At 62.9% G+C, this 55,273-nt stretch carries 53 protein-coding genes and 1 pseudogene; 27 read left to right on the forward strand and 27 right to left on the reverse strand.

Annotation, left to right across the window (positions count from 1 at the left end; all coding sequences use genetic code 11):
• Positions 1-155 precede the first annotated feature (155 nt).
• Together purU and fdhA are read left to right on the forward strand one after the other, a co-directional pair.
• Positions 156-1,019, forward strand: a complete 864-nt coding sequence (gene purU / locus ACN8M7_RS23705) for a formyltetrahydrofolate deformylase (protein WP_061242813.1) — start codon at positions 156-158, stop codon at positions 1,017-1,019.
• Between the two features lie 231 nt (positions 1,020-1,250).
• Entirely contained in the window at positions 1,251-2,450 is a 1,200-nt protein-coding gene (gene fdhA, locus ACN8M7_RS23710) for a formaldehyde dehydrogenase, glutathione-independent (RefSeq protein ID WP_061242811.1), read from the forward strand.
• Positions 2,451-2,655: 205 nt separating this feature from the next.
• Here fdhA and aauR read toward each other — a convergent pair whose 3' ends face one another.
• The 7 genes from aauR to yihG all read right to left on the reverse strand — a co-directional run bounded on the left by aauR (position 2,656) and on the right by yihG (position 10,445).
• Positions 2,656-3,975: a two-component response regulator AauR gene (gene aauR / locus ACN8M7_RS23715; RefSeq protein WP_061242809.1), complete on the reverse strand. Its 1,320-nt coding sequence runs from the start codon at positions 3,973-3,975 to the stop codon at positions 2,656-2,658.
• Positions 3,972-5,840, reverse strand: coding sequence for a sensor histidine kinase (locus tag ACN8M7_RS23720; RefSeq protein WP_490262358.1), 1,869 nt, complete (start codon positions 5,838-5,840; stop codon positions 3,972-3,974). The genes aauR and ACN8M7_RS23720 overlap by 4 nt, the downstream gene beginning before the upstream one ends.
• A 100-nt stretch (positions 5,841-5,940) precedes the next feature.
• Positions 5,941-6,675, reverse strand: coding sequence for an amino acid ABC transporter ATP-binding protein (locus tag ACN8M7_RS23725; RefSeq protein ID WP_061242805.1), 735 nt, complete (start codon positions 6,673-6,675; stop codon positions 5,941-5,943).
• The gene (locus tag ACN8M7_RS23730; protein ID WP_197432234.1) at positions 6,672-7,340 is read right to left on the reverse strand and encodes an amino acid ABC transporter permease; all 669 of its coding nucleotides are present in this window, start codon (positions 7,338-7,340) and stop codon (positions 6,672-6,674) included. Before ACN8M7_RS23730 ends, ACN8M7_RS23725 begins: the two co-directional genes overlap by 4 nt.
• Positions 7,337-8,083: an amino acid ABC transporter permease gene (locus ACN8M7_RS23735; RefSeq protein WP_061242801.1), complete on the reverse strand. Its 747-nt coding sequence runs from the start codon at positions 8,081-8,083 to the stop codon at positions 7,337-7,339. Before ACN8M7_RS23735 ends, ACN8M7_RS23730 begins: the two co-directional genes overlap by 4 nt.
• A gap of 296 nt (positions 8,084-8,379) precedes the next feature.
• Positions 8,380-9,288, reverse strand: a complete 909-nt coding sequence (locus ACN8M7_RS23740; RefSeq protein ID WP_061242799.1) for a glutamate/aspartate ABC transporter substrate-binding protein — start codon at positions 9,286-9,288, stop codon at positions 8,380-8,382.
• 266 nt (positions 9,289-9,554) lie between these two features.
• Positions 9,555-10,445 (reverse strand): 1-acylglycerol-3-phosphate O-acyltransferase, YihG family, encoded by an 891-nt coding sequence (yihG, locus tag ACN8M7_RS23745; RefSeq protein WP_490262359.1) that lies wholly within the window; start codon positions 10,443-10,445, stop codon positions 9,555-9,557.
• 192 nt (positions 10,446-10,637) lie between these two features.
• Here yihG and ACN8M7_RS23750 point away from each other — a divergent pair, with 192 nt between their 5' ends.
• The 6 genes from ACN8M7_RS23750 (at position 10,638) to creC (ending at position 17,524) form a co-directional block, all read left to right on the forward strand.
• Complete coding sequence (locus ACN8M7_RS23750) at positions 10,638-11,876, forward strand: HD-GYP domain-containing protein (protein ID WP_061242795.1); 1,239 nt, start codon at positions 10,638-10,640, stop codon at positions 11,874-11,876.
• A gap of 122 nt (positions 11,877-11,998) precedes the next feature.
• Positions 11,999-12,508, forward strand: a complete 510-nt coding sequence (rloA2, locus tag ACN8M7_RS23755; RefSeq protein ID WP_061242793.1) for a retropepsin-like aspartic peptidase RloA2 — start codon at positions 11,999-12,001, stop codon at positions 12,506-12,508.
• Positions 12,509-12,670: 162 nt separating this feature from the next.
• On the forward strand, positions 12,671-14,701 hold the full coding sequence (locus ACN8M7_RS23760) for a methyl-accepting chemotaxis protein (protein ID WP_061242791.1): 2,031 nt from the start codon (positions 12,671-12,673) through the stop codon (positions 14,699-14,701).
• Positions 14,702-14,764: 63 nt separating this feature from the next.
• Positions 14,765-15,202 carry a CBS domain-containing protein gene (locus tag ACN8M7_RS23765; RefSeq protein ID WP_061242789.1) on the forward strand — a complete coding sequence of 146 codons (438 nt, stop codon included), beginning with the start codon at positions 14,765-14,767 and terminating at the stop codon, positions 15,200-15,202.
• Positions 15,203-15,409: 207 nt separating this feature from the next.
• Positions 15,410-16,090 carry a two-component system response regulator CreB gene (creB, locus tag ACN8M7_RS23770; RefSeq protein WP_061242786.1) on the forward strand — a complete coding sequence of 227 codons (681 nt, stop codon included), beginning with the start codon at positions 15,410-15,412 and terminating at the stop codon, positions 16,088-16,090.
• A 12-nt stretch (positions 16,091-16,102) separates the two neighbouring features.
• Positions 16,103-17,524: a two-component system sensor histidine kinase CreC gene (gene creC / locus ACN8M7_RS23775; protein ID WP_490262360.1), complete on the forward strand. Its 1,422-nt coding sequence runs from the start codon at positions 16,103-16,105 to the stop codon at positions 17,522-17,524.
• Positions 17,525-17,693: 169 nt separating this feature from the next.
• On the opposite strand, the gene ACN8M7_RS23780 is transcribed toward creC, so the two are convergent.
• From ACN8M7_RS23780 to ACN8M7_RS23805, 6 genes are all read right to left on the reverse strand, one after another.
• Positions 17,694-18,044, reverse strand: coding sequence for a VOC family protein (locus ACN8M7_RS23780; RefSeq protein WP_490262361.1), 351 nt, complete (start codon positions 18,042-18,044; stop codon positions 17,694-17,696).
• Positions 18,045-18,359: 315 nt separating this feature from the next.
• Positions 18,360-18,725: a VOC family protein gene (locus ACN8M7_RS23785; protein ID WP_490262362.1), complete on the reverse strand. Its 366-nt coding sequence runs from the start codon at positions 18,723-18,725 to the stop codon at positions 18,360-18,362.
• A 100-nt stretch (positions 18,726-18,825) separates the two neighbouring features.
• Positions 18,826-19,239 carry a hypothetical protein gene (locus tag ACN8M7_RS23790; protein ID WP_156458652.1) on the reverse strand — a complete coding sequence of 138 codons (414 nt, stop codon included), beginning with the start codon at positions 19,237-19,239 and terminating at the stop codon, positions 18,826-18,828.
• Positions 19,240-19,317: 78 nt separating this feature from the next.
• Complete coding sequence (locus ACN8M7_RS23795; protein ID WP_463440387.1) at positions 19,318-19,746, reverse strand: LIC_13387 family protein; 429 nt, start codon at positions 19,744-19,746, stop codon at positions 19,318-19,320.
• 88 nt (positions 19,747-19,834) lie between these two features.
• On the reverse strand, positions 19,835-20,134 hold the full coding sequence (locus ACN8M7_RS23800) for a hypothetical protein (protein ID WP_490262363.1): 300 nt from the start codon (positions 20,132-20,134) through the stop codon (positions 19,835-19,837).
• An 83-nt stretch (positions 20,135-20,217) separates the two neighbouring features.
• The gene (locus ACN8M7_RS23805; protein WP_490262364.1) at positions 20,218-20,646 is read right to left on the reverse strand and encodes an SPOR domain-containing protein; all 429 of its coding nucleotides are present in this window, start codon (positions 20,644-20,646) and stop codon (positions 20,218-20,220) included.
• A 722-nt stretch (positions 20,647-21,368) separates the two neighbouring features.
• Here ACN8M7_RS23805 and ACN8M7_RS23810 point away from each other — a divergent pair.
• Positions 21,369-21,494: pseudogene (locus ACN8M7_RS23810) on the forward strand (IS110 family transposase); the annotation flags it as partial.
• A 270-nt stretch (positions 21,495-21,764) separates the two neighbouring features.
• On the opposite strand, the gene ACN8M7_RS23815 reads toward ACN8M7_RS23810, so the two are convergent.
• The 5 genes from ACN8M7_RS23815 to ACN8M7_RS23835 all read right to left on the reverse strand — a co-directional run bounded on the left by ACN8M7_RS23815 (position 21,765) and on the right by ACN8M7_RS23835 (position 27,518).
• Positions 21,765-22,013, reverse strand: a complete 249-nt coding sequence (locus ACN8M7_RS23815) for a DUF8617 domain-containing protein (RefSeq protein ID WP_490262365.1) — start codon at positions 22,011-22,013, stop codon at positions 21,765-21,767.
• Between the two features lie 94 nt (positions 22,014-22,107).
• A complete protein-coding gene (locus tag ACN8M7_RS23820; protein ID WP_490262366.1) occupies positions 22,108-22,416 on the reverse strand; it encodes a DUF6968 family protein in 309 nt (102 codons plus the stop codon).
• 299 nt (positions 22,417-22,715) lie between these two features.
• Complete coding sequence (locus ACN8M7_RS23825; protein WP_490262367.1) at positions 22,716-25,016, reverse strand: ATP-dependent DNA helicase; 2,301 nt, start codon at positions 25,014-25,016, stop codon at positions 22,716-22,718.
• On the reverse strand, positions 25,013-26,644 hold the full coding sequence (locus ACN8M7_RS23830; RefSeq protein WP_490262368.1) for a VRR-NUC domain-containing protein: 1,632 nt from the start codon (positions 26,642-26,644) through the stop codon (positions 25,013-25,015). Before ACN8M7_RS23830 ends, ACN8M7_RS23825 begins: the two co-directional genes overlap by 4 nt.
• Positions 26,645-26,876: 232 nt before the next feature.
• A complete protein-coding gene (locus ACN8M7_RS23835; RefSeq protein WP_490262369.1) occupies positions 26,877-27,518 on the reverse strand; it encodes a hypothetical protein in 642 nt (213 codons plus the stop codon).
• 170 nt (positions 27,519-27,688) lie between these two features.
• Here ACN8M7_RS23835 and creD point away from each other — a divergent pair, with 170 nt between their 5' ends.
• Genes creD through ACN8M7_RS23855 form a run of 4 tightly spaced genes read left to right on the forward strand, consistent with a single transcriptional unit; the run spans position 27,689 to position 30,319 of the window.
• Positions 27,689-29,032, forward strand: coding sequence for a cell envelope integrity protein CreD (creD, locus tag ACN8M7_RS23840; RefSeq protein WP_490262370.1), 1,344 nt, complete (start codon positions 27,689-27,691; stop codon positions 29,030-29,032).
• 51 nt (positions 29,033-29,083) lie between these two features.
• A complete protein-coding gene (locus tag ACN8M7_RS23845; protein WP_061242772.1) occupies positions 29,084-29,386 on the forward strand; it encodes a hypothetical protein in 303 nt (100 codons plus the stop codon).
• Positions 29,383-29,595 (forward strand): hypothetical protein, encoded by a 213-nt coding sequence (locus ACN8M7_RS23850; RefSeq protein ID WP_490262371.1) that lies wholly within the window; start codon positions 29,383-29,385, stop codon positions 29,593-29,595. The genes ACN8M7_RS23845 and ACN8M7_RS23850 overlap by 4 nt, the downstream gene beginning before the upstream one ends.
• Positions 29,531-30,319, forward strand: a complete 789-nt coding sequence (locus ACN8M7_RS23855; RefSeq protein WP_490262372.1) for a PA3715 family protein — start codon at positions 29,531-29,533, stop codon at positions 30,317-30,319. Before ACN8M7_RS23850 ends, ACN8M7_RS23855 begins: the two co-directional genes overlap by 65 nt.
• Before the next feature lie 110 nt (positions 30,320-30,429).
• Here the strand turns inward: ACN8M7_RS23855 and ACN8M7_RS23860 are convergent, their stop codons facing one another.
• The gene (locus ACN8M7_RS23860; protein ID WP_490262373.1) at positions 30,430-32,565 is read right to left on the reverse strand and encodes a TonB-dependent siderophore receptor; all 2,136 of its coding nucleotides are present in this window, start codon (positions 32,563-32,565) and stop codon (positions 30,430-30,432) included.
• A gap of 247 nt (positions 32,566-32,812) precedes the next feature.
• Here ACN8M7_RS23860 and ACN8M7_RS23865 point away from each other — a divergent pair, with 247 nt between their 5' ends.
• From ACN8M7_RS23865 to trhP, 4 genes are all read left to right on the forward strand, one after another.
• A complete protein-coding gene (locus tag ACN8M7_RS23865; RefSeq protein WP_061242767.1) occupies positions 32,813-33,073 on the forward strand; it encodes a DUF4212 domain-containing protein in 261 nt (86 codons plus the stop codon).
• 5 nt (positions 33,074-33,078) lie between these two features.
• The gene (locus ACN8M7_RS23870) at positions 33,079-34,848 is read left to right on the forward strand and encodes a sodium:solute symporter family protein (protein WP_061242765.1); all 1,770 of its coding nucleotides are present in this window, start codon (positions 33,079-33,081) and stop codon (positions 34,846-34,848) included.
• 91 nt (positions 34,849-34,939) lie between these two features.
• Positions 34,940-35,446: a hypothetical protein gene (locus tag ACN8M7_RS23875; RefSeq protein ID WP_490262374.1), complete on the forward strand. Its 507-nt coding sequence runs from the start codon at positions 34,940-34,942 to the stop codon at positions 35,444-35,446.
• Between the two features lie 153 nt (positions 35,447-35,599).
• Complete coding sequence (trhP, locus tag ACN8M7_RS23880) at positions 35,600-36,907, forward strand: prephenate-dependent tRNA uridine(34) hydroxylase TrhP (RefSeq protein ID WP_490262375.1); 1,308 nt, start codon at positions 35,600-35,602, stop codon at positions 36,905-36,907.
• Positions 36,908-36,955: 48 nt separating this feature from the next.
• Here the strand turns inward: trhP and ACN8M7_RS23885 are convergent, their stop codons facing one another.
• Both ACN8M7_RS23885 and ACN8M7_RS23890 read right to left on the reverse strand, forming a co-directional pair.
• On the reverse strand, positions 36,956-37,657 hold the full coding sequence (locus ACN8M7_RS23885) for a 3'-5' exonuclease (RefSeq protein ID WP_490262376.1): 702 nt from the start codon (positions 37,655-37,657) through the stop codon (positions 36,956-36,958).
• Positions 37,654-39,585 (reverse strand): putative nucleotidyltransferase substrate binding domain-containing protein, encoded by a 1,932-nt coding sequence (locus tag ACN8M7_RS23890; RefSeq protein WP_061242756.1) that lies wholly within the window; start codon positions 39,583-39,585, stop codon positions 37,654-37,656. Before ACN8M7_RS23890 ends, ACN8M7_RS23885 begins: the two co-directional genes overlap by 4 nt.
• Before the next feature lie 165 nt (positions 39,586-39,750).
• Between ACN8M7_RS23890 and ACN8M7_RS23895 the strand changes: the two genes are divergently transcribed.
• Positions 39,751-41,814, forward strand: coding sequence for an LTA synthase family protein (locus tag ACN8M7_RS23895; RefSeq protein WP_490262377.1), 2,064 nt, complete (start codon positions 39,751-39,753; stop codon positions 41,812-41,814).
• A 57-nt stretch (positions 41,815-41,871) separates the two neighbouring features.
• Here ACN8M7_RS23895 and ACN8M7_RS23900 read toward each other — a convergent pair whose 3' ends face one another.
• Positions 41,872-44,049 (reverse strand): malate synthase G, encoded by a 2,178-nt coding sequence (locus ACN8M7_RS23900; protein WP_490262378.1) that lies wholly within the window; start codon positions 44,047-44,049, stop codon positions 41,872-41,874.
• Between the two features lie 302 nt (positions 44,050-44,351).
• On the opposite strand from ACN8M7_RS23900, the gene ACN8M7_RS23905 reads away from it, so the two are divergent.
• The gene (locus tag ACN8M7_RS23905; RefSeq protein WP_490262379.1) at positions 44,352-44,801 is read left to right on the forward strand and encodes a GNAT family N-acetyltransferase; all 450 of its coding nucleotides are present in this window, start codon (positions 44,352-44,354) and stop codon (positions 44,799-44,801) included.
• Positions 44,802-44,835: 34 nt separating this feature from the next.
• Positions 44,836-45,354, forward strand: a complete 519-nt coding sequence (locus tag ACN8M7_RS23910) for a glycine cleavage system transcriptional repressor (protein WP_061242747.1) — start codon at positions 44,836-44,838, stop codon at positions 45,352-45,354.
• 250 nt (positions 45,355-45,604) lie between these two features.
• Here the strand turns inward: ACN8M7_RS23910 and rarD are convergent, their stop codons facing one another.
• Positions 45,605-46,498 carry an EamA family transporter RarD gene (gene rarD / locus ACN8M7_RS23915; RefSeq protein ID WP_490262380.1) on the reverse strand — a complete coding sequence of 298 codons (894 nt, stop codon included), beginning with the start codon at positions 46,496-46,498 and terminating at the stop codon, positions 45,605-45,607.
• 132 nt (positions 46,499-46,630) lie between these two features.
• On the opposite strand from rarD, the gene ACN8M7_RS23920 reads away from it, so the two are divergent.
• Positions 46,631-46,993 carry a hypothetical protein gene (locus ACN8M7_RS23920; RefSeq protein WP_490262381.1) on the forward strand — a complete coding sequence of 121 codons (363 nt, stop codon included), beginning with the start codon at positions 46,631-46,633 and terminating at the stop codon, positions 46,991-46,993.
• 66 nt (positions 46,994-47,059) lie between these two features.
• Here the strand turns inward: ACN8M7_RS23920 and ACN8M7_RS23925 are convergent, their stop codons facing one another.
• From ACN8M7_RS23925 to ACN8M7_RS23940, 4 genes are all read right to left on the reverse strand, one after another.
• Positions 47,060-48,034 (reverse strand): serine/threonine protein kinase, encoded by a 975-nt coding sequence (locus tag ACN8M7_RS23925; protein WP_490262382.1) that lies wholly within the window; start codon positions 48,032-48,034, stop codon positions 47,060-47,062.
• A gap of 85 nt (positions 48,035-48,119) precedes the next feature.
• Complete coding sequence (locus ACN8M7_RS23930) at positions 48,120-48,884, reverse strand: TOBE domain-containing protein (protein ID WP_490262383.1); 765 nt, start codon at positions 48,882-48,884, stop codon at positions 48,120-48,122.
• A 61-nt stretch (positions 48,885-48,945) separates the two neighbouring features.
• The gene (locus ACN8M7_RS23935) at positions 48,946-49,686 is read right to left on the reverse strand and encodes a ComFC family protein (protein WP_490262384.1); all 741 of its coding nucleotides are present in this window, start codon (positions 49,684-49,686) and stop codon (positions 48,946-48,948) included.
• A gap of 70 nt (positions 49,687-49,756) precedes the next feature.
• A complete protein-coding gene (locus tag ACN8M7_RS23940) occupies positions 49,757-50,050 on the reverse strand; it encodes a hypothetical protein (RefSeq protein WP_490262385.1) in 294 nt (97 codons plus the stop codon).
• A 196-nt stretch (positions 50,051-50,246) separates the two neighbouring features.
• On the opposite strand from ACN8M7_RS23940, the gene bioB reads away from it, so the two are divergent.
• From bioB to ACN8M7_RS23970, 6 genes are all read left to right on the forward strand, one after another.
• Positions 50,247-51,305, forward strand: coding sequence for a biotin synthase BioB (gene bioB / locus ACN8M7_RS23945; protein WP_490262386.1), 1,059 nt, complete (start codon positions 50,247-50,249; stop codon positions 51,303-51,305).
• Between the two features lie 105 nt (positions 51,306-51,410).
• On the forward strand, positions 51,411-52,580 hold the full coding sequence (bioF, locus tag ACN8M7_RS23950; RefSeq protein WP_490262387.1) for an 8-amino-7-oxononanoate synthase: 1,170 nt from the start codon (positions 51,411-51,413) through the stop codon (positions 52,578-52,580).
• Complete coding sequence (locus ACN8M7_RS23955) at positions 52,573-53,301, forward strand: alpha/beta fold hydrolase (RefSeq protein WP_490262388.1); 729 nt, start codon at positions 52,573-52,575, stop codon at positions 53,299-53,301. Before bioF ends, ACN8M7_RS23955 begins: the two co-directional genes overlap by 8 nt.
• Positions 53,294-54,166, forward strand: coding sequence for a malonyl-ACP O-methyltransferase BioC (gene bioC, locus ACN8M7_RS23960; protein WP_490262389.1), 873 nt, complete (start codon positions 53,294-53,296; stop codon positions 54,164-54,166). The genes ACN8M7_RS23955 and bioC overlap by 8 nt, the downstream gene beginning before the upstream one ends.
• A gap of 14 nt (positions 54,167-54,180) precedes the next feature.
• On the forward strand, positions 54,181-54,867 hold the full coding sequence (gene bioD, locus ACN8M7_RS23965; protein ID WP_490262390.1) for a dethiobiotin synthase: 687 nt from the start codon (positions 54,181-54,183) through the stop codon (positions 54,865-54,867).
• Between the two features lie 99 nt (positions 54,868-54,966).
• Entirely contained in the window at positions 54,967-55,266 is a 300-nt protein-coding gene (locus ACN8M7_RS23970) for a hypothetical protein (RefSeq protein WP_061242727.1), read from the forward strand.
• Positions 55,267-55,273: the final 7 nt, after the last annotated feature.

The raw sequence follows: 55,273 nt of genomic DNA on the forward strand, positions 1-55,273 counted from the left end.
CGCCCCCCCCCCCCCCCCCCCCCCCCCCCCCCCCCCCCCCCCGCCCCCCCCCCCCCCCCCCCCCCCCCCCAGGGCGGATCTCGTTGTACCGGCAGCCCTCTCCCCCGGCCCCTCTCCCGCAAGCGGGAGAGGGGTGAAAATCATCGGAGTTTGTTATGAGCCGCACCCCCGATACCTGGATTCTCACCGCCCATTGCCCGAGCGTGCTCGGCACCGTGGATGCGGTGACACGCTTTTTGTTCGAGCAGCGTTGCTACGTCACCGAACACAACAGCTTCGATGATCGGCTGTCGTCGCGGTTCTTCATCCGGGTCGAGTTTCGTCAGCCCGAGGGCTTCGACGAGGCGGCCTTTCGCGCGGGCGTGGCCGAGCGCCTGGCACCGTTCGGCATGCAGGTCGAGCTGACGCCGCCGGGCTATCGCGCCAAGGTGGTGCTGATGGTGTCCAAGGCCGATCACTGCCTGAACGACCTGCTCTATCGTCAGCGCATCGGCCAACTGGCCATGGACGTGGTGGCGGTGGTGTCCAACCACCCGGATCTCGAACCGCTGGCGCGCTGGCATGGCATTCCCTATCACCATTTTCCGCTCGACCCGGTCGACAAGCCGTCGCAGGAGCGCAAGGTGTTGAAGGTGATCGAGGAGACTGGTGCCGAACTAGTGGTGCTCGCCCGCTACATGCAGGTGCTGTCGCCCGAGCTGTGCCGCAAGCTGGACGGCTGGGCGATCAATATCCACCACTCGCTGCTGCCCGGCTTCAAGGGCGCCAAACCGTATCACCAGGCCTACCAGAAGGGCGTCAAGCTGGTCGGCGCCACAGCGCACTACATCAACAACGACCTCGACGAAGGGCCGATCATCGCGCAGGGCGTGGAGGCCGTGGATCACGCGCACTACCCTGAAGATCTGATCGCCAAGGGCCGAGACATCGAGTGTCTGACGCTGGCGCGAGCAGTGGGTTACCACATCGACCGCCGCGTGTTCCTCAACGCCAACCGCACGGTCGTGCTCAATGCCTGATGGGCGTCGAGGAGAAACACGGATTTAAGGTGGGCTGACGCGGGTAACCGCTCGTCCCGCCTCGCTCCCCAAGGGAGTGCAGAGTAGCCCGGATGCAAGCCGGGGAATATTTCGGCCACCGCCCTGCCAGGCTTCACAGGCGGTGACCGGCAACAGACGAAAGAAGCTCCAGTGCAAGGCCGCGCGGCATCGGTCGCGTCTTGTGTCCACAAAAAGAAAGGAGAGTTACGTATGTCTGGTAATCGTGGTGTGGTTTATCTCGGTGCGGGCAAGGTCGAAGTACAGAAGATCGACTACCCGAAAATGCAGGACCCGCGCGGCAAGAAGATCGAGCACGGGGTCATCCTGAAAGTCGTTTCCACCAACATCTGCGGCTCCGACCAGCACATGGTGCGAGGTCGTACCACCGCTCAGGTCGGCCTGGTGCTGGGTCACGAGATCACCGGCGAGGTGGTCGAGAAGGGCCGCGACGTCGAGCGTCTGCAGATCGGTGATCTGGTTTCCGTTCCCTTCAACGTCGCTTGCGGTCGTTGCCGCAGCTGCAAGGAACAGCACACCGGTGTGTGCCTGACCGTCAACCCGGCGCGTGCCGGCGGTGCTTATGGCTACGTCGACATGGGCGACTGGACCGGTGGCCAGGCCGAATACGTGCTGGTGCCTTACGCCGACTTCAACCTGCTCAAGCTGCCGGATCGCGACAAGGCCATGGAGAAAATCCGTGACCTGACCTGCCTGTCCGACATTCTGCCGACTGGCTACCACGGCGCTGTCACCGCGGGCGTCGGCCCGGGCAGCACCGTCTACGTCGCCGGTGCCGGTCCTGTCGGTCTGGCCGCTGCCGCTTCGGCTCGTCTGCTTGGTGCTGCTGTGGTCATCGTCGGTGACCTCAACCCGGCTCGTCTGGCGCACGCCAAGGCCCAGGGCTTCGAGATCGCCGATCTGTCGCTGGACACTCCGCTGCACGAGCAGGTCGCCGCATTGCTGGGCGAGCCGGAAGTGGATTGCGCCATCGACTGCGTAGGCTTCGAGGCTCGTGGTCACGGTCATGAAGGCGCCAAGCACGAGGCTCCGGCCACCGTGCTCAACTCGCTGATGCAGATCACCCGCGTTGCCGGCCAGATCGGTATTCCGGGTCTGTACGTCACCGAAGATCCGGGTGCGGTCGATGCCGCCGCCAAGATCGGCAGCCTGAGCATTCGCTTCGGCCTCGGCTGGGCCAAGTCGCACAGCTTCCACACCGGTCAGACCCCGGTCATGAAATACAACCGTCAGTTGATGCAGGCCATCATGTGGGACCGCCTCAACATCGCCGATATCGTCGGCGTAGAGGTCATCAGCCTGGAAGATGCACCACGCGGCTACGGCGAGTTCGATGCCGGTGTGCCGAAGAAATTCGTCATCGACCCGCACAAGACCTTCAGCGCGGCGTGATGGCGTAGGCAATTCGCGTAGCCCCTGGTCCGGGCTATGCGAGGTGGCGGTGCGCCTGGCGCACCCTGCCTGTTTACACGGCAAAGGCGTATTGGTTAGCGCCTTTTTTAGGGAGCCTACGGGCTCCCTTTTCTTTTTCGCGCTGCCTTCGCGCGCCGAGCCTTTTACCTGGTGGCAGCTATTGCCGGCCGTTGCTGTCGCGCGCCTACAGCCCGTACTTCCTGACCTTGTCGAACAGCGTGGTCTTGGCCAGCCCCAGTGCCTGCGCCGCCTGACTGAGGTTGCCGTCGTGGCGTTCCAGGGCCGCGCCCAGCAGGTTGCGTTCGAAGGCCTCCACGGCCTCGTTGAAGCCCAGCGCGTTGCTGTCGGCCTGGCCGCTTTTCTTGAACACCGGCAGACCGAGGGCAAAGCGCTCGGCGACGTTACGCAGTTCGCGCACGTTGCCGGGCCAGTCGTGCGCGGTGAGGGCGGCCAGGGTGGGCCGATCCAGCTCCGGCACGCCACGATCGAAGCGCAAGGCAGCGAGTTGCAGAAAGTGTTCGAACAGCAGGGCTATGTCCTCGCGGCGCTCACGCAGCGGTGGCAGCTCCAGGGTCACCACGTTGAGGCGGTAGTAGAGGTCGCTACGGAACTCGCCGCGTTTGCCCAACTCGTCGAGGTCGGATTTGGTGGCCGCGATCACCCGGCAGTCGACGTTGATCGACTGATTCGAACCAAGGCGTTCCAGGCTGTGCTCCTGCAGCACGCGCAGCAGCTTGATCTGCAGGGCCAGCGGCATGCTCTCGATCTCGTCGAGAAACAGGCTGCCACCGTCGGCGTGCTCGATCTTGCCGATGCGGCGCTTGCTGGCGCCGGTGAAGGCGTGTGCTTCGTGGCCGAATATCTCGCTCTCGAACAGGCTCTCCGGCAGGCCGCCGCAGTTGAGGGCGACGAACTGTTTGCTCTGGCGGCGGCTGAAGTCGTGCAGGCAGCGCGCGATCAGTTCCTTGCCGGTGCCGGTTTCGCCCTCGATCAGCACGTTGGCGTTGGTATCGGCGACGTTGGCGATCAGTTCACGCAGCTGCTGCATGGCCGGCGAGCGACCGATGATGCGCTGCTCCAGCGCTTGGCGCCCGGCCAGCTGGCGCCGTAGCGCGCTGACTTCGCGGGCCAGGCTGCGCTGTTCCAGCGCGCGGCGCACGACGTCGACCAGACGCTCGGGGGAGAAGGGTTTTTCCATGAAGTCATAGGCGCCATCGCGCATCGCGCTGACGGCCATACCGATATCGCCGTGGCCGGTGATCAGCACCACCGGCAGGCTGGCGTCGCGCTGTTTGAGACGCGTGAGCAGCTCCAGGCCATCAGTGCCAGGCAGGCGGATGTCGCTGATGACGATGCCGGCGAAATCCTCGTCGACGCGCTGCAGGGCTTCCTCGGCGCTGGCCACGCCGATGCTGTCGATATCTTCCAGGGCCAGCGCCTGCTGGCAGCCGAGCAGCACATGGGGATCGTCTTCGACGATCAGAACGGTGAGGCTCTCGCTCATGTGTTGGGCTCCGGCGGGTAGGGCAGGCTGAGGATGAAAGCGGTACCGCCTTCGTCCGGGTGGCGTACGGTGAGGCTGCCGCCTGCTGCGGCGGCCAGGCTGGCGGACAGGGTCAGGCCGAGGCCCAGGCCCTGTTCGCCGGGCTTGGTGGTGAAGAACGGCTCGAACAGGTGCACGCGGGTTTCCGGTGCAATGCCGGGACCGTTGTCGCGGACCTCCAGCTGGTAGCCGTTGGTATCGGCGCTGCCGCTCAGCCACAGTTGGCGGTCGACCTGCTCGCGCATGGCGTCGAGGGCGTTGCTGATCAGGTTGACCAGGATCTGTTCCAGGCGGATCTGCTCGATGGCCAGGCGCGCTTCCGCGAAGTCGCGATGGATGGTCATGCTGGTGCGTTGCAGGCGCGGCTGCAGGAGCATGGTGGCGGCATCCACGGCCTTCAGCAGCGAGGCCTCGCCGTTGTCACCGGTGCGCCGGGCGAAGGCACGCAGGCTGGCGGTGATCTTGCCCATGCGGTCGACCAGTTCGCCGATGTTCTGCAGATTGCTGCTGGCGACGTCGAGTGCGCCACGCTGGAGAAAGCGCACGGCATTGCCCGACAGCGTGCGCAAGGCCGCCAGCGGCTGATTCAACTCGTGGGCGATGCTGGTGGACATCTGCCCGATCACCGCCAGCTTGCCGGCCTGCACCAGCTCGTCCTGGGCCTGACGCAGGGTGGTTTCGGCCTGCTTGCGCTCGCGAACCTCGGCTTGCAGGCGTTCGTTGCTGGCCTGCAGGTCGGCGGTGCGCTCGGTGATCTTGCGCTCCAGCTCATCGTTGGCCGCCTGCAGCGCCTCGCGGGCGGCCAGGCGGGTGGCGATCACCTTGCGCCGCTCGTTCCAGGCAATCAGCAGAAAGGCCAGCAGAGCCGTCACCACGGCCGCCAGCATGGCATGGCTCATGGCTGCGCTGCGTTGTTCCTGCAAGGGGCTGAGCAGGGTCAGGTGCCAGGGCGTGTGTTCCAGGCGGCGGGTCTGCAGCAGGTAGTCGGTGGGTACGCCGCCGGTGGCGAAGCTGACCCGCTCGATGCCGTCGTCCATTAGCGAGCGATTGAACAGCTGCAACTCTTCCAGCGCTGCCCAGTGATACTGCAGGCTTCGCGCCAGGCGTTCCTTGGTCGCATCGTCCAGCGGGCGCACGGTCTTGAGGCGCACCATCGGGTCGCTGGCGAGGATGATGACGCCGTTCTCGTCGCTGACGTAGGCGTCCAGCAGGGCGCGCTGCCAACGCTCCTCGAGGGTGTCGAGGCGCACCTTGACCACCGCCACGCCGATGATGCGATCACCGTCGCGCAGGCCATGGGCCAGGTAGTAGCCGGGCTCGCCCGTGGTACTGCCAAGGCCGTATAAACGGCCCGGGCGGCCCTTGATGGCCTCCTGGTAGTAGGCACGGAAGGACAGGTCTTCGCCGAGATAGCTGTCGGCCTTGTCCCAGTTGCTGGTGGCGATCACCCGGCCGTCCGGGTCGAGCACGTAGATGGCGAGGCTGCCGGCGCGCTCGTTGAGCCCCTGCAGGTACACGTTGACGTGATGCCGGCGGTAGGCGGTGGGTGACAGCGCCAGGCGCGAGACATTGCCTTCCAGCTCCAGCAGGCTGGGCAGGTAGGTGTATTTGGTGATTTCGCTTTCCACCGCGCGCGCATTGAGCTCCAGCTGGCGCTCACCGTTTTCGGCCAGCGCGCGGATGCCGTTGCGGTCACTGATGTGATAACCGGCGTAGCCGCAGCCGAGCACCAGCAGCAGGAACAGCAGAATCAGCGACAGGTGACGGAGCAGACGCGGTTTCACGATCAGATTGGCGCGAGGACTGGCGGACAGGCATTGCATCATAGTCGTCCTGAACTGGCCAGTTGCCAACACCCAGGGTGCGCCGCGCGCACCGGCTGTGGTGCGTGGGCATTGGTGCGCGTGGCGCACCCCGGCTGGCTGGTCAGTGCTGGAGGATCTTCGCCAGGAACTGCTGGGCGCGCTCGGAGCGCGCGTTGATGTCGCCGAAGAACTCCTCCTTGGGGCAGTCTTCGACGATCTGCCCGGCGTCCATGAAGATCACCCGGTCGGCGACCTTGCGCGCGAACCCCATCTCGTGGGTCACGCACATCATGGTCATGCCTTCCTGGGCCAGTTGCACCATCACGTCGAGTACTTCGTTGACCATCTCCGGGTCGAGCGCCGAGGTGGGTTCATCGAACAGCATCACCACCGGATCCATGGCCAGGGCGCGAGCGATGGCCACGCGCTGCTGCTGACCACCGGAGAGCTGGCCAGGGTGCTTGTGCGCATGGGCAGCCAGGCCGACGCGGTCGAGCAGGGCCAGGCCCTTCTTTTCGGCCTCGGCCTTGCTGCGGCCGAGCACCTTGATCTGGGCGATGGTCAGGTTCTCGGTGATGGTCAGGTGCGGGAACAGCTCGAAGTGCTGGAACACCATGCCCACGCGCGAGCGCAGCTTGGGCAGGTTGGTCTTCTTGTCGGCGATGGACGTGCCGTCGACGTCGATGTCACCCTGCTGGAAGGGCTCCAGCGCGTTGACGCACTTGATCAGGGTCGACTTGCCCGAGCCGGACGGCCCGCACACCACGACCACTTCGCCTTTCTTCACCTCGGTGCTGCAATTGGTCAGCACCTGGAAGTCCCCGTACCACTTGTTGACGTTCTGGATGGAAATCATACGGCTAACCTTTTTTGCAGGAGCTTGACCAGGCGCGAGGCGGCGAAGCTGATGGTGAAGTAGACCAGGCCGGCGAAGATCAGAAATTCATGGGGCTGGCCGATGATGTCGCCACGCGAGCGAGCGGCGTTGAGGAAGTCCATCAGGCCCACGGTGTACACCAGCGAGGTGTCCTGAAAGAGGATGATGCTCTGCTGCAGCAGCAGCGGGGTCATCTTGCGGAAGGCCTGCGGCAGGATGATCAGGCGCATGCTCTGTCCGTAGGTCATGCCCAGGGCCGAGGCAGCGCCCATCTGACCCTTGGGGATGGCCTGGATGCCGGCACGGACGATCTCGCAGAAGTAGGCTGCCTCGAACATCACGAAGGCCACCAGGCACGAGCTGAACGCCCCGACCGGGGTGTCTTCACCCGTGATCCAGCGCAGGATGAACGGCACCGCGAAGTAGAACCAGGTGATCACCAGCAGCAGCGGGATGGAGCGGAAGTAGTTGACGTAGGCGGCGGCAATGTTCGCCAGCAACTTGCTGTGCGACAGGCGCATCAGCGCCAGCAGGGTGCCCAGCACCACGCCGCCAAGCACGCCCAGCACCATCAGCTGCAGGGTCACCAGCATGCCGTCCCACAGGCCCGGAAGGGCCGGGAGGATCGCGGAGAAGTCCATCATTTACCCCCTACGGAAATCAGGCCCGGCACGGCGACCTTCTTCTCGATCATGCGCATGATCATCATCAGGCTCATGTTCAGGGTGAAGTAGATCAGGGTGGCCAGGGTGAAGGCCTCGAACAGGTTGGCGCTGAACTCGGCGGTCTGCTTGGTCTGCGCCAGCAGTTCCATGAGGCCGATCAGCGACGCTACCGAGGAGTTCTTGAAGATGTTGAGGAACTCGCTGGTCAGCGGCGGAATGATGATGCGGTAGGCTTGCGGCAGCAGCACGTTGGTGTAGATCTGCGGCAGGCGAAACCCCATGGCGTAGGCCGCGGCGGTCTGGCCCTTGGGCAGCGCCTCGATGCCGGTGCGTACCTGCTCGCAGACCCTGGCGGCGGTGAACAGGCCGAGGCACACCACCACCGAGAGGTAGGCCGAGGTAGCCGGGTTGAGATCCTGCTTGAACCACAGTTCCAGCGGTTCGGGCAGCAGGTCCGGCACCAGGAAGTACCAGAGGAACAGCTGCACCAGCAGCGGCACGTTGCGGAAGACTTCCACGTAGGCGGTGGCCAGGCCGGACAGCCAGCGGTTTGGCAAGGTACGCATCACGCCGAGCAGCGAGCCCAGCGCCAGGGCGATGATCCAGCCGGCCAGGGCGATGGCGATGGTCCAGCCCAGGCCGGTGATGAACCAGTCCAGATAGGTCTCGCTGCCGATACCGGTGGACTTGAAGTAGATGCCCCAGTCCCAGTTGTAATTCATTGCGGGTTCCCTCGGGTGAGGATGCGATCTGCTGTGCGTCGGCTCTGCTGCGTTGCTACGACCAACGGGAGTAACAGCCGCAGGCTGGCCCGAAGGGTGAGCAACGCGAGTCAAGCGGCTTCAGCTCGCGAGATCGTCAGTACGGCTACGATGACGAAGCGTGAGAGCGGGCAACGGCTGCCCGTGTCCGCTCAGGCGGACGGTCTCGGCTTCGTCAGAAATTAGGTTGGGGAAGCCAGTGGCTTCCCCGGAGTCCCCGGGCCGTCACGCCTCGTGAGCGTGGCGGCGCATCACCGTCAGATCTGTTCTGCAGACTTGTCGGTCGGTTCGGCGATCAGCTTCTTCAGCTCGTCGCTCATGGGGAAGTTCAGGTTCAGGCCCTTCGGTGGTACGGGCTGCTGGAACCACTTGTCGTAGATACCGTTGATCTCGCCAGAGGCGAAGGTGGCGCTGATGGCCTTGTCGACCACTTGCTTGAAGCCCGCATCACCCTTGCGCACCATGCAGCCGTAGATCTCGAAGGATTGCGGGGTGCCGACCACGGCCCAGTCGTCCGGCTTCTTGGCCTTGGCCATTTCGCCGGCGAGCAGGGCGTCGTCCATCATGAAGGCGACGGCGCGGTTGGATTCGAGCATCAGGAAGGACTCGCCGTGATCCTTGGCGGAAATCACGTTCATGCCCATCTTCTTCTCGGCGTTCATCGACTTGATCAGGCGCTCGGAGGTGGTACCGGCGGTGGTCACCACGTTCTTGCCCTTGAGGTCTTCGAAATCCTTGATACCGCTGGTCTTCTTGGTCAGCAGGCGGGTGCCGACCTCGAAGATGCCAACGGAGAAGTCGACCTGCTGCTGGCGCTCGATATTGTTGGTGGTGGAGCCGCACTCCAGGTCCACGGTACCGTTCTGCACCAGCGGGATGCGGGTCTGCGAGGTCACCAGGTTGTAGCGCACCTTGAGGTCAGGCATGCCCAGTTCCTGCTTCAGCGCCTCGACCACTTTCAACTGCAGGTCGTGGGAGTAGCCGATCGGCTGGCGCGAGTTGTCGCCGAAGTAGGAGAAGGGAATGGACGAGTCGCGATGGCCCAGGGTGATGGTGCCGGAGTCCTTGATCTTCTTCAGGGTGCCGGTCAGCTCCTCGGCGATCACTGGAGTGGAAAGAACAGCTGCGGCGATGGCCACGCCCAGTACACGGTGGAAGGTACGCATGAATCGAGTCCTCGATGTTGTTGTGATGGCGCGGTCACGCCACTTTGCTCAGGGAATGTCTATCGCATTCCTGAAGTGACTTGAGCAGGTTGCATGCCAGCACTTTCGAGGTGTTCGAATTTAAGATAAATGTTTGTTTTATATTGATTTTGTTCTGTTGCTCGAGCGAGGCGGCTGATGTTTCCGTTCGCCGTTCCGACTATTGCCGGGCTGTGCGTTCGGAAATCCGAATGACGCCGCTGCTGTGAGCGCGCCCCCTCGACCTGTCAGCTGCGTTCGTTGCGCAACTCATCGATTCGGTTGTCCTTGGCTTGCCACAGCTCCGATACCCAACGCTGCATCTGCTGGCGAAACGCGGGGTCGTTCTCGTAATCGCCCTGCCACAAGCTCGGGTCGAGTTCGCGCGTCTGGATGTCGATGATCACCTCGGGGACCTGGCCGCTGAGCAGCATCCAGAACCCGGGCACCCGTTTGCCGGGGTAGACCAGGGTGACGTCCAGCACCGCGTCGATCTGTTCGCCAAGGGCTGCGAGGACGAAGGCCACGCCGCCGGCCTTGGGCTTGAGCAGGTAGCGATAGGGCGATTGCTGCTGGGCCTGCTTGGCCGGGGTGAAACGGGTGCCCTCCAGATAGTTGACCACGGTGACTGGCAGGTGCTTGAACTTCTCGCAGGCGGCCTTGGTGATCTCCAGATCCTTGCCCTGCATATGCGGATTCTTCGCCAGGAAGGCCTTGGAGTAGCGCTTCATGAAGGGGTAGTCCAAGGCCCAGAAGGCCAGACCGAGCAGCGGCACCCAGATCAGCTCCTGCTTGAGGAAGAACTTGAAATAGGGCGTCTTGCGGTTGAACGCCTGCACCAGTGCCGGAATGTCGACCCACGACTGATGGTTGCTGATCACCAGATAGGAGGCATCGCGGCGCAGTTCGGCGTTGCCGCGAATGTCCCAGTGCGTCGGGGTGAGCAGAGCGAAGGTGCGTTTGCAGTTTTCCGCCCAGAATTCGGCCACCCACATCACCCCGCGCGAGCAGGCGCGACGCGCGGTTTGTCCCGGCAGGACGAACTTGCCCAGGGCGATCAGCAGCAGCGGGCCGATCAGCAGCAGGGTGTTGCTCAGCAGTAGAGCTATATTGAGTAGGCCGGTCAGCAGGGGGCGCATATCAACTCCTCGGCAGGCGCGAAGCTACCATCATAAGCACCTGCAGAATTTGTCTCAAAATTACGACTGATGGCCTATGGCTATTAACTGGCAAGACCTTGATGCTGGTCAGTGTGAAATCTAAGTGGATTGTCCGACAATGCACGGGCATTGGCCGCGGACCCTCCCGCCAACCTGTTCTGGATTGACTCGATGTTGAAACGCATTGCAGTGGCCGATCTGCGTATCGGCATGTATATCCAAGAGTTTTGCGGTTCCTGGATGGATCACCCGTTCTGGAAGTCCAAGTTCGTTCTCAACTCCGACAAGGATCTCGCCCGCATTCGCGACAGCGCGATCAGCGAATTGTGGATCGATGTCAGCAAGGGGGAGGATGTTGCTGCGGGTGTACAGGCGGCAACCGAGGCCGAGGTGGAGTGTGAGGCGCAGGCGCGTCTTCTGGCGGCCATCGAACCACCCAAGGTCAAGGTGCTGTCCATGGAGCAGGAGCTGGAGCAGGCAATGAAGCTCTGCGCGCGCTCCAAGCAGGCGGTAATGGAAATGTTCAGCGATGCGCGCATGGGCCAGGCGCTGCAGTTCGAGCAGGCGGAGTTGCTGGTCGAGGAGATTTCCAAGTCGGTCATGCGCCATCCCAATGCGCTGATCAGTCTGGCAAGGCTCAAGCACAGCAACGAATACACCTACATGCATTCGGTGGCCGTGTGTGCGCTGATGATTGCTTTGGCGCGGCAACTCGGCCTGCCTGAGGCTGCCGTGCGCGAGGCCGGCCTGGCCGGCCTGCTGCATGACATTGGCAAGATGGCGGTACCGCAGGACCTGCTGGACAAACCCGGCAAGCTAAGCGACAGCGAGTTCGCCGCGATACGCAAGCACCCGGAGGAGGGGGGCAGCATTCTGATCGCCAGCAAGCAGGTCAGCGCTCTGGTGCTCGATGTCTGTCTGCATCACCACGAAAAGGTCGACGGCAGCGGTTATCCGCATCACCTGCAGGGCGAACAGATCAGCCTGCTGGCGAAGATGGGCGCGGTCTGCGACGTGTATGACGCCATCACCTCGAACCGTCCGTACAAGCAGGGCTGGGACCCGGCCGAGTCGATCCGCAAGATGGCGGAGTGGAAGGGGCACTTCGACGAGGTGGTGTTCCAGGCTTTCGTCAAGACCGTCGGCATCTACCCGGTCGGCGCGCTGGTGCGCTTGCAGAGCGGGCGCCTGGCCGTGGTCATCGAGCAGAACCCCAAGGCGCTGCTGGCGCCGAGGGTCAAGGTGTTCTTCTCGGCCAAGTCGCGCCTGCCACTGCCGCAGAGCGTCGTGGACCTGAGCAAGATCACCGATCAGGACCGTATCGTCGGTCGTGAGTCGGCCGAGGAATGGGGCTTCGAACGGCTCGACGAGCTGTGGTCCGGGATGGAGCTGGAGGGGCGCGGTCGCTAGCTCGGGTGCAATACCCGGTTAGAAAATACCTGGCGCATGCAGCACGCTGTAACGCTTTCGGCGGAACATGACAGGCGCGCAGCAGTCGGAGGTTCGGTCACCGCAAACGAGAGGACCGAACCTTGAAATACGCTCTGCTTCTGCTGGCCGCCGCGATCAGTCTGCCTGCCATGGCCGATGAACAACCGGACCTTTACGGCCGCTACGAACTGATCAAGCTCCCCGCTCTGGGCCAGACCCTCAAGGCCAAGATGGATACCGGCGCGATGACCGCCTCGCTGTCAGCCAAGGATATCGAACCCTTCAAGCGCGACGGCGAGGACTGGGTACGCTTTCGCCTGGCTGTCGACGGCGCCGAGAACACGGTTTACGAGCACCCGCTGGTACGCATCGCCGAGATCAAGAAGCGCACCGAGGAAGGTGACACCGAGGCCAAGGAAGTCGCCTACTCGCAGCGCCCGGTGGTCGAAATGCCGATCTGCCTGGGCGAGGAAGAGCGCACCATCGAGGTCAACCTGACCGACCGCAGTACCTTCAGCTACCCGCTGTTGATTGGCGCCAGTGCCATGCGCGATCTTGGTGCGGCAGTGGATCCTGCCGAACGCTACACCCGCGATCGTCCCCAATGCTGAGTTAATTGTCGCATTTCGGGAAAGGCTAATACCCATTGGCCAGTACACTCGGCGAGAGTGCCCAGTTACCACTTCCTTGCTCTAAGGGGCGTCGGGCCTGTTTTTTGCTTCGTATAGATGCTTTCCAGGCCTGTAGGCCCTTTAGGTCGTTGAGGTGTCGCTATGACGGGAGTACTCAAGCCGGGTGTACGGCTGTTGCAGCGTTTCAGTTTTGCTCGCAAGTTCCAGCTGGTGTTCCTGTTGTTCGCGCTTCCGCTGGGCTACGCGCTGTGGATCATCGGCAGTGACTACCTGTCGCGCCTGCAGTCCGTGGATTCTGAAGTGGAAGGTGCGCAAGCGCTGGAGCGCATGGCGCAGGTGCAGCAAGAGCTGATCGCCCAGCGCACCCTGCTGGCACGCTGGAAAGGCACCGAGGATGCCGCGCAGGGCCTGTTGCTGCAGCGCGAAGGCAAGCTCGACGAGGCGCTGCAGCAAGCGGCCGAGCCGCTACAGAGCGAGCTGATCAGCGACCAGGCGCGCCAGCATTTTCAGGCCTTGCAGGACGAGCGCGACGGTTTGCGCGCCGCCGGGCTGACCAAGGTTCCCCTGCCCGATGCGCTGGAGCGTTACCAGAAGGCGCTGCTGTCGCTGATCGCCCTGCGCGAGCAGGTGGCAACCGACAGCGCGCTGATCCTCGATCCGCGCCTCGATACCTACCTGATGATGGAGCAGATCACCTACATCATGCCGCGCCTGCTCGAACAGCTCGGCACCTTCGCCGCTCAGGGCCACGGCGCCGTGGTCTCGCAGCACTTCACCCTGCAGAGCCGTGTGCTGATCCGCGATCTGCGGCGCAACCTGGACGAGCAAAGGGCGCAGCTGGTCAAGGCGCAGATCACCCTGTCGCGCGAGGCGCCGCGAGCCATGCGCCAACTGAGCGAGCCCTTCGATGCCTCGCTCAAGGCGTTCGACGAATTCCTCGCCCAGATCGACCGCGACATGTTCGAGTCCAGCCCCATGGCGCTGACGCCCGAGCAGTTCGTCCAGCGCGTCGAAAGCCTGGAAACTCAGCTGCAAGGACTGCAGCAAGCGCTCTATCTGCAGTTTTCCGCCAGCCTCGGCCACTACCGGCAGCGGGCGCTGTGGTCGATGATCGAGGTGGTCGGTGCTTTCAGCGTTCTGACCCTGCTGGCGATGTACGTGCTGATGTGCCTGAACGCTTCGATCCGCATCAGCACCAGCAACATCATCGATGCTGCCCGGAGGCTGCGTGATGGCGACCTGCGCGTGCGCATGGAGGTCAACGGTCGTGATGATCTGGCTGCCATCGCCCAGGCACTGAATACCGCCGTCGAGCAGATGCGCGACTCGCTGCAGGGCGTCAACCACGAAAGCCAGCAGCTGGAAGGCACGGTACAGCTACTCGGTGGCCAGGCGCGCGATGCGCTCGACGCCGTCGAGCAGCAGCAAGCGCAGATGAGCCAGATCGCCACCGCGGCGACGCAGATGGCTGCCACGGCGCAGAGCGTGGCGCAGAGCTGCGAGCAGGCGTCGCTGGAGGCGCAGCAGACCCGTGAGGTGGCGCTCGGCAGCAACCAGCGTAGCGAGCGCACCAGTGCCAGCATGCGCCACCTCAGCGCTCGCCTGGGCGACAGCGCGGCGGCGTTGCAACAACTGCGTGACCAGACCCAGCAGATCAACCGTGTGGTCGAGGTGATCAAGGGCATCGCCGAGCAGACCAACCTGCTGGCGCTCAACGCTGCCATCGAGGCGGCGCGTGCGGGGGAGGCCGGTCGCGGTTTCGCCGTGGTCGCCGACGAAGTGCGCTCACTGTCCAAACGCACCCAGGACTCGACCCAGGAAATCGCCCAGACCGTGGACAACCTGCAGCGCGTGGTCGGCCAGTCGGTCACCCTGATGGAGGAAGCCTGCAGTCAGGCCGATGGCGACATCGGCAGCGTGTTGGCCATGGGCGATGAGCTGCAGAACATCGTCGATTCGGTGCAGCGCGTCAGCGACCGCCTGGCGCAGATCGCCACGGCCGCCGAGCAGCAGGCGGCCACCGCCGATGAGGTCAGTGGCAATATCCAGCAGGTCGATCAGGCCGCCGGCCAACTGCTCGATGGCGCCCAGGCCGTGAGCAGCGCCGCGGAACAGCTGCGCAGGGGCAGCCAGGGGCTGGCGCAAAATACCGGACGCTTCAGTCTCGACTGAGGTCGAGGCTGACCTGGCTGGCCAACTCTGCTAAAAACAATGCAAACAACACGGAGCCCCAGCATGAAAACGGTTGCCGAAGTCCTCAGAACCAAGTCAAACGCCCTTCTCTACAGCATCGACGCAGATGATTCCCTGCTCGACGGCCTGCGCATCATGGCAGAGAAGGGCATCGGCGCCCTGGTGGTGATGTCCGGCGGGCGCCTGGTGGGCATCGTCAGCGAGCGTGACTACGTGCGCAAGGTCGCCCTGGCCGAGCGCTCCATGCTGGGCGCCAAGGTCAGCGAAATCATGACCCGCGACGTGATCACCGTCGGCGCACGCGACAGCCTGCAGCACTGTATGGAGCTGATGACCGAACGCCGTCTTCGCCACCTGCCGGTGCTGGCTGAAGGCGAGCTGATCGGCTTGCTTTCCATCGGTGACTTGGTCAAGGAAACCATCGCCGAGCAGGCTGACCTGATCCGCCAGCTGGAGCAGTACATTCGCGGCGAGCACTGAGCCGCCGCCCGCTCGCTCCCGGTTCCGAACCTGATCCGGGAGCATCCGCTTCGTGTCGGCACGAATTCATTCGCGATAATGGCCAGGCGCCAACCTGGCCCGGATGCAATCCGCAGCTCGTGCGTAGGCGCATACCAGGCCTGAGCCTTGACGCACGCCCCGGCCCCCGGCAGTCTCCTGCCGTCGCCCCCAGGTGCAGGACGCCCGATGCCGCAGATACTCATAGTCGAAGACGAAGCCGCGATTGCCGATACGCTGGTCTATGCCCTGCAGGCCGAAGGCTTCGTCACGCACTGGTCGAGCCTGGGCGGCGAGGCGCTGACGCTGCTGGAAGACGGCGCCTTCGACCTGGCCATTCTCGACGTTGGCCTGCCCGATATCAGCGGTTTCGAAGTGTGCAAACGCCTGCGCCGTTTCTCCGAGGTGCCGGTGATCTTCCTTACCGCGCGCAGCGAGGAAATCGATCGCGTGGTGGGCCTGGAAATCGGCGCCGACGACTACGTGGTCAAACCCTTCAGCCCGCGCGAGGTGGCTGCGCGGGTCAAGGTCATCCTTAAGCGTATTGCCCCGCGTGAAGTGCCGGCGGCCAGCGTGTCGAACTTGTTCCAGGTCGACGATGCAGCCTTTCGCATTCACTACCACGGCCAGGCACTGAGCCTGACCCGCCACGAATTTCGCCTGCTGCGCACGCTGCTTGGCCAGCCGCGCCGGGTCTATTCCCGTGAGCAATTGCTCGATGCCCTCGGCGTGGCCAGCGAAGCCGGCTACGAGCGCAACATCGACAGTCATATCAAGAGTGTGCGCGCCAAGCTGCGCGCCATCGCTCCGAGCGAAGAGCCGATCCAGACCCATCGCGGCCTCGGTTACAGCTACGAGCCAGAGACCTAGAGAGGCTCTTCCATGCCGCTGGGCGTACGCATCTTCCTCGTCTACTTCCTGTTCGTCGGCCTGGCCGGCTGGTTCGTGCTGAGCACGGTGATGGACGAGATTCGCCCCGGCGTGCGTCAGAGCACCGAGGAAACCCTGGTCGACACCGCCAACCTGCTGGCCGAGATCCTGCGTGACGAGGTCAAGGCCGGCACTCTGGGCCAGGGGCGCCTGAACGATGCGCTGGAGGCCTATGGTCAGCGCCAGCCACAGGCGACCATCTGGGGGCTGACCAAGGCCGAGGTCAATCACCGCATCTACGTCACCGACGACCAGGGCATCGTCCTGCTCGACTCCACCGGCCAGGCCATTGGTCAGGACTATTCGCGCTGGAACGACGTGCTGCTGACCCTGCGCGGTCAGTACGGCGCGCGCTCGACCCGTGAAGACCCGAACGACCCAGACTCCTCGGTGATGTACGTGGCGGCGCCGATCAAGGACGGCGAACGGATTATCGGCGTGGTCTCGGTGGCCAAGCCCAACCGCACCCTGCAGCCTTATATCGAGCGCTCGCAAACGCGCCTGGGCTGGCTCGGCGCCGGGTTGATCGGCCTCGGCCTGCTGATCGGTGCGGCGCTCTCCTGGTGGCTCAGCGCGGCGCTGGGCAAGCTCACCCGCTATGCCCAGGCGGTCAGCGAAGGGCAGCGCGCCGAGGCGCCGCAAGTGCGCGGCGGCGAGCTGGGGCAACTGGCCGTGGCGGTCGAGCGTATGCGTACCGAACTGGAAGGCAAGGCCTATGTCGAGCGCTACGTACATACCCTGACTCACGAACTGAAAAGCCCGCTGGCCGCGATCCGTGGCGCTGCCGAACTGCTCGACGGCGACATGCCGCCCGAGCAGCGTCAGCGCTTCGTGGCCAATATCCAGCAGGAAAGCGCGCGCCTGCAAAACCTCATCGAACGTCTGCTGCACCTGGCCCAGGTTGAACAGCGTCAGGGTCTGGAAGAGCGCGTGACGGTGCCGTTGGCGCCACTGGTCGACGAATTGCTGCAAGCGCAGCAGGCGCGTATCACCGCAGCCCATCTACAGATCGATCAGGTTGTACCCGCAGGCCTCAGTCTGCGCGGCGAGCGTTTCCTGCTGCGCCAGGCGCTGGCCAACCTGCTGGACAACGCCCTGGACTTCACCGCGCCCGGCGGGCTTATCCGCATCACCGCCGAGCGCCAGGGCGAGCGCATCGAGCTGCGCCTGTTCAACCAGGGCGATGCCATTCCCGAGTACGCACTTGAGCGCCTGACCGAGCGCTTCTACTCACTGCCGCGCCCCAACGGCGGCCGCAAGAGCACCGGACTGGGCCTGAACTTCGTGCAGGAAGTGGCCGAACTGCATGGTGGTGAGCTGCAGATCGGCAATGTCGAGGGTGGTGTGGAAGTGCTGCTGGCATTACCCGCCTAGATTGCGCTGTAGGAGCCGCTTCAGCCGCGAAGCTTCCGGGCTGTTTAGCTGCGTAGTGATTGTCCGGGCTATTTGCTGAGCGCCGGGCCTGCATGCCTAGATTTTGATTCCCGAGATCAATTGCCGCGCGAACTGCAGAGTGGCCATTTTTTGCAGCGCAAATCTTGCGCTATTCATGCTGAAGCACATTTATTAGTTTTCCAAATGGATCACGAACATAAAACCTGCGAACGCCCCAAGGTTCTGATACGGGGCCGTACTCGATGTGAATGTTTTCAGCGGTTATTCGCTCCAGCACAAGGTCAAGATCGTCTACCTCTATAGATAAATCCGGAACGGGTGTTCCTGATCCGCCTTCATAAGCGACACTGATCTGTACTTCCATTTTTTCACCGGAAGTAAAAGTTTTTATCCAACCGTGATCCATGATGAGTTTGAGGTCGAAGACGCGTTCATAAAATTTACTGGCTTCATCTGTGTCTGCTGCCGCCACATTTGAAATTATTCTTTTTACCTTCATCGAGTCGACCCTTGGTAGCGTGCTGTGCGCTGTAACCCTAGGTTAAGTGGCGGGCCTTAGCCAGTGCCAGCGAACGAATTGAATCGATTGTTATATGATATTAATTGAGCGAAAAGGGGATTTATTCATATTCGATTTTTCCCTGTTTTTATGTCATCAACGCAACCTCTCCATAGCGTTGATATGGCTAAAAAATATGTTCCTTTTGCCTGATCTTTAGAGCTGGACCGTCGATGGCGATCCGTGCGAGTGGGCGTCGGCCATGAGCGACGGCTGCTCAAGACACGCAAATGTTTGCGTACACTTGAACAGGCCCTAGGCCGGTAGATGACAAACCGCTTCGATGTTGTGTCCATCTGGGCCGATGACGAACGCGCCGTAGTAGTTCGCATGGTAATGCGGACGCAGCCCAGGAGGACCGTTGTCCTTTCCGCCTGCGGCCAGCGCAGCCTCATAGAACGCATCTACTTCCATGCGATTCTGGGCCGTGATGGCGATGTGGAGATGAGTAGGCTTCTCCGAGGACTCGCAGAGCCAGAGCGACGGCTTGCCGTTGCGGCCGATTCCAACGCTGTGAGGCCCTTCCATGGCGACGGAGACGCCCAGTGGTTGCAATGCCTTCAGGAAGAAGGACCTGCTTTCGGCCAGGCTGGTAACCCCGATACCCAAGTGATCAAACATGCATCTCTCCCGTGCGGATTAGTGTTGGACGTCCTCTGCGGCCTAACTTTTGGTTTTAGCCCGCCCCAGTGAGCGAAGCGAACGGTTTGAATACTAGGTGTTAGGCTACTCGGCGAGATTCACTGAAGTCCGATAATCTGAAGATGGTTTCTTTCTCCAGAAACTTTTCTACTTCATCAAGGTTGCAGAATTCTTGGACTCTCCCTGCTTCTGGACTGGCTGCATCATAAGTTGTAACTATATAGCTGTTTCCAATTTTTTCTAGCTTGGCACTGATGTGAGTTGAATTTTTTCCGTTACCTGAAAGGATATCTGCGGTCAGGTCGTTATTTAATAGTTTCTGGGATGTTCTATATTTAAGTGAGATTTTTTTCGAATGATTTTCACGTGCTTTTAAAAGGCCGCCCACGGCAAAAGCAGTAATAACAATTATTTCCCAGCCATAGCCGTTTCGCGGGCCGCTCCCTTGCTTGGTGCTTAGCCAATCTAATATGAGTTGAAGGATCTCGTGCATTGCTAATGCCTAGCGTTTGTTTAAGGGGCGGGCTTTAGCCTGTCCCGAGTGAGCGAAGCGAACGGCTTAAACAACATGTTATGCATATACCTGCGTCAATGCCCCTGCAACGAAACACAGTAGACCGATAGCTGACCCTATGGCGGGTATGCTAAACCAATATTTTTTAGACAGTATGAAATATGTTAATGAAATGATTGGCGCAGCGCTCATGAAAAAGAGGGAGCTTTCCAAGAAGGAAGTATAGAAGGTTGATAAATATAAATAAGTGAGTGAGAAAAATAGTATGCCGATGCCGTGACTGATATTAAAGCCAACCCATGCACGCCACATATTTGTTTCTTTTGTTATGGCTAAGGTCGACTCTTTCATGAGGCTCATAACGCCAGATTTGTATGGTATTAGCTTTTTAGGCTTGTACGTGTCTGTGATTGTGTAGACCGTATGCAGGATGCCAAGTGCAAGGAATGGTATGCAGCCTGCGATGTATAAGTATTTTGTGAGCACGCGAAATTCCTTGTATGTGCATGACGATTAAGCTCGGGGCGGGCTTCAGCCCGTCTCAGCTCACGAAGTGAGCGGTTTGAGCCAGTAGTTAGGTGAGCCACTGCCACTTACTGGAAATTCCGGAATATGCTTTTTCTGCCGTGTTCTTAACCTGTTCAATTGAGTCTCCACCGCCAGCGGCAAGAACCTCCCACTGCTCATTGCAATAGAAAAGGAGATAGTCGCCCTCTCCTGGATTCTGGCATATGGAGAGCTTTGGTACGGGGCCTATAAGCTTTCCATCTACGTATGTGGAAATTCTGCCTGTATAGGTGACAGATTCATCAACTATGGCAAAAGCTATTACCTTTGCGGAGTCTTGAATAGCGGGCGGTCTAGGTCTGTCCATGGTTACCTAACGTTTGGCTAAGGAGCGGCCGGAAGCGCAGCTTACGGACGTCCCGAGTGAGCGGAGCGAACGATTTGAATTTGTTAGGCATAACTGACGCAAGGTTCACCAAATGCATCCTTGAATCTAAAAATATCTTTACCGATTACGAATATCCGAAATCTTGGATCATTTTGTGCTCGATATGCAGGTATATCATTGCGCACAAACCGAATGCCAAGGCAGGAGAGCTTGGACTCCATCGATTGAGCCAAATTTTTATCTTTGTAAAAACCTACGATGTGCCAATGCTCCATTTTGATAATGTGGTCATAGAAAAATTTACAGGCTTCTTCTTCAGATATTGAACTGAATATTGGCGGGTAGTCTATTCCGCGCTCTGTGTAAAAAACTGACCAAGCACCATCTTTATTGCATAGGCAGTACATGTCACTGCCGCAACTGTTTATAGCGAAATTTTGAGTGCTGCAGCCTTCGGTAATTAATTGTTTGTACGTTTCTAAGGTATCCATGCCTTTGCCTAATTATAAATAGACACCAAATGGTGCATAACCTGCTACCGGGTTTTGGTGGATAACCTTCCTGGTCATTCTCGAAATCCTTCTCTATCTCGCAGGCTGCAGCGAGGCGGTGGGGTGTTTGGCAGGTTATACACCATGTCGGATAACCTCTGGCAAGTCGTGTTCAGGCGTGTCTTGCAGGTGCTCCCGATCTTCCTCGCGGGTGTCGTTACGCTCAATCCAGACTACGGCTTTCAGGTCGCAATGATCGCGGATAAAACGGAATGCCGCCCAGCCGATCCTAAAGGTCGGGTTGCGGTTCGGTAACTGGGAAAAGGGGACAGATTTATTTTTAGGAGGTGATAGCACAGCGCCATAAATAAATCTGTCCCTTTTTTGGATTGCTGACGTATTGGTTTCGCCCTGCCGGTCGAGTCACTTTTGTCTTGGCAAAAGTAACCAAAACCGCCCGCCCCGCCATCCGGCCCCGGCTTCGCCGGGTTTCGTTCGCTCCATCATCGTTCCAGAGGCACGCTGCGAAGGGCCATCCCTGGCCCATCGCAGCTCTCGCGGCATCCATGCCGCTCAACCTCTTCCACGACGATTCCTCTCACCCTCCTGAAGGGGCTACTCGCGCGCCTGATGCATCTGTTCTTGTCGCAGGATGCGCCATGCGTACCGAATTTTATGCACTGTAAGTTGCAAGGACAGTAAATAAATCTGTCCCCTTTGTTGCAGCCCGTATTGGCCACAACAAAGTGGCTGTGGCGCTGGCCAAAAAACTGGTGCGGATCTGCTGGGCGGTGTGGTGCCGTGAGCGGCGCTTCAATGGCAATTGGCAGAGCACAAAGCCCGCCTGACGGCGGGAGTGATCAGTAAAGATGTGATGATTTTTTATGGTTGTGGTGAACGGCAGCACTGTCGGAACAGGCGAGTCCTGCAGCGGAACAAGGCCGATAACAATGATGATCCCCGTGATCGATTGAACGCTTGGCCCCCGCTGCGCAAACTACAGAATGGCCAGAGCGGCAAAGCCCAACACAGGCCGGATATACGAATGCAACCGCGCTGACGACAAGTGCAAAAGAAAAGCTTTGCTCACTACTTGTGGGGAGAGTCCATATATGCCACTAGTTAGGTTGCTCTCTGGAGTAGATAACAAACTCGGCGCTGCCTTCTTTGGCCCACATTAATCGCTTGCAGCTGGGGCAGACATAAATGCTACCCGATGCTGAATACAAGGCATCGAGCTTTTCTTCACTACCAAGGCCAGAGGTGCTGATTGAGTCAAACTCTTCGTCTCGAATCGTTATCCAGCCTGCATCTGGGATTTGCGAGAGGTTATGAATATAGCCGCATGGGCATGCAAGTTTCGGCATGAGCTACCTAACGCTCCGCTTCAGTGGCGGCGGCGCGTTAGCGACGCCGTCCAGTGGAAGCGGTTGTTATGCGCAGTTTGCTTTTTGGTTGCAATCATATTCCTGCTCCCTCCTCACCAAGGAAGTGGAACTTGCCCTTCCTTATTCTTTCCCAATGTTCGATTTCAACACTGAGAGTTTTCATTGTGAGTTCCAGCGCTTGTAATGCATCTATCCCGATCATTCCGAACAATTTTCTTCCGGATTCTGTGCTCAATTCGTAGGGGCAGCACCAATCGAGGTCTTCGTTGTACTCAAACGGCATACCAACCTTAAGGGATGCCTTTTCTTTTTTTCCGTCGTCAAAAATGAATTCCATTTCCCTTGACGCGATGACTGTGCCCAATTCCTTTATGCCAGGCATACCTGTGTCCTTTAGCGTATAACTATAAATAGACACCAAATGGTGCATAACCTGCTGCTGGGTTTTGGTGGATAACCTTCCTGGTCATTCTCGAAATCCTTCTCTATCTCGCAGGTTGCAGCGAGGCGGTGGGGTGTTTGGCAGGTTATACACCATGTCGGATAACCGCTGGCAAGTCGTGTTCAGGCGCGTCTTGCAGGTGCTCCCGATCTTCCTCGCGGGTGTCGTTACGCTCAACCCAGGCTACGGTTTTCAGGACGCAATGATCGCGGATAAAACGGAATGCCGCCCAGCCGATCCTACAGGTCGGGTTGCGGTTCGGGAGCGGGGGCTTTGTGCGGCAAGCGCAGCAGCTCCACCTGCCACCAGCTCGGCAGCAGGCGGCGCACTTCGGGGCGGGCGAAGCGGTCGTCGATGAGGTAGAGCACGCCTTGATCTTCCGGCGTGCGAATCACTCGGCCAGCGGCTTGCACGACTTTCTGCAGGCCGGGGTAGAGGTAGGTGTAGTCGTAGCCATTGCCGAACAGGGTGTCCATGCGTTGGCGGATTTCTTCGTTGATGGGGTTGAGCTGGGCCAGGCCGAGGGTGGCGACGAAGGCGCCGATCAGGCGTTCGCCGGGTAGATCCACGCCTTCGCCGAATACGCCGCCAAGCACGGCGAAGCCGATGCCGCGCCCGCCGATCTGGAAGCGTTCGATAAAGCCCTGGCGCGCGGCTTCGTCCATCTGCCGTGATTGTGTCCATACCGGAATCTGCGGGTGATCGCGGCGCAGTTGCTGCAGCACCTGCTCCAGATACTGATAGCTGCTGAAGAAGGCCAGGTAGTTGCCGGGGCGTTCGGCGTATTGGCGCGCCATCAACTGGCAGATCGGCGCCAGTGAGGCGTCGCGGTGCTGGTAGCGGGTCGACAGGTTGCGCACCACCTGTACATGCAGTTGTTCGGCGCTGAACGGCGAGGCGACGTCCAGGCACTGGGTCTCTTCCGGCAGGCCGAGCAGGTCGAGGTAGTAGTGGCTGGGGCTGAGGGTGGCGGAGAACAGCGTGGCGCTGTGGGCGTCCTCGAAGCGCGGGCCGAGGAAGGGCGCCGGCAGGATATTGCGGATGCACAATGTGGAATAGCTGCGCCCGTTGCCGGCCTCATCGCGGTTGATATCGAACAGCGAATGCGCGCCGAAGCTTTCCGCCAGGCGGCAGAACAGCATGGCGTCGAGATAGAAGCTGAGCAGTTCGCCGGCATTGCCTTCGGGCTGTTCGGTCAGCAGGTCGGTGATGGCGCTGACCGCCTTGCCCAGCGCGGCAAGCAGCAAGTCCGGCGCCAGCGGGTAGACCTGATAGGGCACTTCTTGCTCGCGGTGCAGTTGATCCCAATGGCGGTCGATGCGTTCCAGCACGCTTTTCAGACGCTTCGGCGCGTCGCGGCACAGGGCCTTGAAGCGCGCCTGATCCAGCTCGGCGCTGTACATGCCGCGCCCGCGTTCCACCAGGTTGTGCGCTTCGTCCACCAGCAGGCAGACGCGCCATTGGTTGATCAGGGTGAGGCTGTGCAGCAGGGCGCCGAGGTCGAAGTAGTAGTTGTAGTCGCACACCACCACGTCGCTCCAGCGGCACAGCTCCTGGCTCAGGTAGTAGGGGCACACGCCATGGGCGATGGCGATATTGCGCACCGCCTGCTGATCCAGCCAGCGCTCCTTGAGCGCCGCGCTGCGCGCCGCTGGCAGGCGGTCGTAGAAACCTTTGGCCAGCGGGCAGGAGTCGCCATGGCAGGCTTTGCTCGGGTGTTCGCAGGCCTTGTCGCGGGCGACGTGTTCCAGCACGCGCAGCGGTGTGTCGGGTTCGTGCAGGCGTCGCAGGGCATCCAGCGCCAGGCGCCGACCGGGCGTCTTGGCGCTGAGGAAGAACAGGCGGTCGAGCTGCTGGCCGGGCATGGCCTTGAGCTGCGGGAACAGGGTGCCAAGAGTCTTGCCGATGCCGGTGGTGGCCTGCGCCAGCAGGTAGTGGCCGTCGCGTGCAGCACGGTACACGGCTTCAGCCAGTTGCCGCTGGCCATGGCGGAATTCGCCGTAGGGGAAGCTCAAGCTCTCCAGCGCCTGGTTGCGCGCTTGCTGGTGGGCCTGCTCCTGCCGCGCCCAGTCGATATAGCGGCGGCAGTGCAGGGCGAAGAACTCGCCCAGTGACGCGGCGCTGTGGCGCTCGCGGAACACTGTCTCCTGCTGGGTGATGACGTTGAAATAGACCACCGCCAGATCCAGCTCCTCGAAACTGAGCTCCTGGCACAGCAGCCAGCCGTAGATCTTCACCTGCGCCCAGTGCAGCAGGCGGTGGTTGGCCGGGATGCGCGAGATGTCGCCACGATGGGTCTTGATCTCCTCCAGCAGGCGAAACTCCGGGTCGAAACCGTCGGCGCGGCCACTGACCGTCAGCCCCTCGAACTCACCGATCAGCGGCAGTTCGGAAACGTAATCCGGGCCGCGCCGGGCAACCACCGTGGCGTGACCGGCCATGCCCTCCTGTGCGGTGGGCGAGGGGGTGAAGCGCAGGTCGAGGTCACCTTCCTTGGCGGTGAACTCGCACAGCTCGCGCACGGCGATGCGCAGGCTCAATCGCTCCACTCCACGTAGCAGACGCTGACCGGCATGCCGTGCTCGGCGCAGAACGCCAGCCAGCGTTTCTGGTTGTCCTGCAGGCGGTCGCCGGGGCCTTTCACCTCGATCATCCGGTAGCGGCCCTCGGCGGGCCAGAACTGGATCAGGTCGGGCATGCCGGCGCGGTTTTCGCGGATGTCGGCCAGCAGGCGGCGGAACCAGGCGGCCAGATGGGCTGGCGGTAGACAGGTCAGCGCCTGTTCCAGGCGCTCGGCGTCGAGCAGCTCCCAGAACACGAAAGGTGACTGGATGCCGAACTTCTCGGTGTGGGTACGGCGCATGGCTTCGATATAGCTGCCATCGTCCAGGCGCGCCAGGCAGGCGGCGAACAGCTCGCTGCGGCGGGCATGGAAGTCGGCGCGGTGCAGGTCCACCGGGCCAGTGTGGAAGGGGTGGAAGAAGGCGCCGGGCAGTGGGGCGAAGATCGCCTCCCAGCAGAGCAGGCCGAACAGCCCGCAGATCAGCGTGTTCTCCACGTAATGCACCGGTGCATCCGGTTCGGCCAGGTGCATGGCCACGGCCAGCTCGACGCTGGCGGCGCGCGGCAGGCGCAGGTCGAGGCGACTCTCGATCAGTTTCGCTGCCTTGGCCGCGGGCGGCAGGCCGAGGCGTTTGCGCAGGCGCGTGCGTGCGCGCTCGGCTAGTTGCGCTTCTTCGGCATTGTGCGGCGCTGCGATCACCTGTTCGGCCAGGGTCAGCGCTTCGGCATCCTGGCCCAGGCGCTCCAGCACGCGGATCTGCCGTTGCCGCGAGCCGACCGCGCGGGTGTCGCGATATAGCGCCAGCGCCGAGTCCAGCTCGCCGGCCCGTTCCAAGTGCTGCGCCAGTTGCAGCAGCAGGCGCTGGTGGCGTTCGTTGATGTGGGCGCTGTCGCTGGAGAAATCGCCGAGTTGCTGCAGCACTTCGGGCACCGCCATACCGGCCTCGAAGGCTTCGCGGCAGAGGCGCAGGTGCAGGTAGTCGTCGACGTCCTGGCGCTGGCGGAAACCGCGCGAGCCGGGGGTGATCGGCACCTGTTCGTAGCGGAAGATGCCCAGGTCGGCGAGCACGAACTCCGACCAGTCCTGCGCCAGGTTGCCGAAGAACATCAGGCGCAGACGTTCGCACAGCGGGCCGATGGCCAGGCTCAGCAGGCGCTCGTGCAGTTGCGGGCACCAGTCGCCGAGGCTACGGGGCTCGCTGTGCAGCTCGCGCAGATGGTCGAGCGCTTCGCTCTTCTTCAGGTTGCTGCGCGGCAGATCGCTGGCGAAATGCGCGGCCAGTTCGTCCTTGAGCAGCAGGGCGCCCAGCTCATCGAAGCTCAAGGCGGCGCAGTCGATCAGCCAGCCCAGTTGCAACAGTGGGGCGGCTGCAGTCGGTATGTCGCCAATCTCGGCATAGCGCAGCTTGCTGGCGCGAAAGTGCACGCCCTTGCGCATCACCAGGCGCACCAGCAGCGCCTGAGCAGGCAATGGCAACTGGGGGAAATCGGCGACGAAGGCGCGCTCGGCATCATCCATCAGGTCGCGGTGATGGGCGTCGAGCCAGGCAAGGGCCTTGCGGAAGTTGGCCAGGTAATAGAGTTCGGGAGCGTCGAGGGCGAGCATGGGGCGAAGTTTCACTGGTTTTTTATACAGATGCCAGTGCCGTTCACCCGTTGCGCTGTCGGGCAGACAAAAGGCGAGAGAGCTTCAGTATGGTCGTTGCTGATGACTATCTGGCTGATCGATAAGCACTTTTTCAGGTATCGATGGCATCGATTGTCACTATCCCGAGATGTGCCTTTTGCCGTTCTGGGGCATGCGTAACATGAGCTCCGTAGCCAGTTACTCACCCCCCTTACGGAGAACGACCATGAAAAAGCAAATCCTCGCCAGCCTCGTCATCGCCACTCTTTCCGCCAGCGCTTTCGCCCTGCCGCAGGTTTCCACCGAACAGTCCGTTGCCCCTGTAGTTGCTGAAGATGGCGCCGATCGTGTCGGCACCAACCGCGTCGCTGAAGGCGGTGCCGAGCGTACTCAGGAGCGCTTCCGTATCGTTGAAGATGGTGCTGACCGTGTTGGTGCGAACCGTGTAGCCGCCGATGGTGCCGACCGTGTTGGTGCGAACCGTGTAGCCGCCGATGGTGCCGACCGTGTTGGTGCGAACCGTGTAGCCGCCGATGGCGCTGACCGCGTTGGTGCGAATCGTGTAGCCGCCGATGGTGCTGATCGCGTTGGTGCGAACCGTGTAGCCGCCGATGGTGCTGACCGCGTTGGTGCGAACCGTGTAGCCGCCGATGGTGCTGACCGCGTTGGTGCGAACCGTGTAGCCGCCGATGGTGCTGACCGCGTTGGTGCGAACCGTGTAGCCGCCGATGGTGCTGACCGCGTGGGTGCGAACCGCGTAGCCGCCGATGGTGCTGACCGCGTGGGTGCGAACCGCGTAGCCGCAGACGGCGCCGACCGCGTGGGTGCCAGCCGTATCAGCTGATCCGGGCATCCATCACGCGGGAGCAGTCTTATGCCGCATTGCAGTTAGAAAGGGCGCCCTCAATCGGCGCCCTTTCTCTTTCATCCATTCTCCACACAATCTCCACGCTCGCCCCACACGCCTCACACCGCCCTTGCCCAGACTCTGCCGTACTTTCACTCGCTACGGAGAGCCGTACCATGACTCGCACACTGGGCTTCAAGCTGGGCGCCATCGCTCTGCTGATCCTGCTCCTGATGATTCCCCTGCTGATGATCGATGGCCTGGTCGACGAGCGCCAAGGCCTGCGCTACGAGGTGCTGCAGGATATCGCCCGCAGTTCCAGCTACCGCCAGCAGATCACCGGGCCGATCCTGGTGCTGCCGTATATCAAGACCACTCACGAGTGGAAGACCAACGAGAAGACCGGCGAGCGCTATACCGAGGAGCGCCAGCGCCGAGGTCGTCTGTACTTCCTGCCGGAGCGCTTCGTGCTTGAGGGGCAGGTTGGCACCGAGCTGCGTGCCCGTGGCATCTATCAGGCGCGCCTGTACCGCAGCGACAGCCAGGTCAGTGGCCAATTCCGCCTGCCGGCGCGCCTCGGGCTGGGCGACGACCTGGGCTTCTACCGTTTCGAAAAAACCTTTCTCTCGGTCGGCATCAGCGATATCCGTGGCATCAGCAACGACCTGCAACTGCGCCTGAATGGCCAGACCCTGAGCTTCGCGCCAGGCAGTGGTGACGATAATTTCGGCGCTGGCGTGCATGCGCCGATCCCGGCCCTGGATGCCCAGGGTGGGCAAACGCTGGAATTCGCCTTCGACCTCAAGCTGCAGGGCACCGAGCAGCTCTCGGTGGTACCGGTCGGGCGTGATAGCCGGGTCAAGCTGAACTCTGACTGGCCACACCCGAGCTTCGTCGGTGAGTACCTGCCAAGCAGCCGTGAGATCAGCGCCGCAGGGTTCAGCGCCGAGTGGCAGACCAGCTTCTTCGCCACCAACCTGGAGGAGGCACTGCGCGACTGCGTGGGCGGTGATCGTTGCCAGGAGCTGTTCGGCCGCAACTTCGGGGTCAGTTTCGTCGACCCGGTCGATCAGTACCTGAAGACCGACCGGGCGATCAAATATGCGCTGCTGTTCATCGCCCTGACCTTCGCCACCTTCTTCCTCTTCGAGGTGCTCAAGCGCCTGGCCGTGCACCCGGTGCAGTACACCCTGGTCGGCCTGTCGCTGGCGCTGTTCTACCTGCTGCTGTTGTCGCTGTCCGAGCATCTGCCGTTCACCCTGGCCTATGGCCTCTCGGCGGGTGCCTGCGTCGGCCTGATCGGCTTCTACGTCAGCTATGTGCTGCACAGCTGGCGACGCGGCTTGGGCTTTGGCGCGCTGCTGGCCGCTCTGTACGCCATGCTCTATGGCCTGCTCAACGCCGAGGACTACGCCCTGCTGATGGGCTCGCTGCTGGTGTTCGGCGTACTCGGCAGCGTGATGGTGCTGACCCGCAAACTGGACTGGTACGGCGTCGGCCGTAGCGGTCCGCAAGCCTGAATTGACTGGCGCGGTCAGTGCAGGCCGCGCCTTCTATCGGAGGTGATCCCCATGCGTCTTCTCATGCAATTTTCCGCCTGCCTGGGCCTCGGTCTGGTGGTGGCGGTGATGATCCTCATCGGCCTGATGTTCTGCGGCTGGTTCAACCTGATCGATGGCCTGCTGCTGACCGGCAAGCCGCTTGCCAGCCTGAGCCTGATGCTGTTGCCGGAAGGGTTCTGGAATGCCCTGACCGGTATCCAGGATGCGGCGAATAACGGCACGCTGCGCTCGTTCCTGTCGCTGTGCGCGGCGCTGGGCCAGGTCGGCCTGTTGCTGGCGCTGGGCTTCATGCGCCTGTGGTATCGGCCATGAGCGGGCATATCGGTTTGCGCGAAGAGGCGCGTGCCGGGCATCAGTTGGCGCTGCGCATTGCCTGGCTGTTTCGCGATGCGCGTCATGGGCAGTGGGCAGGCGGCCGCGTAGACTCGCGCCGGGATGACGTGGAGGAGCTCAAGGATGAACGTACCGTGCGCGCTGGCATTGGCCAGCTTGCTGACGGCCGGCGTGGCGCTGGCCGATGATTGCCGCCAGCAACTGCCGGACTGGATCGAAATGGCCCATCCGGGCCACGCGGCCGGCGAGTCTCTCGAAGACCAGCGCGGGCACTATCGGCTGGATGTCGAGCACAGTATCTGCAAGGTCTGGCCGGCGCGGCCCGAACTGACCCTGATCGCTGTGCCCCTGGTGCGTGCGCAGCACGACACTCATGGCGAGGCGGATCTGCAGGTGCTGGTGTTCGAAAACGCCCGGCAACATCTCGTGGCGCAGCGAGTGGAGCCCAATCGGCTGGACTGGGATGCGATCTTCATCGACGAGATGAGCTTCGACACTGCAGCTTATCGGCTGCGTGGGGATGATCTGGCGTTTGGGGTGCGCTTATCGCGTCGTAACAACTCAAGCGCCAATCCCTTCTACGAAACCCGACTGCATTTGTATGAACTGAACTCGCAACATCTGCGCCCGCTGTTGAGCGAGTTGCCGGTCTATACCTACTGGGGCGAGTTGGATACCCATTGCGCCGGAGAATTCAGTGAGACCAAGGGCTTGGTCGTCATCACCGAGCGGATCGGTAATCAGGGCTATCGCGACCTGCAGCTCAAGGACACCCGCGTCGAACGGCGCATGGCCCTGGTCGATGACCAATGCCAGACCGTCGAGGAAAGCACCCATCGCTACCAGTTGCCCATCGAATACGATGAGGAGCGCTACCTGCTGCCGATCGAGCTGGCCTCCGACCCGCTCTGAAAGCACGTAGCCCGGATGCAATCCGGGAACGGCGCAACAGGCCATCCTCGAATTGCATCCGGGCTACGAGGTAGCAAGCCGGGTGAACCGCGTTCACCTGGTGCTCGTGCTTACAGGCTGACCGAAATCCCCGCCTGCAGCGTGCGCGGCTCGCCCGGGTAGGACCAGACGTTCCAGGCGCGTTCTTCGTAGTGCTTGTCGAACACGTTGTTCAGGTTGAGATTGAGGCGCACGTTCTCGGTCAGTGGGTAGTAGGCCAGCAGGTCGACCAGGCCATAGCCGTCCATGTCGAAGGTGTCGTTGCTGGTCTGCCCCTGGCGCTGACTGACGTACTTCAGGCCGATGCCCAGGCCCAGACCGGCCAGTGCGCCGCTGTCGAACTCATAGGTGTCGAGCAGGTTGAAGCTGTGGCGCGGCACGTTGGCCAGGCGCGAGCCCACCGGCATGGTGGCGCTGGTGCTTTCGGTGACTTCGGCGTCGACATAGGCATAGCCGCCGATCACCCGCCACTGCGGGGTGATGTTGCCGGCCACATTGATATCGAAGCCACGGCTGCGCACTTCGCCAGCGGCGACGCTGCGGGTGGTGTCCAGCGGGTCGCTGGTCAGCACGTTCTCCTTGACGATATGGAACAGCGCCGCGGTCAGGCTCAGGTCGCGGTCGGCCATGTCGTACTTGATGCCGAGTTCATGGGCGACGCCTTTTTCCGGGTCGAAGGCGCTGCCGAAACGGTCGGCGCCACGGTTGGGCTTGAACGAGCGCGAGGTGTTGGCGAACACCGCCAGTTCGTCGGTCAGGTCATAGATCAGGCCGAAGCGCGGCGAGACGGCGTTGTGCGCCTGCTCCCAGTTGCCGCCGGCGTTGAGCTTGTCCACGTAGCTCTGCTCGAAACGCTCGATGCGCGCGCCGAGCTGGGCCTTGAGGCGCTCGGTCAGGGCGATCTGATCCTGCAGGTAGAAGGCGTAGGACTTCAGCGTCTCGGCGTCGTGCGTGGTGGTGCGGGTCAGTGCCGGCAGTGGCTGGCCATGCACCGGGTTGTACAGGTCGATGGGGAAGGCGTTGTCGTTCGGCGAACGGATGATCAGCGAGTTGTAGTTGAACTTGTCGTATTCCACGCCCACCAGCAGGGTGTGGGCGAAGCCGCCGAGGTCGAAGTTGCCTTCGGCATTGACCTGGGCGTTGACGTCGTTCCAGTTCAGCCAGCGTTCGTTGTAGTTGCGCCCGACGACGCTGCTGCCAGCGGCCAGGCCGCCGCGGTAGCTGTTGCTGTTGTTTTCCACGGCGCCGCCGTAGATCTCGCCATCGAGATACTGCACGCCGCCACGCAGGGTCCAGCTGTCATTGAGCAGGTGCTCGATGCGCAGTTGGGTGGTGGCGTTCTCGTTGGTCAGCTTGCCGGCCGACTCCTCGCCGAGGAAGCGATCACGCGGCAGCTTGTGCTGCTGGTTGGCATAGCGGGTCACGCCGCGGTCGAGCGGGTGGCGGTTGTGCAGGTAGTCACCCTCGAGGGTGATGGCCGTGTCTTCATTGAGCTGCCAGCGCAGCACCGGGGCGACGTTGTAGCGCTCGCTCTCGACGTCGTCGCGGAAGCTGTCGCCACCTTCGGCAACCAGATTCAGGCGGTAGGTGAAATCGGCCTGTTCATCCAGCGCCCCGGTGGTGTCCAGCGTGCCGCGACGCAGGCCTTCACTGTTGACCTGGCTGCCCAGCACGGTGCGGCGTTCGGCCTGCGGCTGCTTGCTGACGATATTGAAGGTGCCGCCGGGGTCGCTGCGGCCATAGAGCATCGCCGCCGGGCCGCGCAGCACTTCGAGGCGCTCGATGGTGCTGGCGTCGGGCATGTTGGGGTAGCCGCGGTTCACCGCGAAACCGTTGCGGTAGAACTCCTGGCTGTTGAAACCGCGAATCAGAAACTCGGTCAGGCCCTGGCCGCCGAAGTTGTTACCGCGCTCCACGCCGCCGGCGTAGTCGAGTGCATCTTCCAGGCGTACCGCGCCGATGTCCTGCACCACCTGCTCCGGCACCACACTGATCGACTGCGGGATCTCGTGAATCGGCGTGTCGGTGCGGGTGGCACTGGCGGAGCGGCTTGCCCGGTAGCCATCCACTGGGCCGTCGGCCCGCTCGCTCGGGGCGGTGATCTGCATTTCCTCGAGGGCCAGCGGCGTTTCGTGGGTGCTGCTGGCGAAGGCGCTGTGACTGGCGAGAGCAGGAAGGGTGAGAAGCGGTACGACCAGGCGTCGCATGGCGTGAATCCTTGGGGCGGATGGTAGGTGAGGGCCCGGGATTCTAGTGTTTTAGATAATCATTATCAAATGCATTCTTGTTGCGGGGGTGGCCCTGAACGTCGCCATTTTTCTTCTATGGTTTTCAGCCTTTGCACTCACTGCCCGGCACGTCGCGATGCGGCTACTACCAATGTCTATCTGTCGGCGAGTGCTGGCCTGCTGCTAGCTTGAAGGTGCATCAGAATAACAATAACCGGAGGCGTCTATGACTTCTGAAAAAGCAAATGCCGCGGCCTATTGGAAGGCCAACGTGCGGCTCATCACCTGGAGCCTGATCGTCTGGGCGCTGGTTTCCTACGGGTTCGCCATGATCCTGCGTCCGATGGTCGCTGGAATCGCCGTCGGCGGTTCCGACCTCGGATTCTGGTTCGCGCAGCAAGGCTCAATCCTCTTCTTCATCGGGCTCATTTTTCACTACGCGTGGAGACTGAACAAACTCGATAAAGAATTTGGCGTCGAGGAGTAGTGGTCATGAGCCAATTCGCAATCAACATGTTGTTCGTGGGGGCGTCCTTCGCGCTCTACATCGGCATCGCCATCTGGGCGCGTGCCGGCTCCACCAAGGAGTTCTACGTCGCCGGCGGTGGTGTGCATCCGGTCACCAACGGCATGGCGACGGCCGCTGACTGGATGTCCGCAGCCTCCTTCATTTCCATGGCGGGCCTGATCGCCGCCGGCGGTTATGCCAACTCCACCTTCCTTATGGGCTGGACCGGCGGTTATGTGCTGCTGGCGATGTTGCTGGCGCCTTACCTGCGCAAGTTCGGCAAGTTCACCGTGCCGGATTTCATCGGTGATCGCTTCTACAGTCGTGGCGCACGCCTGACTGCGGTGATCTGCCTGGTGATCATCTCCGTGACCTACGTGATCGGTCAGATGGCCGGTGCCGGTGTCGCCTTCTCGCGCTTCCTCGAAGTGAGCAACTCCACCGGTATCTGGATCGCCGCGGCCGTGGTCTTCGCCTACGCCGTATTCGGCGGCATGAAGGGCATCACCTACACCCAGGTCGCTCAGTACGTGGTACTGATCATCGCCTACACCATCCCGGCCATCTTCATCTCCCTGCAGCTGACCGGTAACCCGATTCCGCCGCTGGGCCTGTTCGGTGACCATGTCGAGTCCGGCTTGCCGCTGCTGCAGAAACTCGATGCCGTGGTGCGTGATCTGGGCTTCGCGGCCTACACCGCGGATGTCGACAACAAGCTGAACATGGTGCTGTTCACCATGTCGCTGATGATCGGTACTGCCGGTCTGCCGCACGTGATCATTCGCTTCTTCACCGTACCGCGCGTGGCCGATGCCCGCTGGTCCGCTGGTTGGACGCTGATCTTCATCGCCCTGCTGTACCTCACCGCTCCAGCCGTGGCCTCGATGGCGCGCCTGAACCTGATGACCACCATCTACCCGGAAGGTACTTCGGCACCGGCGCTGTCCTATGAAGAGCGTCCGGAGTGGGTCAAGACCTGGGAAACCACCGGTCTGATCAAGTGGGAAGACAAGAACGGCGACGGCCGCATCCAGATGTACAACGATGCCGCACCGGCCTTCACCGCGACCGCTCAGGAGCGTGGCTGGAACGGTAACGAGCTGACCGTCAACAACGACATCCTGGTTCTCGCCAACCCGGAAATCGCCAACCTGCCTGGCTGGGTCGTGGGTCTGATCGCGGCCGGTGCCATCGCGGCAGCGCTGTCGACGGCGGCGGGATTGTTGCTGGCGATCTCTTCGGCCATCAGTCATGACCTGATCAAGACCTTGATCAATCCGAAGATCAGCGAGAAGAACGAGATGAGGGCGGCGCGAATATCGATGGCCTGCGCGATTCTGCTGGCGACCTATCTGGGCTTGAATCCACCAGGGTTCGCCGCGCAGGTGGTGGCGTTGGCCTTCGGTATCGCGGCAGCGTCGCTGTTCCCGGTGCTGATGATGGGGATCTTCTCCAAGCGGATGAACGACAAGGGCGCGATCTGCGGCATGATCGCCGGTCTGGCCATCACCCTGGTGTACATCTTCACCTACCTGGGCTGGTTCTTCATTCCGGGCACCAACATGCTGGCCAACACCCCGGACCAGTGGTTCATGGGTATTTCCCCGGCTTCCTTCGGTTCCGTCGGTGCGCTGATCAACTTCGCCGTGGCCTACGCCGTGTCGATGGTCACCGCCGAACCGCCGCAGGAAATCCAGGACCTGGTGGAAAGCGTGCGTACCCCCAAAGGTGCTGGTGCCGCTCTGAGCCACTGAGCATAATCCTGGCCTGACACCATCAGTCGATGGTCCAGGGTCTGACAGACGGGCCTCCACTGGAGGCCCGTCTTTTTTCGGGAACCGCCTTATGTTGTGGACTTTGCTTGCCATCGTGGTATCGGGGCTCGGCGCTGCCGGTATCGCTCTGCTGCTGCGCAAACTGACGCGTAACAAGCTGCCGAGGTGGATCGTGCCACTGTTCGGTGGCCTGGGGATGCTGGGGTATCAGGTGTTCTACGAGTACTCCTGGTTCGAGCATCAGCTGGCGCGTCAGCCCCAGGAGTCGGTCGTGGTCGCGACCGAAGCGGGTCATGTGTTCTGGCGCCCGTGGAGCTACTTCGTGCCGATGGTCACCGCCTTCACCGTGCTCGACAGCAAGAGCGTCGTGCGTAAGCAGGTGGCGGATGCACAAGTGGCCGAATTCATGCTCTACCGTTTCGAGAAGCAGCACGTCGACCACGTTTCGCATCAGGCGCATCTGCTCAACTGCACCACCGCCGAGTTGCTGCCGCTGGACGACAAGCAGCAGCCGCAGGTGGCTCAGCTCAAACGCATCGACAAGGATGACGCGCTGTACCGTCAGGTCTGTCGCTGACCGGCAGCCCTCACGCTGAGTGCTGGAACAATGGTGCGCCTGGCGCACCATTGCTGGTCCGGGCGCTTTTTGGGCGCCTCATAGACGCAGATCAATACCCACCCCCGCCACCTGCATAGAATCGCCAGCCCCTGATTTTTCGAGCGTGCGGTCATGCCCCGTTTTCCCGAACTGCTGTCGCCGGCCGGCACCCTGAAGAACATGCGCTACGCCTTCGCCTACGGCGCCGATGCGGTGTATGCCGGGCAGCCGCGTTACAGCCTGCGCGTGCGCAACAACGAGTTCGACCATGCCAACCTGGCCCTCGGTATCGGCGAGGCCCACGCGCAGGGCAAGCAGTTCTATGTGGTGGTCAACATCGCCCCGCACAACGCCAAGCTGAAGACCTTTCTCAAGGACCTGGCGCCGGTGATCGAGATGGCCCCGGACGCGCTGATCATGTCCGATCCGGGGCTGATCATGCTGGTGCGCGAACATTTCCCTGACATGCCGATTCACCTGTCGGTGCAGGCCAATGCGGTGAACTGGGCCAGTGTCGAGTTCTGGCGGCGCCAGGGGCTGACGCGGGTGATCCTGTCGCGCGAGCTGTCGTTGGAGGAGATCGAGGAAATTTGTACCCAGGTGCCGGACATGGAGCTGGAGGTGTTCGTCCACGGTGCGCTGTGCATGGCCTATTCCGGTCGCTGTCTGCTGTCGGGCTACATCAATCGCCGCGACCCGAACCAGGGCACCTGTACCAATGCCTGTCGCTGGCAGTACCAGGCGACACCGGCTGCCGAGAACGAACTGGGCCAGATCGTGCGCCTGGTCGATCCGACTCTCGGTCAGGGCGCGCCGACGACTCAGGCATTCGTCCTCGAAGAGGCGGGGCGTCCGGGTGAGGAAATGGCGGCCTTCGAGGACGAGCACGGCACCTACATCATGAACTCCAAGGACCTGCGTGCGGTGCAGCATGTCGAGCGCCTGGTGCGCATGGGCGTGCACTCGCTGAAGATCGAGGGGCGCACCAAGAGTCATTTCTACGTGGCGCGCACCGCGCAGGTCTATCGCCGCGCCATCGATGACGCGCTGGCAGGCAAACCCTTCGATGCGAGCCTGCTGGGCAGCCTCGAATCACTGGCTCACCGTGGCTACACCGAGGGTTTTCTGCGCCGCCATGTGCATGACGAATACCAGAACTACGAGCGCGGCAGCTCGCTTGCGGAGCGCCAGCAGTTCGTCGGTGAGCTGACCGGCGAGCGCCGTGGCGAGCTGGTCGAGGTGCGGGTGAAGAATCGCTTCGCCGTTGGCGACGGCCTGGAGCTGATGACCCCGCAAGGCAACCTGCGCTTCACCCTGGCGCAACTGCAGAACGCCCGGGGCCAGGCGCAACAGGTGGCGCCGGGTGACGGCCACGTCCTGTATCTGCCGCTGCCGGCGGATGTGTCGCCGGAATACGGTCTGCTGATGCGCGATCTGTAGGCTTCGGTAGGGTGGATGACGCTTCACTCATCCACCAGGGGCGTCTGCTCACATGGCGTGCTGGCGGCGGCGCCGGCTGGCCAGCTGACGCTCCAGCTCGCCGAGGCTGTCGATGCCCTGGCGGCGCGCCTTGCTCATCAGCATCAGCGTCAGTTCGGCGGTGACCAGGGCATCGGCGCTGGCATGATGGCGCTGGTGCACCTGCAGGCCGAATTCGGCGATCCACTCATCCAGCCCGCCCCGCCGCACGCGTGCCTGCGGGCAGAGCAGCGGGGCGATTTCGGCGACGTCGAAGAAGCTGTGCTGCAGGCGATAACCCAGGCTCTGCTTGAGGGCGCGGGCCAGCATGCGCTGGTCGAAGCCGGCATGGAAGGCCAGCAGCGGGCTGCTGCCGACGAACTCCATGAAATCCAGCAAGGCCTCGGCCGGATCGACGCCACGCGCCACTGCGCTGGGGGCTATGCCGTGAATCAGGGTGCTGGCGCTGGCCTGGTGATCGGCACGGCACAGGGTGCATTCGAACTGTTCGGCGAAGTCGATGGCGCCGTTGTCGATCACCACCGCGCCGATGGCCAGCACCTGATCGCGGCGCATGTTCAGGCCGGTGGTTTCCAGGTCGAGGACGACGAAGCGCTGCTGATGCAACGGGCGCTCGTCGAACGCTGCTGGCGCGCTCAGCGCCTGGCGGCGTTGCAACTGCTGCTGGGTCAGAGCCGGGCCGCGGCCGCTGAACCAGGTGAACTTGCTCATAGCTGATACCTCATGGCCAGGCTGCTCTGCAGGCGCTGCGCCTGGCGGAACGACTCGCGCAGAATGCGCCGGTCCAGGTGGTTGAGGTGGTCGGGATCGACCCGATTGGAGTAGGGCAGCTCATCGCGCGCCTGCAATTGATGTTGCTGCATGCGCGTCTGCTGAATGAAATGGTAGGCCTCTTCGTAGGCGGCGCCATCCAGCGCATCGATCACGCCTTTGCCGATCAGTGCGCGCAGGCGTTCGAGGGTGCCGACGGCGCGGACGCCATTGGCCAGTGCCAGCAGGCGCGCGCCATCGACGAAAGGCGTCAGGCCTTGCACCTTGAGGTCGAGGGTGTCCTTGTCGGCGCCGGAGCGCGCCACCACGAAATCGCGGAAACGCCCGACCGGTGGTCGCTGACGCAAGGCGTTCTCGGCCAGCATCTTCTGGAACAGGCTGTTGCTGGCAACCCGGCCAAGCAGCTCTTCGCGCAGTTGCTCGCAGCCTTCGTGAGGGCCCCAGATGGTGCGCAGGTCGAAGTAGATCGACGAGCCCAGCAGGTTCTCTGGGGTCGCCTCGAGCACGAAACCGGCGAAGCGCCGCGACCATTCCTGACGCGACAGGCACAGCTCGGGGTTGCCGGCCATGATGTTGCCCTTGCACAGGGTGAAGCCGCACTGCGCCAGGCGCTGGTTGATCTCGCGGGCAATTGGCAGCAGGCGCTCGCGGATGGCGGCGGCTTCGCTGGCGTTCGCGGCCTCGAAGAGGATGCCGTTGTCCTGGTCGGTGTGCAGGGTCTGCTCGCGGCGGCCTTCGCTGCCGAAGCACAGCCAGGTGAAGGGGATGCCCGGATCGCCCAGTTGCTCGAGCGTCAGCTCGATCACCCGGGATACCGTGTGGTCGTTGAGCAGGGTGACGATATGGGTGATCTGCGTCGAGCTGGCGCCGTGGGCGAGCATGCGATCGACCAGCAGGCGGATGTCGCTGCGCAGCCCGGCCAGGGTCTCGACCTTGCCGGCGTGGCGAATGGTACGCGCCAGGTGCACCAGGTCGACGCGCTGCAGGCTGAACAGGTCGCGCTCGGAAATCACCCCGCAGAGCTTCTCGTTCTGCACCAGGCAGACGTGGGCGATATGCCGCTCGGTCATGGCGATGGCGGCGTCGAAGGCGCTGGCATCCGGTGGCAGATGGAAGGGGTTGCGCGTCATCAGGTTGTCGATCGGCTGGGTCAGGTCGATACCATCGGCCACCACCCGGCGCAGGTCGCGCAAGGTGAAGATGCCCAGCGGTTTGTCGGCCGCATCGAGTACCGCGATGCTGCCCACATGCTGTTCGTGCATCAGCCGCACGGCGTCGCGCACTGGCGTGTCCGGTGCACAGCCAACGGGTTGGCGCATGGCCAGTTCGCCCAGGCGGGTGTCCAGCGAGTATTGCGCGCCGAGGGTTTCCACCGCGCGCAGCTGCACCTGCTGGTTGACCTGATCGAGCAGGCTGCTGACCCCGCGCAGGGCGAAGTCGCGCAGCGGGTTGGAGACGGCGAACAGCTTGACGAAGGCGAGCTTGCTCAGCAGCAGGCAGAAGGTGTCTTCGGCGGCCAGGTGTTCGGTGCGCGTGGCGCGCTCGCCGATCAGCGCGGCCAGGGGGAAGCACTCGCCGGCGGTGATCTCGAAGGTGGTCTCGGTGCCGCGCCTCGCGCTGTGCGGGCGTTCGCCGTGTACGCGGCCCTGTTTGACGATATAGAAATGCTCGACCGGGCCATCGCTGGGCTTGATGATCGAGTCGCCCTCGGCATAGAAACGCAGCTGACAGTGCTCGACCAGAAACGCCAGGTGAGCGGTGTCCATCTGGTTGAAAGGCGGGAACTTCTGCAGGAACTCCATGGTGCCGTGGATGTTCTGAAGCACCGCAGTCTTGCCCGCGTCGGCCATCGCGTCGGCCTTGCTCATGGGCTTGCGCCTCGCAGTTTCGGGATATTGTCAGTGTGTCTGTGGCTGGCCGCGTTGCCCATTGCACCTAAGTAGGGTGCATGGAGCGGACATTTGACGAAATTTTGACCTGTACCCAGGCAGACTGCTCCGGCCCTCCTATTTCGTAAAGAGCAAGGCATATCCATGCAGTCATCCGTACCAGCCGCCCGCAAGGCGGCGCAGGTCAGTGTTGCTAGTCACCTGGCTTTCATCCTCGGCAGCGCACTGTGCATGCTGCTGCTGTTCGCCCTGGCCCGCCTGGGGCTGCTGGCCTACAACCACGCGCTGATCGCCAACACGCCAGCCAGTACCTTCGTCGAGGCCTTCTGCAACGGCGCGCGCTTCGACCTGCGTCTGATCGTCTACCTGTGCATTCCTCTGACGCTGTCATTGCTCAGCGTCACGGCGATGCGCGCGCGGCGCCTGCATGTGGCCTGGCTGACGGTCGCCACCAGTCTCTGCCTGTTCTTCGCCGTGGCCGAGCTGAACTTCTATCGCGAATTCCACCAGCGCCTGAACAGCCTGGTGTTCCAGTACATGCAGGAAGACCTGGGCACGGTGTCGAGCATGATCTGGAATGGTTTTCCGGTGCTGCGCCTGCTGCTGGCCTGGGCATTGGCCACGGCGCTGCTGGCCTGGCTGTTCCGCCGCATTGAGCGCGCCACGCGGGCCAAGGGCAATGCGCAGGCACCGCACTGGCCGGCACGTACCGCGGTGTTCGTGGTGGTGCTGCTGGTCAGCGTGGTGGCGGCGCGTGGCACCTTGCGCTCCGGCCCGCCGCTGCGCTGGGGCGATGCCTATACCACCGAGTCGATGTTCGCCAACCACCTCGGTCTCAATGGCACCCTGACCCTGGTAAGCGCCGCCAGCTACTTCTTCTCCGACCAGGGCGACAACCGCTGGAAGGCAACGCTGCCGGATGCCGAGGCGCTGCAGGCGACGCGCACGCTGCTGCTGACGCCGAGTGATCGCCTGATCGACGCCGACCAGGCGGCGATCCGCCGTATCACCACGCCACCGGCCGCCGGGCGTCTGCCGCAGGTGCGCAACGTGGTGGTGATCCTCATGGAGAGCATGGCCGGCCGCTACATCGGCGCGATGGGCAATGCCGACGGCATCACCCCCAACTTCGACGCCCTGGCCAAGCAGGGCCTGCTGTTCCAGCACGTCTTCTCCAACGGCACCCATACCCACCAGGGCATGTTCGCCACCATGGCCTGCTTCCCCAACCTGCCAGGGTTCGAGTACCTGATGCGCATGCCCGAGGGCGGCCACCAGTTCTCCGGGCTGCCGCAGCAACTCAGCGCCCGTGGCTACGATGACGTCTACGTCTACAACGGCAGTTTCGCCTGGGACAACCAGTCAGGCTTCTTCGCCAACCAGGGCATGCGCAACTTCGTCGGTCGTGAGGACTTCGTCGATCCGGTGTTCATCGACCCGACCTGGGGCGTGTCCGATCAGGACATGTTCGACCGCGCGGCCACCGAGCTGGCCAGCCTGGACAAGCAGGGCAAGCCCTTCTATGCGCTGCTGCAGACCCTGTCCAACCACACGCCCTATGCGCTGCCGGAGAACCTGCCGGTGGAGCGCGTCACCGGCCACGGCTCGCTGGACGAGCACCTGACCGCCATGCGCTACGCCGACTGGGCGCTCGGCCAGTTCTTCGCCAAGGCGCGCCAGGAGCCCTACTTCAAGGACACCCTGTTCGTGATTCTGGGTGATCATGGCTTCGGCAACGACGAGCAGATCACCGAGATGGACCTGTCGCGCTTCAGCATTCCGCTGCTGATGATTGGCCCCGGCGTGCAGGAAACCTTCGGCAACAGCCGCGATATCGTCGGCAGCCAGATCGACGTGGTGCCGACCATCATGGGTCGTCTGGGCGAGCCGACCCAGCAGCAATGCTGGGGCCGTGACCTGCTCAGCCTGCCGCAAGACGATGCCGGTGTGGCGGTGATCAAACCGTCGGGCAGCGATCCGACCGTGGCCCTGGTCAGTGGCGAGCACATCCTGGTCAAGCCGCGTGATCGCGACGCGCATCTGTACCGTTACTGGCTGGGGCGCGATGCCGGCGGCGAGATGATCGATGACGCGCAACTGCGCAGCGAGCTGGAGCACAAGCTCTCGGCATTCGAGCAGACCGCCACTGACAGCCTGATCAACAACACCACGGGCGCGCATGCGCGGCAGGCCGCGGGCAGCCACTGAGGGCAGGCGCCGGGCATAAAAAAACCGCCTCGATGAGGCGGTTTTTTCATTGGCGAGTTACAGGCCGTTCTTGGCTTTGAACTCGCGGCGGCGGCGGTGCAGCACCGGCTCGGTGTAGCCGTTGGGCTGCTTGCTGCCTTCGACCACCAGCTCCAGCGCGGCCTGGAAGGCGACGTTGCTGTCGAAGTCCGGGGCCATCGGGCGGTACAGCGCATCGCCGGCGTTCTGACGATCCACCACCGGCGCCATGCGCTTGAGGCTTTCGACCACCTGCGCTTCGCTGACGATGCCGTGGCGCAGCCAGTTGGCCAGCAGCTGGCTGGAGATGCGCAGGGTGGCGCGGTCTTCCATCAGGCCGACATCGTTGATGTCCGGCACCTTGGAGCAGCCGACGCCCTGGTCGATCCAGCGCACCACATAGCCGAGGATGCCTTGCGAGTTGTTGTCCAGCTCGTTGCGGATTTCCTCTTCGCTCCAGTTAGTATCCTTGGCTAGCGGAATGGTCAGGATATCGTCCACCGAAGCCGGGGTGCGCTTGGCCAGTTCGGCCTGACGGGCGAACACGTCGACCTTGTGGTAGTGCAGGGCGTGCAGGGTGGCGGCGGTCGGCGACGGGACCCAGGCGGTGTTGGCGCCGGACAGCGGGTGGGCGATCTTCTGCTCGAGCATGGCGGCCATCAGGTCGGGCATGGCCCACATGCCCTTGCCGATCTGCGCGCGGCCCTGCAGGCCGGTAGCCAGGCCGACGTCGACGTTGTTGTTCTCGTAGGCGCCGATCCAGGCTTCGCTCTTCATGGCGGCCTTGCGCACCACGGCGCCGGCTTCCATGGAGGTGTGGATCTCGTCACCGGTGCGGTCGAGGAAGCCGGTGTTGATGAACACCACGCGCTCGCTGGCGGCCTTGATGCACGCCTTGAGGTTGACGGTGGTGCGGCGCTCTTCGTCCATGATGCCGACTTTCAGGGTGTTGCGGGCCAGGCCCAGCACATCCTCGACGCGGGCGAAGATTTCGCTGGTGAAGGCGACTTCTTCCGGGCCGTGCATCTTCGGCTTGACGATGTAGACGCTGCCGGTGCGGGTGTTCTTGCGGCTGGTGTTGCCGTTAAGGTTGTGCACCGCGATCAGGCTGGTGAACAGCGCGTCCTGGATACCCTCGGGAATCTCGTTGCCTTCGGCGTCGAGGATGGCCGGGTTGGTCATCAGGTGGCCGACGTTACGGATGAACAGCAGGCTGCGGCCGTGTAGGGTCAGCTCGGAGCCGTCCGGGCGGGTGTAGACGCGATCCGGGTTCATGGTGCGGGTGAAGGTCTGGCCGCCCTTGGACACTTGCTCGGCCAGATCGCCTTTCATCAGGCCCAACCAGTTCTTGTAGACCACGACCTTGTCGTCGGCATCGACGGCGGCGACGGAGTCTTCGCAGTCCATGATGGTGGTCAGCGCGGCTTCCATCAGCACGTCCTTCACGCCAGCGGCGTCGGTGCTGCCGATGGGGCTGGAGGCGTCGATCTGAATCTCGAAGTGCAGGCCGTTGTGCTTGAGCAGCACGGCGATCGGCGCGTTGGCCTCGCCCTGGAAGCCGACCAGTTGCGCGTCGTCAAGCAGGCCGCTGTTGCTGCCACCCTTGAGGGCGATGACCAGGCGGCCGTCGACGATGGCATAGCCGGTAGAGTCGACGTGCGAGCCGGCAGCCAGCGGCGCGGCTTCGTCGAGGAAGGCGCGGGCGAAGGCGATGACCTTGTCGCCACGTACCTTGTTGTAGCCCTTGCCCTTCTCGGCGCCACCCTCTTCGCTGATCACGTCGGTGCCGTACAGCGCGTCGTACAGCGAGCCCCAGCGGGCGTTGGAAGCGTTCAGAGCGAAGCGCGCGTTCATCACCGGCACCACCAGCTGCGGGCCGGCCAGGCGGGCGATCTCTTCGTCCACGTTGGCGGTGGTGGCCTGGAAGTCCTGTGGCTCCGGCAGCAGATAACCGATCTCCTGCAGGAAGGCTTTGTAGGCAGCCGCGTCATGAGCCTGACCCTTGCGCGCCTGGTGCCAGGCATCGATCTGCGCCTGCAGCTCGTCGCGCTTGGCCAGCAGGGCACGGTTCTTCGGTGCCAGGTCCTTGATGACCGCAGCGGCACCGGCCCAGAACTTGTCGGCAGCGAGGCCGGTACCGGGAATGGCTTCGTTGTTCACGAAGTCGTACAGGGCTTTGGCGACCTGCAGGCCGCCGACTTGAACGCGTTCAGTCATCACTTGCCTCACTCTCTCTGAGCTCTACTCAATAGCCGCTTTGGGACGGGTTTTCCGTCTTGTAGTCCAAAGCGCGGCATACTACATCAAGATCCTGGGGAAATGCAGCGGGGTTGCGTCAGTCTGCGACCAAAAGACTATTTGCGGTCACATAAAGCACGCTGTGTGTTCAAAAAAGTTCGCTATTGTTCCATAAAATACGTAAAAACGTACACGATTAATTGATTTGGCTGCTGACAAACGCCGCGATATGGCCTACGCCGCCTCGCCTATACTGCCTTTCAGCCATCCTGGAGCCTGTCATGACGGTATCCGCTGTTGTTGCTGCCGACCTCGCTGATCTCACTCGTCTGTTCGCCGGCTATCTGCGTTTCTATCAGGTGCCGAGGGAGGAGGCGGACATTGCCACCTTCCTCGAGCAACGCCTGCAACGCGGGGATTCGCAGCTGTTCATCGCCCGAGACGAGCAGGGCGCCGCCCAGGGGTTCGTACAGCTCTATCCGTTTCAGTCGTCGTTGGCGCTGGAACCGGCCTGGCTGCTCAGTGATCTGTATGTCGACGAAAACGCGCGCCGCTCAGGCATTGGCGAGGCGTTGATGAATGCCGCTCGCGCGCATGCCGAGGCGGCCGGCGCCTGCGGTCTGCAGCTGGAAACGGCGAAAACCAACCTGGCCGGCCAGAGCCTTTATGAACGACTTGGTTACGTGCGTGACGAACAGTTCTTCACCTATTGGTTGTCGCTACGCGGCTGACCTTTTCGAACCCTGTGAACGAGTGAGGTAGTACATGGATCATCTGGTACTGACGGTGATTGCCGAGGACCAAGCCGGCCTGGTCGAGCGTCTGGCCGGCTGTGTCGCGAATCATGGCGGCAACTGGCTGGAGAGTCGCATGGCGCGCATGGCCGGGCAGTTCGCCGGGATCGTGCGAGTGGATGTGCCGGCCGAGGCCCATGGCGGCCTGATCAAGGAACTCGAAGCCCTCAGCGCGCAGGGCATTCGTGTACAGCTGGCGGCCAGTGGCAGTGAGCCGGGTGGGCGCTTCACCGCGATTCGCCTGGAGCTGGTGGGTAATGATCGGCCGGGCATCGTTCGCGACATCACCCGTGTGCTGGCAGAGCAGGGCGTCAATCTGGAGAGCCTGCTCACCGAGGTGTCACCAGCGCCGATGAGCGGCGAGTTGCTGTTCACCGCCGAAGCGCTGCTGGCCGTGCCGGAGACCTTGGCCCTGGAGCAGCTGCAGGCGCGTCTGGAAACCCTGGCCGATGATCTGATGGTGGAGCTGAATCTGCGCGCCGAGGACTGATATCCACCGTATGCGTGGATCAGCCTGTGAGTAAGCTGGGAGCCCCGGCGCACTGCCTAGTGCCCCGGGGCTTTTCCATATCTGAGCAAAAAATCAGCGGGATCAAGGGCTTGTGCACAAATGCCGGGGATGGATCTGTGGATAAGCCGGGGGTGACGGGTGCTGCCTCAGGGCTGACGCGGCCTGGGCATGGTTGAGCATTTTCTGCTCAGCGCCTTCTTTACGCCGGTGCGCATGGCGCACCAGCCGTTTACAGCGTCGAGCGTTTGCGCAGATTCAGCCAGATATCCAGGCTGTATACAAAAAGCCCGGCCCAGATGCAGGCGAAGGCCAGCAGGGTGCTGGGCGAGAAATGTTCATCGAACAACAGGACGGCCTGCAGCAGCACCAGGGTCGGTGCCAGGTACTGCAGAAAACCCAGCGTGGTGTAGGGCAGATGCCGCGCCGCGGCGTTGAAGCACACCAGCGGAACCAGGGTGATCGGCCCGGCTGCCGCCAACCACAGTGCTTCGCTGCTGGTCCAGAAGCTCGCCTGGCTGCTCATCGCCGTCGGGTGCAGGGCCAGCCAGACCAATGCCACCGGCACCAGCAGCCAGGTCTCCACCACCAGCCCGGGCAGCGCAGCCACGGGCGCCTGTTTGCGGATCAAGCCGTAGAAGCCGAAGCTCAGCGCCAGCACCAGCGACACCCAGGGCAGGCTGCCGGCCTGCCACAGTTGCTGCAGCACACCCAGCGCAGCCAGGCCAACGGCCACCCACTGCAAGCGACGCAGGCGCTCACCAAGGATCAGCAGCCCGAGCAATACGTTGATCAACGGGTTGATGTAGTAGCCCAGGCTGGCTTCGAGCATGCGGTCGTTGTTTACCGCCCAGACGTATACCAGCCAGTTGGTTGCGATCAGCAGGCCGCAGCCGGCCAGTACTGCCAGGCGTTTGGGGTTTTCGCACAGTTCGCGCCACCAGCCTGGGTGCTTCCAGACGAGCAAAAGCAGGCCGCCGAACAGGGCCGACCAGAGCACGCGATGCACGATGATTTCCATCGCTGGCACGCTCTGCAGGGCTTTGAAGTAGAGCGGGAACAGGCCCCAGATGATGTAGGCGGTAAGGCCCAGAACGTACCCGCGTTGCGGGTTGGCGGTAGCCATCGAGAATCCTTGGTTAGGCAGGTGGCGAACCGTTGAAAAACGTAGGCGAGGCAGCCGGCGCAACACCGATGGCGGCCCTGCAAGAACAGGCGAGAAACGACCGGGGGGCGCGTTCGACTTTAGGCGTTGTAAGTGAGCATTCTGATCGGACTCGCGCAGGAGCCTGTTTTTAACGCAGCAATGACAACGCAGGTGGTTTTTCAACAGCTTGCTAACGGTTGTCGCGAAATTCTAGCGCTCTGGTCCCAGGCTTGTCTGTTCGTTCAGTTTTTTTGTATACCGAAGCGCTGGCGAAGTCGTAAGGAAAACTTTACGAGGTATGCGCAACTGTATCGGTTGGCGGGGTTGATGCAGTCGGCGAGTAGCCCGGATCTAATCCGGGGGCCTGGAACGGAAAGCATCGCGGCTGAAGCCGCTCCTACCGGGCAGGTGAATACCTGCAGGAGCGGCTGGGCGGCACTGCGCTTCAGCCGCGTAAGCTTCAAGCCCCAATGATCGCGCGCAGTCGCGTAGCCCGGATGCAATCCGGGAGCTGCGGTGTCGGCTTCACTCGCACGCCCCTCAGAACAGGCGCAGCGGCTCTTCATCCAGCGCAGCAAGTTGTTCGCGTAGAGCAAGAATCTGGTCGCCCCAGTAGCGCTCGCCGGCAAACCAGGGGAAGGCCAGGGGGAACGCCGGATCGTCCCAGCGCCGTGCAATCCAGGCGCTGTGGTGCATCAGGCGCAGGGCGCGCAGGCCTTCGATCAACGGCAGCTCGCGGGCGGCGAAGTCATGGAATTCCTGATAGCCATCGACCAGCTCGGCCAGCTGGCCGAGGCGTTCATGGCGTTCGCCGGCGAGCATCATCCACAGGTCCTGTACGGCCGGCCCCATGCGGCAGTCATCGAGATCGACCATGTGGAAGGCGTCGTCGCGGTGCAACAGGTTGCCGGGGTGACAATCGCCATGCAGGCGAATCGGCTGGTAGCGCACGCGCGCGAACAACTCGTCGAGGCGTTTGAGCAGGTCGCGTGCTACCGACTCGTAGGCTGGCAGCAGGCTGCGCGGTACGAAGCCGCCGTCGAGCAGGGAGGCCAGGGCCGCATGCCCGAAGTTGGCCACCGCCAGGGTCTCGCGGTGCAGGAAGGGGCGGCTGGCGCCGATGGCGTGCATGCGCCCGAGCAACTGGCCAAGGCGGTACAGCTGGTCGAGGTTGCCCGGCTCCGGCGCACGGCCGCCCCGGCGCGGGAACAGGGCAAAGCGGAAGCCACCGTGCTCGAACAGCGTCTCGCCATCGCGTACCAGCGGCGCCACCACCGGGACTTCATGCTCGGCCAGTTCGGCGCTGAAGCTGTGTTCCTCGCGGATCGCCGCATCGCTCCAGCGATCCGGTCGGTAGAACTTGGCGATCAGCGGCGTTTCGCCCTCGATCCCCACCTGATAGACGCGGTTCTCGTAGCTGTTGAGGGCCAATACGCGGGCGTCGCTGAGATAGCCGAGGCTCTCCACGGCATCGAGCACCAGATCCGGAGTGAGGGTGGAAAAAGGATGGCTCATGAACAGCTCCGCGAGAGGGGGCGCTCAGTCTACCGACTTGTGCGAGGCCTAGGGCGGGCGTAACCCGGGTTGCCGTGCACACACGCTATAGCTGAGTGCCGAGCAATACCTGGCTGGCGGCGAACTGCGCACGCACCGGGTCGCCCGTTTGCAGGTTCAGCTGAGTCAGTCGTGCGGGCTCGATATGCGCGCACAGGGTCTGGCCACCGGGCAGGCCGATGCGTACGTCGCTGGGGCCGTCGCTGGCCGGCAGAATCTGTTCGATGCGGCCTTCGAGAGCGTTATGTTTTTCAGGGAGGGCAGCCTGCAGTGGCTGCAGCTCCAGCCAGCCAGCCTTGATCAGGGCGACCACGCTGCTGCCTTCGCTCAGTTGCAGGTTCTCGGTGCTGTCATGGGTGATCTGCGCCTGCAGGTGGCCGCCGCCCGGCAGTTCGATATCGATCAGGTCGTTGTGTCCGTGGGCGTGAATCGCGCGCACGCGGCCGGTCAGTTGGTTTCGCGCGCTGGTACGCAGCATCAGGCGACCAAGCAGTTGCAGGTCGGCATCGTCTCCGGCGGCCTGCAGCAGCTGCACCTGTAGCGCCTGCAGGCGTTGCTGCAAGGCCAGCAGGCGCTCACCGGCCTCGGTCAGGCGTGCACCGCCGCCGCCCTTGCCGCCGACGCTGCGGCTGACCAGGGGCTGCTCCGACAGATTATTCAACTCGTCGATGGCGTCCCAGGCGGCCTTGTAGCTCAGCCCTGCTGCCTTGGCGGCGCGGGTGATGGAGCCTTGTTCGGCGATCTGCTCGAGCAGGGCCAGGCGTTTCGGACGGCGGCTGAGCAATTGGGCGAGGGGATCGAGCTGCGACATGATTCAGGCATGGCCAGGAAGGATGCCGGGCAAGGTGCGCGACTGCGCCTGGCGCGTCAAGTCAGCCATCGCCCGGCCGTGGCGTGCGGGCCAGGCAATAGACGTCGACGCGCAGCGCGCCGGCACGACGCAGCAGGTGGGCGAGTACGCCTGCCGTGGCGCCGGTGGTGAGCACATCGTCGACCAACGCCAGGTGGGCGCCGCTGACCCTGGCTTGCAGTTCAAGGCTGAAGGCCTGGCGCAGGTTGCGTTTGCGCGTTGCCGCATCCAGGCCCTGCTGCGCTGGCGTATCGACGCGGCGCAGCAGCCAGTCAGGTTGCACCGGCAGATCGAGGCTGGCGCCGAGCCAGTCGGCGAGCATCTGCGCCTGATTGAAACCGCGCCGCCGCTGGCGCTTGCGAGCCAGCGGCACCGGCAGCAGCGCCTGGGGTCGGGGTAGTCCTTCATCGAACGCGTGGCGCAGATGTTCGGCCAGCAGCTCGGCGAGCAGACGCCCCTGTGGCCATTGCGCCTGGTGCTTGAAGCGGGTGATCAGGTTGTCCACGGGGAAGGCATAGCGCCAGGGCGCTTCCACGCGGCTGAAGCTCGGCGGCTTGTGCTGGCAGGCGCCGCAGATCATGCCCGCTGCCGGCAATGGCACGGCGCAGACCTGGCAATGTGCACCGAGCCACGGCAGTTCGGCCTCGCAGGCGGTGCAGATCGCGTGTGTGGGGTGGTCCGTCGGATCGTCGCAAAGCTGGCAACGGCGGTGCGTTCGCAGCCACGGCAGGCGTTGCAGAAAGGAGAGGTCGAACGGCGGCATGCTGGCTCGTCCATGAGCGGTGGTGCCTGAAGCTTAGCAGGCAGAATCTGCCGCGGGCCTCTAGTCGGTCTCAGCGGATCAGCCAGCCCATGACGATCAGACCGAAGAACAGCCAGATCACCCCGCCGATGATCGAGCCGCGCAGCAGCGATCGAGCGCCACTGAACAGAAACAGCAGACCGATGATCAGCAGGATGATGCTGAAGATCGAAACGTCCATGCCGATGGCCCTGGCCAGGCCATGGAGAAAGTCATCAATGGCGTCCGCCATGGCGCCCAGCACGCCGGACAGCAAATCGACGATGAAACGGATGGCACGGCCCAGCGCTTCGCCGAGTCCTTCGAAAAAACCTTCTACCTGCATGCAGAACATCCTGTTGGAGGGGTAAGCATTTGGCCTTATGCCATGACATAAGTTCTATTGGATGATTTATGATCAGATGTAAACCTGTGTCTTTGTTGTGGTTGACAGCATCCAATCGCCACTTATGATGGCCAAAGCCTGAATGCCCCCTGTGGGCCTGACAACAGATGCCGCCAAGCGTCGAAGGACTTCTCAGATGAGCGCAACCGCTGAAATCACCACCCGCCACGACTGGAGCCTCGCCGAGGTTCGCGCGCTGTTCGAGCAGCCTTTCAACGACCTGCTGTTCCAGGCGCAGAGCGTCCATCGCCAGCATTTCGACCCGAACCGCGTACAGGTCTCGACCCTGCTGTCGATCAAGACCGGCGCCTGCCCCGAAGACTGCAAGTACTGCCCGCAGTCCGGCCACTACAACACCGGCCTGGACAAGGAAAAGCTGATGGAGGTGCAGAAGGTGCTGGAGGCGGCCGCTGACGCCAAGGCCATCGGTTCCACGCGCTTCTGCATGGGCGCGGCCTGGAAGCACCCGTCCGCCAAGGACATGCCCTACGTGCTGGAAATGGTCAAAGGCGTGAAAAAACTCGGCCTGGAAACCTGCATGACCCTCGGTCGCCTCGACCAGGAGCAGACCCAGGCACTGGCCGACGCAGGCCTGGACTACTACAACCACAACCTCGATACCTCGCCGGAGTTCTACGGCAACATCATCACCACCCGTACCTACGGCGAGCGCCTGCAGACCCTGGCCTACGTGCGTGAGGCGGGGATGAAGATCTGCTCCGGCGGCATCCTCGGCATGGGCGAGTCGGTGGACGACCGCGCCGGCCTGCTGATTCAGCTGGCCAATCTGCCGGAGCATCCGGAGAGCGTACCGATCAACATGCTGGTCAAGGTCAAGGGCACGCCGCTGGCCGAGGAGAAGGACGTCGATCCGTTCGATTTCATCCGCACCCTGGCCGTGGCGCGGATCATGATGCCGAAATCCCACGTGCGCCTGTCCGCTGGCCGCGAGGCGATGAACGAGCAGATGCAGGCCCTGGCGTTCATGGCTGGCGCCAACTCGATCTTCTACGGCGAGAAGCTGCTGACCACCGCCAACCCGCAGGCGGACAAGGACATGGCCCTGTTCAAACGCCTCGGTATCAAGCCGCAAGAGCGCGAAGAGCATGCAGACGAGGTGCACCAGGCCGCCATCGAGCAGGCGCTGGTCGAGCAGCGTGATTCCAAGCTGTTCTACAACGCCGCTTCGGCCTGATCTTTCCCTGGTGGATGGCTGAAGCGTTATCCACCCTACGCCGCCGAGGCCGTGCGTAGGGTGGCTAACCCGCTTGCGGTTATCCAACGTTCTCCGGTGCCTTCCATGTCCTTCGATCTCGCTACGCGCTTGGCCGAGCGCCAGGCGGCCAGTCTCTACCGTCGGCGCCCGCTGTTGCAGACCCCGCAGGGGCCGCAGGTGCGGGTCGATGAGCATGAGTTGCTGGCGTTTTGTTCCAACGATTATCTCGGCCTGGCCAATCACCCCGAGGTGATTCGCGCCATGCAGCAGGGCGCTGAGAAGTGGGGCGTCGGCGGCGGCGCCTCGCATCTGGTGATCGGTCACAGCACGCCGCACCATGAGCTTGAAGAAGCACTGGCCGAGTTCACCGGCCGGCCGCGCGCGCTGCTGTTCTCCACCGGCTACATGGCCAACCTGGCTGCCGTCAACGCACTGGTGGGGCACGGCGACTACGTGCTGGAAGATCGCCTCAACCACGCCTCGCTGCTCGACGCCGGCCTGCTGTCTGGCGCGCGCTTCTCACGCTACCTGCACAACGATGCGGTGAGCCTGGCCAATCGCCTGCGCAAGGCTGCGGGCAACTGCCTGGTGGTCACCGACGGCGTGTTCAGCATGGACGGTGACCTGGCCGACCTGCCGGCCCTGTGCGCCGAGGCGCGTGCTGCGCAGGCCTGGGTGATGGTCGATGATGCCCACGGCTTCGGCGCGCTGGGGGCGACGGGGGGCGGTATCGTCGAGCACTTCGGCCTGGGGCAGGATGATGTGCAGGTGCTGGTCGGCACGCTGGGCAAGGGCTTTGGCACTGCCGGCGCTTTCGTCGCCGGCAGCGAGGAGCTGATCGAAACGCTGATCCAGTTCGCCCGGCCCTACATCTATACCACCAGCCAGCCGCCCGCCGTGGCCTGCGCCACATTGAAGAGCCTGGAATTGCTGCGCAGCGAAAGCTGGCGGCGCGAACACTTGCAGTGGCTGATCGGCCGCTTTCGTCAGGGTGCTGCCGAAATCGGCCTGAGCCTGATGGACAGTCCCACGCCGATTCAGCCGATCCTGGTCGGCGACAGTGCCCGTGCGCTCAAATTGTCGGCACTGCTCAAGGATCGCGGTCTGCTGGTCGGTGCCATCCGCCCGCCGACCGTGCCGGCGGGCAGTGCCCGCTTGCGGGTGACGTTGTCTGCCGCGCACAGCGAGGCGCAGCTCGAACTGTTGCTCGAGGCGCTGGCCGAGTGCTGGCCGCAGGTGCAGGACGATGCGTGAGACGCTGATTCTGCTGCCAGGCTGGGGCCTGGACGGCGCCGTGCTGCAACCCCTGGCCGCGGCTCTGAACCCTGGCATGCAGGTCCAGGTGCAGGTGCCGGCACTTCCGCGACTGGGCAGTGCGGCTGCAGCCGATTGGCTCGACGAGCTGGATACGCGCTTGCCGCATGACTGCTGGCTGGCCGGCTGGTCACTTGGCGGCATGCTCGCCGCTGCCCTGGCTGCACGTCGTGGCGAGCGCTGTCGGGGCCTGATCACCCTGGCCAGCAACGCCTGTTTCGTTGCCAGCGAGACCTGGCCGGCGGCGATGCCGGCGCAGACCTACGCAGCCTTCTATGATGGCTGCCAGGACAACGCCAGCGCTACGCTCAAACGTTTTGCCATGCTCTGTGCCCAGGGCGGTGCCGATGCGCGTGGTCTGTCACGGCAGCTGCAAGGCCATCTGGCGGCCGCTGAGGAGCCTGCTCTGCTGGCCGGATTGCGTCTGCTGGCGAGCCTCGACAATCGCGCTGCGCTGACTACGTTCGCCGGGCCGCAGCTGCACCTGCTGGCCGAGCACGACGGCCTGGTGCCGGCTGCGGCTGGCGACGCGCTGCTGGCGCTGCTGCCAACGGGTGAGGTGGATGTGCTGGAAGCCTGCGGCCACGCCTTCGTGCGCGAGCAGGCGGACGTCGTGGCGACCCTGATGCTCGATTTCATCCGCGAGGCCTGTGATGTCTGAGCTGCGTAGCCTGTGCAGCGCCCATGAGCGTGCCGAACCCGATACGCGCGGCCCTGGCGGTCCGGCAACTCCCTACGCCTTGCCGGACAAGCGCCAGGTCGCTGCGTCGTTCTCCCGCGCGGCCGCGAGCTACGATGCGGTGGCCGAGCTGCAGCGCAGCGTCGGCACGCAGTTGCTGGCGCGCCTGCCGGCTTCGCTGCAGCCCCGTCGCTGGCTGGATCTGGGCAGCGGCACGGGCCATTTCACCCGTGCCCTGGCCGAACGTTATGCACAGTGCGAAGGGCTGGCGGTGGACATCGCCGAAGGCATGCTGCGTCACGCCAGTCCGCTGGGTGGCGCTGCGTATTTCATTGCCGGCGATGCCGAAGCCCTGCCGTTGCAGGACGCCAGTGTCGACCTGCTGTTCTCCAGTCTGGCGCTGCAATGGTGTGCAGATTTCCCGCGCGTGCTGAGCGAAGCGCGGCGGGTGTTGCGCCCCGGTGGCGTATTGGCGTTCTCCAGCCTGTGCGTCGGTACGTTGCAGGAGTTGCGTGACAGCTGGCAGGTGGTCGACGGCCTGGTCCACGTCAATCGTTTTCGTCGTTTCGAGGACTACCAGCAGATCTGCACGGCCAGTGCTCTGCAGGTGCTGGCTGTGCAGCGCCAGGCCGAAACGCTGCACTTCCCTGACCTGCGCAGCCTGACCACTTCGCTCAAGGACCTCGGCGCGCACAATCTCAACCCTGGCCGCCCGGGGGGTCTGACCGGGCGCGCGCGCATTCGCGCGCTGATCGAGGCCTACGAGCAGTTTCGCCAGCCGCAGGGGCTGCCGGCCACCTATCAGGTGGTATATGGCGTGCTGCAGAAGCCGCTGGGCGCGTACTGACTGGAGTAACCGCAATGACCCAAGCCTACTTCGTCACCGGCACTGACACCGAAATCGGCAAGACCACCATCGCTGCCGGCCTGCTCCATGCCGCGCGCCAGCAGGGCCTGAGTACCGCAGCGGCCAAGCCGGTTGCCTCGGGTTGCAGGCGAACCGCCGACGGGCTGCGCAACGACGACGCGCTGGCCCTGCTCGCCCAGTGTTCATTGCCGCTGCGCTATGAGGAGGTCAACCCGCTGGCCTTCGAGCCGGCCATTGCCCCGCACCTGGCGGCCCGCGAAGTGGGTATCGCACTGGATGTCAGCAGCCTGCTGCAGCCGGTACGGGCGATCCTGGGCAAGGGCGCGGACTTCTCCCTGGTGGAGGGTGCGGGCGGCTGGCGTGTGCCGCTGGCCGGTGAGGCGAACCTGTCGGACCTGGCCATCGCACTGGGCATACCGGTGATTCTGGTGGTGGGTGTGCGCCTGGGGTGCATCAACCATGCGCTGCTGAGTGCAGAGGCGATCGAGCGTGACGGCCTGAGGTTGGCCGGCTGGGTGGCCAATATCGTCGAGCCGAAGACCTCACGCCTGGAAGACAATCTGGCGACTCTCAGCGAGCGCCTGCCGGCTCCCTGTCTGGGGCGTGTGCCGCATCTGGCCGAGGCGACGCCTGCGGCGGTGGCGGAGCACCTCAATCTCGAGTTATTGGCCGGCTGGTAATAACCAGCAAACTGACCATAGCCTTTTGTCTGTACGTTTTTTAGCCGGTTTCTGCTTCAATACAGGTATCAAGGTTCTACTTCCCCCTGGGGGCTGCCGATGGAAATCTCCGCCAACGCATTCAATTCGGGTTTGAACGGTATTCAGGCCGGGCAACGCCGTGTCGAACAGGCAGCCGGTGATATCGCCAGCGGCAGCATCAACCCCGCGCAACAGACCACTCAGACGCCGCCGCAGAATCAGGTCAATCCGAGTTCGCAGGTTTCCGAGCGTAGCCGCCCGGACCTGACCGAAAGCCTCGTGGCACTGCGTGTCGGTGAAAACGAAGTGCGCGCCAATGCGCGCGTCGTCGACACGGCCGACGAAGTGCTGGGCACCCTGATCGATACCCGCGCTTAAGTCGTCT

It is taken from the genome of Pseudomonas spartinae (genome assembly GCF_965197125.1).
In the GTDB taxonomy this organism is placed as follows: domain Bacteria; phylum Pseudomonadota; class Gammaproteobacteria; order Pseudomonadales; family Pseudomonadaceae; genus Aquipseudomonas; species Aquipseudomonas composti_A.

What these genes read in the sequence shown, in the direction of transcription:
- ACN8M7_RS23875 (WP_490262374.1), top strand. Translation starts at nt 34,940, where the DNA reads ATGTTGTGGACTTTGCTTGCCATCGTGGTATCGGGGCTCGGCGCTGCC.
- trhP (WP_490262375.1), top strand. Translation starts at nt 35,600, where the DNA reads ATGCCCCGTTTTCCCGAACTGCTGTCGCCGGCCGGCACCCTGAAGAAC.
- ACN8M7_RS23845 (WP_061242772.1), top strand. Translation starts at nt 29,084, where the DNA reads ATGCGTCTTCTCATGCAATTTTCCGCCTGCCTGGGCCTCGGTCTGGTG.
- ACN8M7_RS23720 (WP_490262358.1), bottom strand. Translation starts at nt 5,840, where the DNA reads ATGATGCAATGCCTGTCCGCCAGTCCTCGCGCCAATCTGATCGTGAAA.
- ACN8M7_RS23970 (WP_061242727.1), top strand. Translation starts at nt 54,967, where the DNA reads ATGGAAATCTCCGCCAACGCATTCAATTCGGGTTTGAACGGTATTCAG.
- aauR (WP_061242809.1), bottom strand. Translation starts at nt 3,975, where the DNA reads ATGAGCGAGAGCCTCACCGTTCTGATCGTCGAAGACGATCCCCATGTG.
- ACN8M7_RS23940 (WP_490262385.1), bottom strand. Translation starts at nt 50,050, where the DNA reads ATGCAGGTAGAAGGTTTTTTCGAAGGACTCGGCGAAGCGCTGGGCCGT.
- ACN8M7_RS23740 (WP_061242799.1), bottom strand. Translation starts at nt 9,288, where the DNA reads ATGCGTACCTTCCACCGTGTACTGGGCGTGGCCATCGCCGCAGCTGTT.
- ACN8M7_RS23850 (WP_490262371.1), top strand. Translation starts at nt 29,383, where the DNA reads ATGAGCGGGCATATCGGTTTGCGCGAAGAGGCGCGTGCCGGGCATCAG.
- ACN8M7_RS23935 (WP_490262384.1), bottom strand. Translation starts at nt 49,686, where the DNA reads ATGCCGCCGTTCGACCTCTCCTTTCTGCAACGCCTGCCGTGGCTGCGA.
- ACN8M7_RS23765 (WP_061242789.1), top strand. Translation starts at nt 14,765, where the DNA reads ATGAAAACGGTTGCCGAAGTCCTCAGAACCAAGTCAAACGCCCTTCTC.
- ACN8M7_RS23860 (WP_490262373.1), bottom strand. Translation starts at nt 32,565, where the DNA reads ATGCGACGCCTGGTCGTACCGCTTCTCACCCTTCCTGCTCTCGCCAGT.
- ACN8M7_RS23870 (WP_061242765.1), top strand. Translation starts at nt 33,079, where the DNA reads ATGAGCCAATTCGCAATCAACATGTTGTTCGTGGGGGCGTCCTTCGCG.
- creC (WP_490262360.1), top strand. Translation starts at nt 16,103, where the DNA reads ATGCCGCTGGGCGTACGCATCTTCCTCGTCTACTTCCTGTTCGTCGGC.
- ACN8M7_RS23800 (WP_490262363.1), bottom strand. Translation starts at nt 20,134, where the DNA reads ATGGACAGACCTAGACCGCCCGCTATTCAAGACTCCGCAAAGGTAATA.
- ACN8M7_RS23910 (WP_061242747.1), top strand. Translation starts at nt 44,836, where the DNA reads ATGGATCATCTGGTACTGACGGTGATTGCCGAGGACCAAGCCGGCCTG.
- ACN8M7_RS23730 (WP_197432234.1), bottom strand. Translation starts at nt 7,340, where the DNA reads ATGATGGACTTCTCCGCGATCCTCCCGGCCCTTCCGGGCCTGTGGGAC.
- ACN8M7_RS23760 (WP_061242791.1), top strand. Translation starts at nt 12,671, where the DNA reads ATGACGGGAGTACTCAAGCCGGGTGTACGGCTGTTGCAGCGTTTCAGT.
- ACN8M7_RS23895 (WP_490262377.1), top strand. Translation starts at nt 39,751, where the DNA reads ATGCAGTCATCCGTACCAGCCGCCCGCAAGGCGGCGCAGGTCAGTGTT.
- ACN8M7_RS23805 (WP_490262364.1), bottom strand. Translation starts at nt 20,646, where the DNA reads ATGGATACCTTAGAAACGTACAAACAATTAATTACCGAAGGCTGCAGC.
- ACN8M7_RS23890 (WP_061242756.1), bottom strand. Translation starts at nt 39,585, where the DNA reads ATGAGCAAGGCCGACGCGATGGCCGACGCGGGCAAGACTGCGGTGCTT.
- bioB (WP_490262386.1), top strand. Translation starts at nt 50,247, where the DNA reads ATGAGCGCAACCGCTGAAATCACCACCCGCCACGACTGGAGCCTCGCC.
- purU (WP_061242813.1), top strand. Translation starts at nt 156, where the DNA reads ATGAGCCGCACCCCCGATACCTGGATTCTCACCGCCCATTGCCCGAGC.
- ACN8M7_RS23900 (WP_490262378.1), bottom strand. Translation starts at nt 44,049, where the DNA reads ATGACTGAACGCGTTCAAGTCGGCGGCCTGCAGGTCGCCAAAGCCCTG.
- ACN8M7_RS23790 (WP_156458652.1), bottom strand. Translation starts at nt 19,239, where the DNA reads ATGCACGAGATCCTTCAACTCATATTAGATTGGCTAAGCACCAAGCAA.
- bioC (WP_490262389.1), top strand. Translation starts at nt 53,294, where the DNA reads ATGTCTGAGCTGCGTAGCCTGTGCAGCGCCCATGAGCGTGCCGAACCC.
- ACN8M7_RS23815 (WP_490262365.1), bottom strand. Translation starts at nt 22,013, where the DNA reads ATGCCGAAACTTGCATGCCCATGCGGCTATATTCATAACCTCTCGCAA.
- ACN8M7_RS23925 (WP_490262382.1), bottom strand. Translation starts at nt 48,034, where the DNA reads ATGAGCCATCCTTTTTCCACCCTCACTCCGGATCTGGTGCTCGATGCC.
- bioD (WP_490262390.1), top strand. Translation starts at nt 54,181, where the DNA reads ATGACCCAAGCCTACTTCGTCACCGGCACTGACACCGAAATCGGCAAG.
- ACN8M7_RS23930 (WP_490262383.1), bottom strand. Translation starts at nt 48,884, where the DNA reads ATGTCGCAGCTCGATCCCCTCGCCCAATTGCTCAGCCGCCGTCCGAAA.
- ACN8M7_RS23830 (WP_490262368.1), bottom strand. Translation starts at nt 26,644, where the DNA reads ATGCTCGCCCTCGACGCTCCCGAACTCTATTACCTGGCCAACTTCCGC.
- fdhA (WP_061242811.1), top strand. Translation starts at nt 1,251, where the DNA reads ATGTCTGGTAATCGTGGTGTGGTTTATCTCGGTGCGGGCAAGGTCGAA.
- ACN8M7_RS23735 (WP_061242801.1), bottom strand. Translation starts at nt 8,083, where the DNA reads ATGAATTACAACTGGGACTGGGGCATCTACTTCAAGTCCACCGGTATC.
- ACN8M7_RS23820 (WP_490262366.1), bottom strand. Translation starts at nt 22,416, where the DNA reads ATGCCTGGCATAAAGGAATTGGGCACAGTCATCGCGTCAAGGGAAATG.
- ACN8M7_RS23750 (WP_061242795.1), top strand. Translation starts at nt 10,638, where the DNA reads ATGTTGAAACGCATTGCAGTGGCCGATCTGCGTATCGGCATGTATATC.
- ACN8M7_RS23885 (WP_490262376.1), bottom strand. Translation starts at nt 37,657, where the DNA reads ATGAGCAAGTTCACCTGGTTCAGCGGCCGCGGCCCGGCTCTGACCCAG.
- ACN8M7_RS23835 (WP_490262369.1), bottom strand. Translation starts at nt 27,518, where the DNA reads ATGCCCGGATCAGCTGATACGGCTGGCACCCACGCGGTCGGCGCCGTC.
- bioF (WP_490262387.1), top strand. Translation starts at nt 51,411, where the DNA reads ATGTCCTTCGATCTCGCTACGCGCTTGGCCGAGCGCCAGGCGGCCAGT.
- ACN8M7_RS23955 (WP_490262388.1), top strand. Translation starts at nt 52,573, where the DNA reads ATGCGTGAGACGCTGATTCTGCTGCCAGGCTGGGGCCTGGACGGCGCC.
- ACN8M7_RS23865 (WP_061242767.1), top strand. Translation starts at nt 32,813, where the DNA reads ATGACTTCTGAAAAAGCAAATGCCGCGGCCTATTGGAAGGCCAACGTG.
- ACN8M7_RS23780 (WP_490262361.1), bottom strand. Translation starts at nt 18,044, where the DNA reads ATGAAGGTAAAAAGAATAATTTCAAATGTGGCGGCAGCAGACACAGAT.
- creD (WP_490262370.1), top strand. Translation starts at nt 27,689, where the DNA reads ATGACTCGCACACTGGGCTTCAAGCTGGGCGCCATCGCTCTGCTGATC.
- ACN8M7_RS23855 (WP_490262372.1), top strand. Translation starts at nt 29,531, where the DNA reads ATGAACGTACCGTGCGCGCTGGCATTGGCCAGCTTGCTGACGGCCGGC.
- ACN8M7_RS23905 (WP_490262379.1), top strand. Translation starts at nt 44,352, where the DNA reads ATGACGGTATCCGCTGTTGTTGCTGCCGACCTCGCTGATCTCACTCGT.
- creB (WP_061242786.1), top strand. Translation starts at nt 15,410, where the DNA reads ATGCCGCAGATACTCATAGTCGAAGACGAAGCCGCGATTGCCGATACG.
- rarD (WP_490262380.1), bottom strand. Translation starts at nt 46,498, where the DNA reads ATGGCTACCGCCAACCCGCAACGCGGGTACGTTCTGGGCCTTACCGCC.
- ACN8M7_RS23725 (WP_061242805.1), bottom strand. Translation starts at nt 6,675, where the DNA reads ATGATTTCCATCCAGAACGTCAACAAGTGGTACGGGGACTTCCAGGTG.
- ACN8M7_RS23785 (WP_490262362.1), bottom strand. Translation starts at nt 18,725, where the DNA reads ATGTTTGATCACTTGGGTATCGGGGTTACCAGCCTGGCCGAAAGCAGG.
- yihG (WP_490262359.1), bottom strand. Translation starts at nt 10,445, where the DNA reads ATGCGCCCCCTGCTGACCGGCCTACTCAATATAGCTCTACTGCTGAGC.